Here is a 52,934-nt window from a genome sequence, read left to right as displayed (position 1 = left end):
GTTGTCTCTACGTTTAATTGAATATACATTTCCAATCACCTCTAGATCAGTATGTATACCCCGAGCATTTTTGTACATTGTTATTCAAGCGGGAATGTACATATTTAAATTAGCATTTGTACATTGTATAGGATAGGGAAGTAATCCAACCTTCCAAAAATGCTAAATCAGCTGAATTGTCGAAACCTAAATTAGCCCATTTTGCAAAGGTATCTGCAATGCCGACTTTCTTAAATAATCCGAGGATAAAAATAAAAATCCCCGTTGCAATATTTTGTATATTAATACGCTGATTTTCGTTATTCACAAACTGAGGAAGCATTTCTTTATGGTAAACAATTGGCCCAGCAATGAGCTGAGGAAAAAATGAAATAAACAACGAATAATCGAGTATGGAATAATCCTTACTTTCTTTGCGGTGCGAATCCACTAAATAAGCAATTTGTTGGAAAGTAAAAAAACTAATTCCTAAAGGTAGTAGAAGATAAAGAAGTCCGTAATTAGTTGAAAATAGGAAATTTACATTGGAAATGAAAAAATCCATATATTTAAAGTACCCAAGAACTAACACATTCACGATAATTCCAAGTGTCAGCAAAAATTTTGATTGCTTAAAACTCAATAATTTGCCATAAAAATAATTAAAAACAATCGATCCTAATAGCAACGGAAGATATGCAATATTCCACCAGCTATAAAAAAAGAAAGAGCTTAAAACTAAAAAAAGTTTTGCTAAAGAGAAATTGACCTTCGTTAATATGAAATAACCAATAAAAACTACCGGTAAAAAGAGAAATATAAATTCAAATGATGTAAAAAGCATAGTATAATCCTTCCCTAAGACTTTAGTTGTAAAGATAGGTACAAAGTTGAAATTTATACGAACTTTCTCTATAAAAATTTTAATAATGTTCGTAATTAGTATTGAAAATATAAAAATCAGATGGTATATTACAGAAGTGAATTAAATAAATCGTCGTATAATGTCGAGAATATGGCTCGAAAGTTTCTACCAAGCTACCTTAAATGGCTTGACTACGATTAGATATAGAACAATATTCCTAATGGGGTTTACTGTTCTAAAATCGTGGACATGCTCTTTTTATAGTAGTGTGTCTTTTTTGTTATTTTTAGACAGATGACGATATACATACGGAGGAAAAAAATGAAAAAGTATTTCCAGTTTGATGAACTTGGAACAAATTATGGCCGTGAAATACTAGGAGGTTTTACAACATTCTTAGCAATGGCCTACATATTAGTAGTTAACCCCTTAACATTAACGTTAGCAGACGTTCCGGATTTACCTAACCGAATGGATTATGGTGCTGTTTTCGTTGCAACTGCTGTTTCAGCAGCTATTGGTAGTTTTATTATGGGGATATTTGCGAAGTATCCATTAGCGCTTGCCCCAGGTCTTGGATTAAACGCCTTCTTTGCTTATACAGTAGTATTAGTTAACGGAAGTCCTTGGCAACATGCATTAGCAGCAGTATTTATTTCAGGTGTATTCTTCTTACTATTAACGATTACAGGTTTACGTGAAAAATTAATTAATGCCATTCCAATGGAGTTAAAATTAGCAGTTGGTGCTGGTATTGGTCTATTCATTGCATTCATCGGTATGCAAAATGCAGGAATCATTGTGAATAATGATGCAACATTAGTTGGTATCGGTAATTTAAGTGACCCTCAAGTATTACTTGCGATTTTTGGTATTATCGTTACGGTAATTTTCTTAGTGAAAGGTTTCAAAGGTGGAGTATTCTACGGTATGGTGATTACTGCTATCGTAGGGATGATTTTTGGTTTAGTAGATGCACCAACAAAAGTATTTGATGTACCACCAAGCATTGCACCAACTTTTGGTTCAGTATTTGATGCGTTCTCAGATCCAGACTTCTATACTTTATCAATGCTTTCTGTAATTTTAACTTTCTTATTTGTAGATTTCTTTGATAATGCAGGAACTTTAATGGCGGTTGCTAACCAAGCAGGATTCGTAAAAAATAACCGTTTACCTAGAGCTGGTAAAGCATTAATCTCTGACTCAATCGCTACAATTATTGGTTCAATCTTTGGTACTTCAACAATTACGTCTTATGTAGAATCTTCATCAGGTGTAGCAGCAGGTGCACGTACTGGTTTTGCATCGATTGTTACTGGATGTTTATTCTTATTAGCTTTATTCTTCTCACCAGTGTTATCAGTAATTACATCTGCAGTTACTGCACCAGCATTAATCGTTGTAGGTGTATTAATGGTTGCTTCTCTTGGTGAAATTGCATGGAATCGTTTTGAAGTAGCAGTACCAGCATTCTTAACAATGGTTATGATGCCATTAACATATTCAATCGCAACTGGTATTGCAGTAGGTTTCGTTTTCTACCCATTAACAATGATTGTTAAAGGTAAAGGAAAAGAAGTAAGCCCAATTATGTATGTATTTGCAGTAATTTTCATACTGTACTTAGCAACTCAATCACATTAATAAAAAATGTAATCCCCTATGGAGTGTTCCATGGGGGATTTTTTTTCTGTTTAGGCCATTGTAATGATAATGTTGTAGAAAATGTTCTTTAATAGTGATATAAGTAACTTTTGACCTTATAATAATACCGATAATTAAATTTAGGAGAATCATAGATGATTGACTATCTGAAATGGCTTTTTCCGAAAATGAAGGAGCCTAATTTAACGGACATTCTTATTTTTTATTGATTATATTGTTAGGCTGGATATTACAACATTATGTTTTAAAATATGTCATTACAAAAGTGGCAAAGTTTTTTGAAAAGCGATCTAAAGTTGTAACTGCTCGAATACTTGAACACTTTAGTAGAGAAACGAGACATGCAATTTTTACAGGGATCATCTTTTTTGCATTGTCGTGGTTAATTGGAGTGTCCCTATTTACTAATTCTTCTGTACGAAATTTCTTTTATTCTTTAATGGTGTTTTACGCGTTTAAGGGAGCGTATGATGTCTTAACTTATTATGCAAATCACCCTGATCCTTTGTTTTTAAAAGAAAAGAAGATCCCCTTTCTAACACCGTTCTCATTACGCATTATGAAAGCTTTTTTAGCCCTTATTGCAGTTGCAATTATTGCGGGGCTATGGAGATTCAATTTAAATGGGTTTTTAACGGGAATTGGGTTAACGGGTGTTGCTTTAGCGTTTGGGATAAGAGATACCTCTTCCCACATTTTTGGCGGGTTGTCGATGGGATTTGATAAGCCGTTTCAAGTGGGGGATTTTATTTCAACGGAGGATGGAAAAATAGAAGGTACAATTACGGATATCAATTTGCGCTCTACATTAATTTCAACGGCAGATAAAGGAATCGTATACGTGCCAAATGCTTATTTAATGAATAAACCAATATATAATTTATCGAAACGAGAAAAACGAAAAATAGAAACCTTCTTATATATTTCAACTAATCAAGATGAGGAGTCCATTCGAAATATTTGTAGCGAAATTAATAAACAAATTCTTTTACATCCGAAAGTGTCAAAGGAAGAGTTTGTGCTCGTGTATATTGATGAATTTCATGCAGACTATTATCGTATGCTGATAAGCTTTTACATCCCGACAAATAATATTCATGAAAAATATGCAGTGCAGCAAGACATTATATTTGGAACGAAACAAATATTAGATGAGGGCGCCATTCAGTTAATTGACCCGAATGCTTTGAAGATTAATAATTCATAAACAAAAAAGGGGCCGTTCGAAGTAGCCCCTTTTAATTTTGATTAGTCGTCATAACGGTCATCGTCATCATCATCATCATACCAATCGTCATCATCGTTAGTTTCTTTATGTTTTTTTAGAAGTTCTCCAGTTTGTGCGTCGAATAGTAAATCATATTCTGCATCACTTGTAGTGACTTCTACTTCATAGTAACTTTTTAAACCTTCTTTTTCATATTCCAAATCAGTAATCTTTCCATCAACTTCTTTTAATGCTTTCTTTTCGATTTCAGATTTTGATAGGATACCTGAACTATTTGCGGAATCGGTGATGTTTCCGTCGCCTGATTTAACTTTGTTTCTAAAAGTTTTTTTCTGTTTTTTTAGAAGTTCTCCAGTTTGTGCATCGAATAGTAAATCATATTCTGCATCACTTGTAGTGACTTCTACTTTATAGTAACTTTTTAAACCTTCTATTTCATATTCCAACTCAGTAATTTTTCCATCAACTTCTTTTAATGCTTTCTTTTCGATTTCAGATTTTGATAAGATGTCTGAACTATTTGTAGAGACGCTGTTTCCGTCGCCTGATTTTACTTTGTTTCTAAAAGTTTTTTTCTGTTTTTTTAGAAGTTCTCCAGTTTGTGCATCGAATAGTAAATCATATTCTGCATCACTTGTAGTGACTTCTACTTCATAATAACTTTTTAAACCTTCTTTTTCATATTCCAACTCAGTAATCTTTCCATCAACTTCTTTTAATGCTTTCTTTTCGATTTCAGATTTTGTTAAGATATCTGAACTATTTGCAGAACCAATGATGTTTCCGTCGCCTAATGCAACTAAACCTCCAATACCCATTACTCCTAATAAAGCTGGAACTAAAATAATCTTTTTCATGATGTTCTCTCCTTCATTTATTTGATACTTGTATCTTACAAGTTGAAAATGATAGGAGATGGAGAGTTTGATTAGAATTTGATGAGAAAAATATTAGAATTTATTAATCATCTTCGTCATCATCTTCGTCATCCTCATCATCGTCTTTTTCATGTGTTACTGAAAGGATTTTTCCTGAAATAGCGTGAATTTGGAATGTTGAAGATTTCTCCTCAGTTTCGATTTCAATTAAATAATATCCCCCATTAGAACTTTCCTCGAAAATAATATATTCTACTTTGCCTTTTAATTGAGATAGTGCAATATTTTTGGCTTGATTCTTAGAAATAATGGTTTCATTTTTCGTATTGTTTTGCTGTTTTACCTGCTCTGAGAGTACTTCACCGGTTTTTGCATTTACTGTAACGATTTTCAATGTTTCATTTTCTGTAATTTCAATTTTATAGGTAGGGACTTCACTTTGTTGTAGTGTTATTGATTGGATCGTGCCTTTATTTTGAAATAAAGCTTGGATTTCCTTTTTTGTTTTTAATTGAGTTGCGGGTTCATCAGTATTTTCTACAATAGCCAGATTCATTTTTGTGATATTCCCAGTATTCATATCTATTTGTAAATCATAAGCTTTTTCTTGTCGTTGGAGTGTGAGATAAAATATATTTCCCTTTTGTTCAAAGGATTCAATAGTACCACCGTATAATTTTTCAACTTTAGCGGATGCTTCTTGAATCGTTAATTGTTCCGGTTTGAAAAATCGTTCCTGTATATTCCAAATAACTATTGCTGTAATGGCTACCATCATAATTACAAGGCTAATCATTAATTTAAAATAGTTTGTCATCTGTTATCCTCCCCGTTTAAGAAGGTGAGAGGGATTTGTAGCGTAAAACAAGTACCTACGTTTAATTCACTTTCTACTTCTATTTGAATTTGTAATATTTCAGCTAAGTCCTTAGCAATTGCTAATCCAAGTCCTGTTCCACCTGTTTTACGGCTACGGTCTTGGTGCACTCTAAAGAAACGATCGAATAGGTGAGGTAGTTGGTCTTGAGGAATCCCTACACCATAATCTTGAATATCGACTTTTACGCTGTCATTCTCCTTGACTACTTGAACATCGATATTTTCATCACTATATTTACGAGCATTATCTAAAATAATAAATAACAATTGTTTTAATTTTTGTTCATCTGACTGGATAAATAAACCTTCATCACATTGCAAAGAAAAAGTACGGTTATAAGCTTGACGCATTTCCTCTAACGTATTTTCAAGCAACTTCGTTAGATTAATATTTTCGACTGTTAATGATAAATGTTCTTTATTTTTGGCTAACTCAAGCATTTGAACAATCATATCGTTCATACGCGATGATTCACTGACAATGGCATCAAGTGCTTCTTGTGCTACTTTTTCATTGGAAAAACCTCGACGAAGTAAGAGTTTCGCATAGCTCTCAATAACGGTTAATGGTGTTTTTAGTTCATGAGAGGCGTTTGAGACAAATTGTTCTTGCTTTTTATAATTGGTTTCTAAAGCTTCCATCATCGTATTAAAAGTACGTCCGATTTCAGCCAGCTCATCTCTTCCCTCAACAATTTCTAGCTTTTCATATGTTCCAGAAGTTCCACTTTTCTTCATAGCAATACTTAACCGTTCTAATGGTTTTAAGATTATTCTTGTTAAAGCCATATTGGATAAAAGAATCGGAATCGCAATTAGAACTGTTACAGCAACTAATACAAGTTTTAATAATTGTTGATTTTGAACAACATCATCTAGTTTTTGAATTAATTGTAAATTGACAACTTCTCCATTTATCCATATTGCCTTTAGTTGAATCAGGATAGTTGAGCTGTCTATCAAACTTGATATCTCATTTAGATTCAAATTAAGCCCATCTAATGCGTCTGGAGCTTCCACAGCTGTAATTTCTACACCATTACTACTTAATACTCGAATGGCACCATTTGTCGGCATATATGCTCTTAAAACAGTAGCTGGATCAATGGTCTGTTCCATTTGGGATAAGGTTGCGAGTAATTCTTCACCCCGAGATTGCAATTGCTTTAATTCCGTATTAATTGTGATTTTCTCATACAGAGAATAGATCCCTATATTCATAATGACTAATAAAAGGAGCATCAATAAAGTTGTAAATAAATGAATTTTTGTTCTAAGCTTCATTAGAAGACTCCCTTAAAACATATCCAACTCCACGCACTGTTTGAATTAAAGAAGTTGGATTTGCTTTCTCGAGCTTTTGACGAACATAACGAATGTACACATCCACAACATTTGTATCCCCATAATAATCAAAGCCCCAAACTGCATCTAAAATTTGTTCACGGGTAAGGACCTGTTTTGGATGTTTCAACAAGTAGAGAAGTAAATCGTATTCTCTAGGGGTAAGTTCTACGTGCTGATTAAAATATTGAACTTCTCGAGATTGTTCATCAATGGATAAATTACTGTAAGTTAGAAGATGGTCGTTTTCTTCAACCTTTGTTACTTGTTTCGTAAAACGAATCGCATTGCGAATTCTTGCTAATAATTCCTCAATTTCAAAGGGCTTCGTAACATAATCATTTGCCCCTAAATCCAACCCTTTCACTTTATCTTCCACTTCGCTTTTTGCAGTCAATAAAATGACAGGTGTAGAAATTTCAGTTGCACGGATTCTTTTTAAAACATCAAGTCCGTGCATTTCGGGTAACATTAAATCAAGGAGTACTAGATCGTACTTGTTTTCACGATATTTAATTAATCCTTCTGTACCTGTATGGGCAGTATCTGCAATATATCCTTCAAATTGTAACTCTAACTGCAACACTCGAGCGATATTTTCTTCGTCTTCAATAATTAAAATACGGTTTTCCATTTTTCAATCAACTCGCTTTAAAATAATATTCAGTTAAAATAATACAGAACTTACATTAAAAAATGATGAGAAGAAGTCTTTAATGTTAGTATTATTACCGTAATAAAAAATTCCTAAGTAATTTTTTCTAATATAGTAACAAATAAGAAAGGATAACAAGATGAGTAAAAAACAAATTTGGTTTGAAGTAGAAGAAAATGAGACAATTGAGCAATGTTTAGAGCGAATGAAGAAAGAAGGGTACATGCCATGTGGGCGGAAAGAGGAACCTGTCTTTCATTTAGTGGATGGAGAACCAACGTATTTACGGCAAAAAATCAAATTTAAAGGGATGTTAATGGAAAATTGAAAACGTTTTCGCTCAAAATCCGAACATTACCGTTTTCTGAAAATTTATTGTTCGCATTTTTTCGTTGATTTTCTTAACAAGCCTTGTTAAAATGTGAATGAGAAAACAAAGCAATGATTAAGTCATCTAGAAAAACTTTATATAAACATCCCACATATATGCTAGAGGATATGGCTCTAGTGTCTCTACCCGACGCCGTAAATGTCGGACTATGCGGGAAAGCTTGCTACGGCAAATCAGAAAATGTGGGTAACTAACATACTTGCATGATACTTTCTGTAAGAATAATTGTCCTCAATTATTCTGCTTTCTTCGCATTTACGAGAAAGTGGAAATAGTTGAGGACATTTTTATTAATAATAACATTGTGATGGTAGATTTCTAAATCGAAGGAGAGAAAATAATGGATCCAAAAATCGGTATCATTATGGGAAGTTCAAGTGATTGGGAAACAATGAAACATGCTTGTGACATTCTTGATGAATTACAAGTTTCGTACGAGCGACAAGTTGTTTCGGCACACCGCACACCTGACTTGATGTTTGAGTATGCAGAAAATGCACGTTCACGAGGAATTGAAGTGATTATTGCAGGTGCAGGTGGGGCTGCTCATTTACCAGGTATGGTAGCAGCTAAAACGACATTACCAGTGATAGGGGTTCCAGTGCAATCGAAAGCATTGAATGGCTTGGATTCATTATTATCCATCGTACAAATGCCAGGGGGTATTCCTGTAGCAACTGTTGCAATTGGTAAAGCAGGTGCGACAAACGCGGGCTTACTTGCAGCAAGAATTTTATCAACTACGGACAAAGAACTTGCAGCTAGACTTGAAGAACATAGAGAAATGATGAAGCAAAAGGCTCTAGAAAGTACAGGTGACCTAGTGTGACAAGAATGATTTATCCTGGCCAAACAATTGGAATTATTGGTGGGGGCCAATTAGGACGCATGATGGCCCTAGCGGCAAAGGAAGCAGGTTTTAAAATTGCTGTACTTGAACCATCAATGGATTCTCCATGTGGACAAGTAGCTGATATACGAATTGTTGCACAATATGATGATGAATCAGCTTTAGAAGAATTAGCAGAAGTTAGTGATGTTATTACTTATGAATTTGAAAATATAGATTATGAAGGTTTAAAAAGATTAACAGAAATTGCATACGTTCCACAAGGTGCTGAATTGGTGCGTATTACACAAAACAGAATTACTGAAAAAGAAGCAATTTCAAATGCTGGTTGTCCTGTTGCTCCATACATAGTTGCAAAAAATTATGATGAATTAGTTAGTCAAATTGAGTTAATCGGGTATCCTTGTATTGTGAAAACTGCTCGTGGTGGATATGATGGAAAAGGTCAACAACAATTAAATTCAAAAGAAGACTTACCATTAGCAAAAGATTTATTTGAACATTCTCATTGTGTTGCTGAAGGTTTTGTTCCTTTTGAAAAAGAAATTTCCGTTATTGTTCAACGAAATGGCCATGGCGAAACATATTGCTTGCCTGTTGGAGAAAATATTCATGTGCATCACATTTTACACGAAACAATTGTACCAGCGCGTATTTCAGGTGAGACATACCAAAAAGCAATTGAGGCAGCCGAAAAAATTGCAGATTACTTACAATTAGTTGGAACGTTAGCTGTTGAAATGTTTGTCTTAGAAAATGGAGAAATTGTTATCAATGAATTAGCACCAAGACCACATAACTCCGGTCACTATTCCATTGAAGCTTGTAATATTTCTCAGTTTGGTCAACATATTCGAGCGGTTTGTGGTTGGCCACTACGTAAACCGAAAATGTTAAAACCATCCATCATGGTTAACTTATTAGGCCAGCATGTTGTTCCTTTAACAAATTCCATTTCAAAATATCCTGGTTGGTCAGTTCACCTTTATGGAAAAGCTGAGGCAAAAGTGAATCGTAAAATGGGTCATGTGACAATATTAACGGAAGATATTGACGACACATTAAAACAAATCGATAGTTCTGGCATCTGGTCAGAATAGAAGGAGATTAAAAAATGATTGAACGTTACACACGTCCTGAAATGGGAGCAATTTGGACAGAAGAAAACAAATTTAAAGCTTGGTTAGAAGTTGAGATTTTAGCATGTGAAGCTTGGTCTGAACTTGGTGTAATTCCAAAAGAAGACGTTGCTTTACTTCGCCAAAATGCATCATTTGATATTAATCGTATTTATGAAATCGAAAAAGATACTCGTCATGACGTAGTAGCTTTCACTCGTGCAGTTTCAGAAACTTGCGGTGAAGAACGTAAATGGGTTCACTACGGTTTAACTTCAACAGACGTTGTTGATACAGCACTTTCTTATCTAATCAAACAAGCAAATACAATTTTACGTAAAGATATTGTGAACTTTATCGACATCTTAACGGAAAAAGCAAAAGAACATAAATATACAGTTATGATGGGTCGTACGCATGGTGTTCACGCTGAACCAACTACTTTCGGTTTAAAACTTGCTTTATGGCTTGAAGAAATGAAACGTAACTTAGAACGTTTTGATACAGCTGCAAAAGTAATTGAAACAGGTAAAATTTCAGGGGCAGTTGGAACTTACGCAAATATTGATCCGTTTGTTGAGCAATATGTTTGTGAAAAATTAGGATTACAAGCAGCACCAATTTCTACTCAAACATTACAACGTGACCGTCATGCTCAATACATGGCTACGATAGCGTTAATTGCAGCTTCAATCGAAAAGTTTGCAACAGAAGTTCGCGGTCTTCAAAAATCTGAAACTCGTGAAGTAGAAGAAGCATTTGCAAAAGGTCAAAAAGGTTCTTCGGCAATGCCACATAAACGTAACCCAATCGGTTCTGAAAATATGGTTGGTATGGCACGACTTATTCGTGGACATATGGTTACAGCATACGAAAACGTGTCACTTTGGCATGAACGTGATATTTCACATTCATCTGCTGAACGCGTTATCTTACCGGATGCAACAATCGCATTAAACTACATGTTGAACCGTTTTGGTAACATTGTGAAAAACTTAACAGTGTTCCCAGAAAACATGAAACGCAACATGGATCGTACATTCGGATTAATTTACTCTCAACGCATTTTACTTGCGTTAGTTGAAAAAGGACTTTCTCGTGAAGAGGCTTATGATACAGTACAGCCACTTACTGCTCGCGCTTGGGATGAGCAAACACAATTCCGTCCATTAGTAGAAGCAAATGAAAAAATTACTTCATATTTATCAAAAGAAGAAATTGATGATTGCTTCGACTACAACTACCACATTAAAAATGTAGATTTAATTTTCGATCGTCTAGGTTTAAATGATTAATCAGCTCTACTAAACAAATGAATATTGATACCATTCATCCCCAAAACTACGGGGATGAATCCCTAAAATCAGGAGGCGCCACGACATGAATAAAGGTCAGCTTTTATACGAAGGTAAAGCAAAACGTTTATATCAAACAGAACAGGAAGATATTTTGTTTGTTGAATATAAAAACAGTGCAACTGCATTCAACGGTCAGAAAAAAGCAGAAATCGAAGGCAAAGGTACATTAAACAATCGTATTACAACGTTAATTTTTGAAAAATTAAAAGAACTTGGAATAAACTCACATTTCGTTGAGAGAGTTTCAGACCATGAACAACTAGTTCGTAAAGTAGATATTATTCCAATTGAAGTGGTTGTACGTAACATCGCTGCGGGAACATTAGCAAATCGTCTTGGTTTAGAAGAAGGAACTCCTTTAAAACGTACTATCGTAGAGTTCTATTATAAAGATGATGATTTAGGTGATCCGCTGATTAACAACGATCATATTGACATTTTAGGCATTGCTACTAAAGAAGAAGTAGAAACGTTATATGAACAAGGTTTAAAGATTAATAGTATTTTACAACCTATTTTTCAAGATGTAGGGGTTATTTTAGTCGACTTCAAACTCGAATTTGGCCGTGACAAAGATGGCAATGTATTACTTGCAGATGAGATTTCACCGGATACTTGCCGCTTATGGGATGCAGAAACAAAACAAAAGCTTGATAAAGATGTATTCCGTCGTGATTTAGGTAGCCTTACAGAGGTATATGAAATTATTCTTGCTAGACTTGGAGGAAAATAAAATGGCAAAAGTTAAAATCTTCGTAACATTACGTGAAAGTGTATTAGACCCACAAGGATCAGCTGTACAAGGCTCATTAGCTAAGATGGGATACAACGAAGTAACTGATGTACGTATCGGTAAATATTTAGAAGTTCAAATTGGTGACACAGAACGTAATATTGATGAACTAGTGAAAGAAATGTGTGAAAAGCTTCTTACAAATACAGTAATTGAAGACTACCGCTATGAAGTCGAGGAGGCTAACTAATTATGAAATTCGCAGTACTCGTTTTCCCTGGGTCAAACTGTGATATCGACATGTACCACGCTATTAAGGATGAGCTTGGTGAAGAAGTAGAATACGTTTGGCATGATGCAACAGACTTAAGTGAATTTGACGGAATTTTAGTTCCTGGTGGTTTTTCATATGGTGACTATTTACGATGTGGTGCCATGGCAAATCAATCGAACGTAATGGTTGAAGTTAAAAAAGCTGCAGAAGCGGGAAAACCAGTTTTAGGTGTGTGTAACGGATTCCAAATCTTAACGGAAGCGGGTCTTTTACCAGGTGCACTACTTCGAAATAAAAATCTTAAATTCATGTGCCGTACTGTACAGTTAAAAGTAGAAAATAACGATACACAATTTACTAATCAGTATGAAAAAGGCCAAATTATTAATATTCCAATCGCTCACGGAGAAGGTAACTACTTCTGTGACGAAGAAACTCTAGCAAAATTAAAAGCAAATAATCAAATTGTTTTCACATATTCAGGGGAAAACCCAAATGGTAGTTTAGATGATATCGCAGGAATTATCAATGAACGTGGAAATGTTCTTGGGATGATGCCACACCCAGAACGTGCGGTAAATGATTTACTTGGTAGTAGTGATGGTCTAGCTTTATTCAAATCAATTGTTAAACAGTGGAGGGAAGCTCATGTCTAAGATGGAGCCAACAGCAGAACAAATTAAAGAGCAAAAGTTATATGCTGGCATGGGTATGTCGGATGAAGAATTTGAAATGGCAGAGAAAATCCTTGGACGTACGCCAAACTGGACAGAAACAGGTTTATTTTCTGTAATGTGGTCCGAGCACTGTTCATATAAAAACTCAAAACCTGTATTACGTAAGTTCCCAACAAAAGGTCCTCAAGTATTACAAGGTCCTGGTGAAGGTGCTGGTATTGTTGATATTGGTGATGAGCAAGCAGTAGTTTTCAAAATGGAATCGCATAACCATCCTTCTGCTATTGAGCCTTATCAAGGTGCAGCAACTGGTGTAGGTGGGATTATCCGTGACGTATTTTCAATGGGTGCGCGTCCGATCGCAATGTTAAACTCATTACGTTTCGGTGAATTAAAATCCGAACGAGGAAAATACTTATTTGAAGAAGTTGTTGCAGGGATTGCTGGTTATGGTAACTGTATTGGAATTCCGACAGTGGGTGGAGAAATTCAATTCGATCCATGTTATGAAGGTAACCCTCTTGTAAACGCAATGTGTGTTGGTTTAATCGATCATAAAGATATACAACGTGGTATTGCTGCAGGTGTTGGGAACACAGTTATGTACGTTGGAGCTAAAACTGGTCGCGATGGTATCCACGGTGCAACATTCGCATCAGAAGAATTAAGTGAAGATTCAGAAGAAAAACGCCCAGCAGTTCAAGTAGGAGACCCATTCATGGAAAAACTTTTACTTGAAGCTTGTTTAGAAGTTGTTAAATCAGACGCACTAGTTGGTATTCAAGATATGGGTGCAGCTGGTCTTACATCTTCATCAGCAGAAATGGCTTCAAAAGCTGGTTCTGGTGTGGAAATGAACTTAGACTTAGTTCCTCAACGTGAAACAGGTATGACAGCTTATGAAATGATGCTTTCTGAATCACAAGAACGTATGTTAATCGTTGTGAAAAAAGGTCGCGAAGATGAAATTAAAGCAATTTTTGATAAATATGGTTTAGACGCTGTTGCAATTGGTCGCGTAACAGACGACAAAATGCTTCGTTTATTACATAAAGGAGAAGTTGTGGCAGAAGTTCCTGCTGATGCGCTTGCAGAAGACGCTCCTGTGTATCATAAACCATCTGCTGAACCTGCTTACTTTGCTGAGTTCCAAGCAATTGAAAATAGTGAACCTGAAGTAGCAGATTATAAAGAAGCATTAAAATCCCTTCTACAAGCACCAACAATTGCTTCAAAAGAATGGGTTTACGATCAATATGATTATCAAGTGCGTACAAACACAGTTGTAGCACCAGGTTCAGATGCTGCAGTACTTCGTGTGCGCGGTACAAATAAAGGTCTAGCGATGACAACAGACTGTAACTCTCGTTACATCTATTTAGATCCAGAAACAGGTGGGAAAATTGCTGTTGCTGAAGCAGCTCGTAATATTGTTGCTTCTGGTGGACAACCACTTGCAATTACAGACTGCTTAAACTTCGGTAATCCTGAAAAACCAGAAATCTTCTGGCAAATTGAAAAAAGTGCTGATGGTATCTCAGCAGCATGTACGGCTTTAAATGCACCAGTTATCGGTGGTAACGTATCTCTTTATAATGAACGTTCAGGTGAAGCGGTTTACCCAACACCAACAATCGGTATGGTTGGTTTAGTTCAAGATTTAGCTCATGTAACAACTCAACAAGTGAAATCTGCTGGTGATGTAGTGTATTTAGTAGGGGAAACAGCTACTGAATTTGGTGGATCTGAGCTTCAAAAATTAGTGTATGGCAATATCTTTGGAAAAGCGCCTAGCATTGATTTAGATGTAGAAGCAAAACGTCAACAAGCAATTTTAACTGCTATTCGTGAAGGTCTTGTACAATCTGCTCACGACGTTTCAGAAGGTGGCGTTGCAGTTGCGTTAGCTGAGAAAACATTTGGAACTGAAGATTTAGGTGTATATGTAACATTAGAAGGTACAGCGGTAACTGCATTATTTAGTGAATCACAATCTCGTTTTGTTGTTACAGTTAAAGAAGAAAATGCAGCTGCATTTGAAAGTATTGTGTCTGATGCAAAGAAAATCGGTATCGTAACAGACGATGCAAAAATTACAATCAATGGTGATACTGGTATCTTATTAGAAGGTACAGTGGAGGAATTCCGTTCTGCTTGGAAAGGAGCAATCCCATGCTTGGTGAAATCAGAGGCTTAAACGAAGAATGTGGTGTATTCGGAATTTGGGGACATCCAGATTCTGCACATATAAGCTACTATGGACTTCATGCATTACAACACCGCGGTCAAGAAGGAGCTGGTATCGTCGTTACTGACGGCGATGCCTTACGCGCGGTAAAAGGTGAAGGACTTGTAAATGATGTTTTTAATGAAGAGAAATTAAAGTCTGCAAAAGGAAATGCAGCAATTGCCCACGTTCGATATACAACTGCTGGCGGTGGCGGAATTGAAAATGTGCAACCATTACTTTTCCGTTCATCTACAGGTAGTATGGCGATTGCCCATAACGGGAACTTAGTAAATGCAAATCATTTAAAGCAACATTTAGAGCGTTCAGGGAACATTTTCAATTCAACTTCTGATACTGAAGTTGTTGTGCATTTAATTAAGAAAAGTAAAAAACCAGGATTACGTGCACAAGTTAAAGAAGCTCTGTCATTATTAAAAGGTGCATTCTCAATTCTACTTATTACGAAAGATTGCATGATGATTGCCCGCGATCGAAACGGATTACGTCCATTATCAATCGGTAAGTTAGGTGATGCATGGGTTGTTGCATCAGAAACTTGTGCCTTTGATTTAATTGGAGCGGAATATGTTCGTGATGTGGAACCAGGTGAATTACTAGTTATTACAAATAACGGTATGGAAGAAGACCGTTTTGCAGAGAAAGAGAAACGTGCAATGTGTGCAATGGAGTATGTTTACTTTGCACGACCTGATTCGAACGTTGATGAAATTAACATCCATATGGCACGTAAACGTATGGGGAAACGTTTAGCTCAAGAATGTAAAGGGATTGAAGCAGATGTTGTAACAGGTGTTCCTGACTCATCTATTTCAGCGGCAATTGGTTTTGCTGAAGAAGCAGGTATCCCTTACGAATTAGGATTAATTAAACATAAATACACAGGAAGAACATTCATTCAGCCAACACAGGAATTACGTGAACGTGGTGTAAAAATGAAACTTTCCCCTGTTGTACAAGTAGTAAAAGGGAAACGCGTGGTTATGGTAGATGATTCCATCGTACGTGGTACAACTTCACGTCGTATTGTAACGATGTTAAAAGAAGCAGGTGCGACAGAAGTGCATGTTGTTATTTCATCACCACCAATGAAAAATCCTTGTTTCTACGGTATTGACATTTCTTCAAGTGAAGAGTTAATTGCTTCGAGTAAAAAAGTAGAAGAAATCCGTGATGCTATTGGAGCGGATTCTCTTACATTCCTTTCTGATGAAGGATTAGTGGATTCCATTTCACGTCCTTTTGATGATGAAAATGGCGGCCTATGTATGGCATGCTTTACAGGAAATTACCCAACGGAAATTTATCCAGATACTGTATTACCACATGAAAAAGAGCTAGTAAAATAAGGAGGACAATTTCAAAATGTCAAAAGCATATGAACAAGCAGGCGTAAATATTGAAGCTGGATATGAAGCCGTTAAACGAATGAAGTCCCATGTTGAACGTACGAATCGTTTAGGTGTTATGGGAACATTCGGAGGTTTCGGAGGCATGTTTGATTTGTCCTCTTTAAATTTAAAGGAACCTGTTCTTATTTCAGGTACTGACGGTGTCGGGACAAAATTAAAATTAGCTTTTATGGTAGATAAGCATGACACAATTGGTGTAGATTGTGTTGCAATGTGTGTGAATGATATCGTTGCTCAAGGTGCAGAACCTCTTTACTTCCTAGACTACGTGGCAGTTGGGAAAGCGAAACCTGTAAAAATTGAGCAAATCGTAAAAGGTGTAGCAGATGGATGTGTTCAAGCTGGTGCTGCATTAATCGGTGGGGAAACTGCTGAAATGCCAGGTCTTTATGAAGAAGATGAATACGATTTAGCTGGGTTTGCTGTAGGTGCTTGTGAGAAAGCAAACGTTGTAACTGGTGAAAAAATTGTTGAAGGTGACGTTTTAATCGGTCTTGCTTCTAGCGGTATTCACTCTAATGGCTACTCATTAGTTCGTAAAATTGTATTTGCAGACAATGGCTTTGCAGTTGATGAAGTAGTAGCAGGTTATGAAGATCTTGGCCCTATCGGTGAAGCACTTCTTGTACCAACAAAAATCTATGCAAAACCTGTTCTTGAAATGTTAAAACAAGCAGACATTCATGGTATGGCTCATGTAACAGGTGGTGGTTTCTATGAAAACTTACCTCGTATGATGCCAGAAGGTTTAGCAACGGAAATCGATTTAGGCTCTTGGCCGGTATTACCTATCTTTGAATTCTTAAAAGACAAAGGTGCTTTAGCCGATAAAGATTTATATAACGTATTTAATATGGGTATTGGCTATGTGTTATCAGTTCCAGCATCAGAAGTTGATAAAGTAATCGCAATTGCTGAAGAAAATAATGAAAAAGCCTACAAAATAGGTCGAGTTGTTAAGGGTGAAGGCGTTATTTTCAACGGTGAGCATGATGGGAGTTTAGTTTAAATGACAACGAAAATTGCAGTTTTTGCTTCTGGTAGTGGTAGTAATTTTCAGGCAATACAAGAGGCAATTCTTCGTGGCGAGCTAGATGCTACAATTGAACTTGTTGTCACTGATAAACCCGATGCTTTTGTTGTAAAAAGAGCTGAAAAATTCGAAATTCCTGTATTTTCATTTACGGCAAAAGATTATAAATCGAAGGCGGATTATGAACTGGAAATTATTAAAGTTCTTCAAGAGAAGGAAGTAGAGTGGGTTGTTTTAGCTGGTTATATGCGTTTAATTGGCGAAACATTATTAGCTGCGTTCCCTTATCATATCGTGAATATTCACCCTTCGCTATTACCTTCATTCCCTGGCAAAGATGCCATTGGACAAGCAATGGATCATGGCGTGAAGATAACAGGTGTAACAGTTCACTTTGTTGATGAAGGTATGGATACAGGCCCTATTCTTGCTCAAGCAGCAATTGAAGTTGTTGAAGGTAATCGTGCTGCAACAGAAGAACGAATTCATGCAATCGAACATGTACTTTATACAGAAACATTGAAACAATTATTTGAAAATAAAGTTAATATTTATCATTGAAGGGGCCGTCTGAAAGTTCTTTTGAGACGGCACCTCTGCGACGAGGATGGTGGCATTTTGATGCGACCACCGCAGGAGCACTGAATATTTATTACTAAGAAAGACTGTGTTAGAAGTAATTTGACTTTTAACACAGCACTGATTCTTATATTACATAACTTGGAGGTCTTTTTTGTGACTAAACGTGCACTAATTAGTGTTTCAAACAAAGATGGTATTTTAGAATTTGCAAAAGAACTTGTAGCTTTAGATTATGAAATTTTATCTACTGGCGGTACGAAAAAAATGCTGCAAGATAACAATGTTCCAGTTACTGCAGTTGACGAAGTAACAAAATTCCCTGAAATCCTTGATGGACGTGTGAAGACATTAAACCCAATGATTCACGGTGGTCTTTTAGGTAAGTTTGATGATCCTTCACACCAAGCTCAAATGAACGAGCATGGAATCGAACCAATTGAAATTGTTTGTGTAAATCTTTATCCGTTTGTAGAAACAATTTCAAAACCAGATGTTACTTGGGACGATGCAATTGAGAATATTGATATCGGCGGTCCAACAATGTTACGTTCTGCTGCAAAAAACCATCAGTATGTAACTGTAATTGTAGATTCAAACGACTATGCTAAAGTTCTTGAAGAATTAAAAGCAAATGGCTCTACTACAATTGAAACACGTAAAGCGTTAGCTGCAAAAGTATTCCGTCACACAGCTGCGTACGATTCTTATATTTCTAATTATTTAACAGAAGAAGAGTTCCCAGAAAACTTAACAATGACTTATGAGTTAAAACAAACATTACGTTATGGTGAAAACCCTCATCAAAAAGCGGCATTTTATCAAAAACGTTTAAGCTCTGATTTCTCTTTAGCTTATGCTACTCAATTACATGGTAAAGAGCTTTCATATAACAATATCCAAGATGGCAATGCAGCACTTCAAATTGTTAAAGAATTTGATAAGCCTGCTGCAGTAGCAGTTAAGCATATGAACCCATGTGGTGTTGGAACAGGTGCTACAATTGAAGAAGCATTTGATAAAGCCTATGAAGCAGACCCAACATCTATTTTCGGTGGTATTATTGCATTAAACCGTGAAGTAGACGCAGCAACTGCTGAAAAATTAGGCGGCATTTTCTTAGAAATTATTATCGCACCTTCATTCACTGACGAAGCTTTAGAAATTTTAACGAAAAAGAAAAACATCCGTTTATTAACTATTAACTTCGCTCAAGAGAAAAAAGATCAATTTAAAGTAGTTTCTGTTGAAGGCGGTCTTTTAGTACAGGAAGAAGATACTTTCGGTTTTGCTGATGCAGATATTAATGTAGTAACAGATCGTCAACCTACTGAAGAAGAGTTAGAAGCATTAAAACTTGGTTGGGCAGTAGTAAAACACGTTAAGTCTAACGCAATCGTTGTAAATGATGCTCAAATGACTTTAGGTGTGGGTGCTGGACAAATGAACCGAGTTGGCGCGGCGAAAATTGCTCTTGAACAAGCTGGAGAAAAAGCAAAAGGTGCAGTATTAGCATCAGACGCATTCTTCCCAATGAGTGATACAGTTGAAGCAGCTGCAGCAGCAGGTATTACAGCAATCATACAACCTGGTGGATCTGTAAAAGACCAAGATTCTATCGATAAAGCAAACGAATTTGGAATTGCAATGGTGTTTACAGGGGTACGTCATTTCAAACATTAATATATACATTAGCGCTCGTCTTTAGGAGGCGAGCGTTTTTTGGGAATACTTGCTGTGTGAAAATTCGCCCATAAATTCCGAGAAATCGCCCATAAATCCTTAGAAACCGCCCTTAAATAAGGCAAAACCGCCCATAAATTGATAATAACCGCACATAAAAAATTGTAGGAGGTACTATATGAATATCCTTGTAATTGGTAGTGGTGGTCGCGAACACGCAATCGCCAAAAAGTTTAATGATGCACCATCTGTAAACAAAGTGTACGTGGCACCAGGTAATGACGGAATGCGTGATTGTGCAGAATTAGTAGGACTAGATGTAATGGATTTTGCAGGACTTGCACAATTTGCGAAAGAAAATGCAATTGATTTAACGTTTGTAGGACCCGAACAACCACTAGCGGGAGGAATTGTAGACTTCTTCCAAGAACGTAATTTAACGATTTTTGGTCCAACAAAAGCTGCTGCTCAAATCGAAGGTAGTAAGTCTTATGCAAAGGAAATTATGAAAAAATACAACATCCCAACTGCTGCATACGAAACGTTCACAGATGCAGAACAAGCGATTGCCTATGTGAAACAACAAGGCGCACCAATCGTTGTAAAAGCTGACGGTCTTGCAGCTGGTAAAGGTGTAATTGTGGCAATGACTGAACAAGAAGCTATTGATGCCATTAATGATATGATTGGTAATCAACGTTTTGGTGAATCATCATCTCGCGTTGTAATTGAAGAGTTTTTAGATGGTGAAGAATTCTCCTTCATGTCATTTGTACATAAAGGACAAATTTATCCAATGGTTATTGCACAAGATCATAAACGTGCTTATGACGGAGACAAAGGTCCGAATACAGGGGGAATGGGAGCATATTCACCAGTACCTCAAATTCCACAAGAAGTGGTTTCACAAGCGTATATTAAAATTGTTGAACCAACAGTTAAAGCAATGGAAGAAGAAGGAGTATCGTTCACAGGTATTCTATATGCGGGATTAATCTTAACTAAACAAGGTCCAAAAGTAATTGAGTTCAATGCTCGTTTTGGTGACCCTGAAACTCAAGTTGTTCTTCCACGCATGACTTCTGATTTTGGTTTATTCATGAAAGCATTAATGGAAGAGAAGTACTTTGATTTACAATGGTCTAACGAAGCGATGTTAGGTGTTGTTGTTGCAGCTGAAGGTTACCCAGGAGATGTAGAAAAGGGGAACCCACTACCTAACTTAGTTGAAATTAGTGAAAATCTTGCTGTTTACCATGCGGGAACAAAATTAGTTGATGGGCAATATGTTGGTAATGGCGGCCGTGTACTATTAATTGGTGCAAAAGCTGAAAACTTAAAAGATGCACAAGAAAAAGTTTATAGTGCTATTAACTCTTTAGAGTGGGATAAATTCTTCTATCGTAAAGATATTGGATGGCGTACATTTAAATAAACAAAATTTAGGGCTGTGCAATGTTGCACAGCCCTTTCTACTTACTAATTATTTTTATTTGGTGCTGATTTGGATTGTCCACCGTTTTGATTAATGTTCATTTGAGAAGCTGCTTTAGATATGGCTTCTGCTGGGTCTGATCCGCTCGCCACGCTCTTCATTACTTCTGATGCGACATTTTCAAATCGATGGTTGCTATCCGTTTGTTTATTACTTGTAGATGAATTAGATGATCGACTACCGTTCACAGTTGAAGAAGCAGCTTTATTTATCGCTTTTTCAGGATTTTCACCTTCCATTACAGATTGCATTGCTTGAGTAGCAATCTTTGCAAGTCCGCCTTCTGACCAGGAATGACTACTTTTTGAAGTATTGGAAGGGGAAGAGTTACCCCAGCGATTTTGATAAGTGTCGTTATAAGCTCTCATCAAGCTATCGCCATCCATATACTCATCAAAGGAATTATAAATCGCTTCTTTTACATTAGACCCAATTAGAGCTTTTGTTGGACAATATAAGAATATCCCCTCTGCAACCTTCATGGCACCAGCAAGAACTAAAGCAGAACCGAGCGTTTTGCTACCAGACTCCTTTGTTAATTGAGCAACACCAAAAGCTGTTAACCCTGTACCAAGTGCTAAACGAACAAAACCGCTTCTTTCTGAAATATTTTCTTGCATGTCAGACACTCCTTTTAAAGTAAATATGTTCCATCCAAAAACTTTAATTTATAAAAGTGCTGTGATACGATAGTAAAAAGCTCAAAAAATAAATAAATAATTTGAATACTTTTTGAGCAAAGTTAGTATGTGCGTATAAAAAGTCTTTAGTCGAAATAAATTTTAAAAGTAATAGAAGGGAGTGTTAATTATGCCAGAGTCTACCTGGAAGATTCATGAAATACGTCAACAAGTTGCTGTTATCGATGGGAAACAAGCGCCATCAATTGTTTTAAAAAATACACGCTATTTACATAGTGTTCTAAAAAAATGGGTTAATGGTAATATTTGGATTTTGAATGATCGGGTTGTTTATGTGGGAAATGAAATGCCGACAAAGCTTACGAATACAGAAGTGGTAGATTTGAAAGGAAAAGTCGTTGTTCCTGGATATATTGAGCCACATGTACATCCATTTCAGCTATATCATCCACAATCTTTTGCTGATTTTGCGTCACAAAGTGGTACAACCACATTTATAGCTGATAACATTTCATATGTATTATCACTCCCTAATCAGAAAGCGTTTTCAATTTTAGACCAACTGAAAAAATCACCGTTTTCATTTTATTGGTGGGCTCGATTTGATTCACAAACAGAAATTGAAAACGAAGATGAACTTTTTACTAATAAATCAGTATTAGAGTGGCTTGAACGAAATGATGTGATTGTTGGTGGAGAGTTAACAGGGTGGCCACGTATTGCGCGTGGTGATGATATGATGCTGTATTGGATACAGGCTTCAAAAATCAAAGGGAAAAAGGTGGAAGGTCATTTTCCGGGAGCTTCCGAAAAAACCCTCGCTCGTATGAAATTATTTGGAGCAGATGGTGACCATGAAGCAATGACAATAGAAGAGGTAGAAAATCGAATTCTACACGGTTATGCAGTAACTCTAAGACATTCTTCTATCCGACCAGACTTACCGATTCTTTTAGAAGGTATCCTTGAGAAAAAATTAAACATTTTTGATCATCTTATGATGACGACGGATGGTTCTACACCTAGCTTCCATCAAGATGGTGTGATGGACAAATGTATTCAAATCGCAATTGATGCTGGTGTTTCACCAATAGATGCTTATAATATGGCTACCTATAATATTGCTCGATATTATAACATGAACCACTTACACGGCTTAATTGCCACAGGTCGATTTGCATCTTTAAATATTTTGAAGGATGAATTTTCTCCAAATCCTGAAGCAGTTTTATCAAAAGGGGTTTGGTTAAAACGAGATAATCAAAAAGTAAATTCCTTACCAAAAATTGATTGGGGACATTTTAAGCCTCTTAATTTATCTTTTAAATTATCTGATGATGATTTCCAATTTTCAATGCCAATCGGAATTGAAATGATAAACGATGTCATAACAAAGCCTTACTCTATTAATCTACAATTCAATAAGAGAGAGTTGCCAGTTGGATTAGATCAAAGTTATTTATTGTTAATTGACCGAAATGGAAAATGGCGTGTAAATACGATGATTAAAGGATTTGATACACATGTTAAGGGATTTGCCTCATCCTATTCAAATACTGGTGAAATTATCGTTATAGGAAAGAATATTGAAGATATGATGCTCGCTTTTGAAGAGTTAAAAAAATTAAAAGGCGGAATTGTTCTTACTGAAAATGGTGAGGTAGTGACTTCAATTCCTTTACCGATAAACGGTACTTTGTTCGATGGAGATGTTGAAGAACTTATTGAATATGAGTTAACATTAAAATCCGAATTGAAAAAACGTGGCTATAAACACTCTGATTTAATCTATACATTATTATTCTTACAATCAACACATCTACCATATATTCGTATAACTCCTCGAGGAATTTACGATGTTATGCAAAAGAAAGTGATGTTACCAGCTGTGATGCGCTAAAGGGGAGAAAGAAAAATGACTAAAAATAAAGTTATGATTGCACTATTCTCTACAATGTTACTTGTAGGCTGTGGAGATAAAGAAGAAACAGAAAAAGTAGAAGAAACAGTTGAGGAAGAAGAAACAATACCGGTAACAGAAGAAGTTGAGTTACCTTATGTGACACCTTTCACAGGAGAGAAGGTTGCAAATGAAGTAACGATGCGTCCTATCATTGCAACAATCAACAATCATCCAGATGCAAGACCGCAATCAGGGATTGCATCTGCGGATGTTGTTTATGAGATGTTAGCAGAAGGAGATATTACTAGATTGTTAGCTTTATTCCAATCTGAAATTCCAGAATCAATTGGGCCTATTCGAAGTGCCCGAGATTATTTTATTGAAATTTCAGCTGGTTTGGATGCATTTTACATAGCCCATGGTTATAGTCCAGAAGCACAAACGATGTTGATGAATGGGGTTGTAGACAATATTAATGGAATGGCGTATGATGGCACAGTCTTTAAACGTTCTTCTGAAAGAGTTGCACCTCACAATTCTTATATTCCAGGAGAAAATATTGAACTTGCAGCAGAGAAAGTGAATGCTTCACTTCTTTATCAGGAGAAAGTGTCGTATAATTTTTATGAGCCAGATGAAAGTGCTAAAATGGGAGTTGAAGCAAATTCAGTTAAGATAACTTATGGAGGATCTAGTTCCTTTAATAGCGTTTATACTTACAATGCTGATACAAAAGTCTATTCTAGGGAATCAGGAAGTGTCGTAACAACTGATCACTTAACAGGGGAACCAATCGAGTTATCCAATGTTTTATTTTTCGAAATGAATCATAGAATCATCGATAGCGCGGGACGTCGTGAAATCGATATCACTTCAGGTGGTACAGCCTATGTGTTTCAACAAGGAATTATGCGTGAAGTACTATGGAAAAACGTTGATGGTGTTTTAAAAGCAGTAGAAACTGATGGAAGTGAAGTGAAATTAGTACCTGGACATACTTGGATACATTTTGTTCCATCAAATCCAGGCATAGTTTCTTCAGTTAGTTTCTCTTAGTTTATTGAAGGGAAGAAAAAACATGCAGATTGATAAAATTCGGGGACATCAAACTGACCAATTATTTAAAGCTGTATTGGAACTTAAAGATCTTGAAGAATGTTATAAATTTTTCGATGATTTATGTACAATAAGCGAAATTCAATCGTTGGCTCAACGCTTTGAAGTAGCTCATTTACTTCGACTTAAAAAAACATACGAAACAATAAAAAAGGAAACTGGTGCATCAACAGCAACCATTTCTCGAGTTCGTCGTTGTTTTGACTATGGAAATGATATGTACGATGAAATGTTAGGACGTTTATTTCCTGACGAAAAGCCATTCCAACCAAAATAAATTTAAACTCTTAGGCTGCCTAGTAAGTGAAAAAGGCAGCTTTTTTTACTTCTAAATTTTTCTCTTATTGTAGTTTACGTTATACTTGATACGAATCTATATAAATGAAGAACAGAATTAAATGGGGTGCAAGAATGGATTATAAAAATTGGCGACATGTGTTTAAAATTGATCCAGCAAAGGAAATCTCTGATGAGGATTTAGAAAAAGTTTGTGAATCCGGAACAGACGTTATTTTAGTAGGTGGAACTGATGGTGTAACAGTTGATAATGTTATTGATATTTTGTTACGCGTTAGACGCTTTTCAGTTCCGATTGCTTTAGAAATTTCTAATTTAGAGTCAGTTATCGGTGGTTTTGATTATTATCTGATTCCTTCAGTATTAAATAGTACCGATACAAAATGGGTAAAGGACCTTCACCATGCAGCGTTAAAAGAGTACGGAGATGTAATGGTTTGGGACGAATTGATTGCTGAAGGTTACTGTATATTAAATCCAGATTGTAAAGTAGCAGAAGCGACTAGTGCAAATACAGACTTATCAAAAGACGATGTGATTGCATATGCCAGATTAGCTGAAAATTATTTCAAACTACCAATTTTTTATGTGGAATACAGTGGGACTTACGGTGATGTAGAAATTGTTTCTGCTGTAAAAGATGTACTATCAGAAACGAAGCTGTTTTACGGTGGAGGCATTACAAATATAAAACAGGCGGAAGAAATGGCAAAAATCGCGGACACGGTGATCGTTGGTAATATTATTTATGACGATCTAAAACAAGCGTTAAAAACTGTTGAAGCTGTAAAAAGTGTAGCGATTTAAAATGATTTAGGAGAGTAGATATAGTATAATAGAACAAATGTTTGTATAAAGGCGGTGCATCATGGAACAAATAACGAAAAATCTACTTAACGGAATGAATCCACAGCAAGCAGAAGCTGTGAAAACAACAGAAGGACCACTTTTAATCATGGCAGGGGCAGGTTCAGGAAAAACGCGCGTATTAACTCATCGAATTGCCTATCTAGTGGTTGAAAAAGAAGTTTACCCTTCAAAGATACTAGCGATTACCTTCACAAATAAAGCCGCCCGTGAAATGCGTGAACGTATTGATGGACTTTTAGGGAATGGTACAACAGAAAGTATGTGGGTATCTACCTTCCACTCAATGTGCGTACGTATTTTAAGAAGAAATATTGACCGTATCGGCTATTCAAAAAATTTCTCTATCTTAGATTCGTCTGACCAACTTACTGTAGTGAAGAACGTTTTAAAGCAACTAAATATTGATTCGAAACGATATGAACCCCGTGCGATTTTAAGTGCAATTAGTTCAGCAAAAAATGAGTGTATTACTGCTGATATGTATAAAGCAAATAGCAATCCGAGCAATCCTTATGAAAAGGTCATTTCACAAGTTTACGATGAATACGAAAAGAGATTACGTAAAAACCAATCCCTCGATTTTGACGACCTAATTATGACGACGATCACATTGTTTGAACGTGTGCCAGATGTACTGGAATACTATCAAAATAAATTCCAATATATTCATGTAGATGAGTATCAAGATACAAACCATTCTCAATATAAGCTCGTCCAATTATTAGCGAAAAAGTTTAAGAATATTTGTGTTGTAGGGGATTCTGATCAATCGATTTATCGTTGGCGTGGAGCAGATATCGGAAATATTTTATCTTTTGAAAAGGACTACCCGAATGCAAAAGTAATTTTACTAGAGCAAAATTACCGTTCTACAAAGCGAATTTTACAAGCGGCTAATGATGTGATTGAAAATAATGAGAGCAGATATCCGAAAAAGCTTAGAACTGAAAACCTTGATGGTGAAAAAATAGTAGTCTACAAAGCGTCAACGGAGCAGGATGAGGCTCAATTTGTTGTGCAAACGATTCAAAAATTAATGGAGAAAGAAAATCATTCATTAGACGATTTTGCTATCCTTTACCGAACAAATGCTCAGTCACGTGTGATGGAAGAAGTGCTTTTAAAATCAAATATGACCTACCAAATCGTAGGAGGTACAAAATTCTACGACCGAAAAGAAATTAAAGATTTGCTGGCATATTTACGTTTAATTGCAAACAATGATGACGATCTATCCTTAGCACGTATTATTAATGAGCCAAAGCGAAATATTGGGGCTACTTCCTTTGAAAAAATGGCTACTTATGCAATCCAGCACGACCTTTCAATTTTTGAGGCAATGAAGGAAGTACTATTTATGGGGCTTACCTCAAGAGCAGCGGGAGCAGTTGAGAAGTTTCGTGAGTTAATTTCGAACTTAACGCAAATGCAAGAATTTTTATCTGTTACAGAATTAGTGGAGCAAGTCATTGATAAATCCGGCTACCGAGAAATGCTTCAAAATGAAAAAACAATTGAAGCAGAAAGTCGCCTAGAAAATATAGAAGAGTTTTTATCTGTAACAAAAGCCTTTGAAGAGCGTAGTGAGGATAAATCACTTGTTGCTTTTTTAACGGACTTAGCACTTGTTGCAGATATTGATGCACTTGATAAAGAGGATACTTCAAAAGGTAGCATCATTTTAATGACAATGCACTCGGCAAAAGGATTAGAATTCCCGGTTGTGTTCATTATCGGAATGGAAGAAAATATTTTCCCACATTCACGATCTTTAAGTGATGCGGCAGAAATGGAAGAAGAACGTCGCCTCGCATATGTGGGCATCACTCGAGCAGAACAACGACTTTATTTAACATGTGCAGGGTCACGTACACTGTATGGTCGTTCAAGTTTTAACATGCCTTCACGATTTATAAATGAAATTTCAGATGATGTGATAGAGCATATTTCGAAATCAGGAAATCGAATTGATGCTGACGATCTTCCATTTAACAAAAATAGACGAGCTTCAAGTTATAGACGTACAGTTGGCAATGTACAAACGAAGCCTCAAGTAGCTAGCTTACAATCGACGGGTGGAAATGAACTTGAATGGAAAGCTGGTGATAAAGCGGTCCATGGCAAATGGGGTACAGGTACCGTTGTTAGTGTGAAAGGTGAGGGAGATGGTCTTGAGCTTGATATTGCTTTCCCGAATATAGGAATAAAACGTTTGTTAGCGAAATTCGCACCAATTACAAAAGGGTAAAATATGTATTTTGGAGGAACACAATGAACGACATTGAAAAACGAGTTGCAGAGTTAAATAAATTGCTACATGAATATGAACATGCCTATTACGTACTAGATAAACCACTTGTACCTGATGCAGTTTATGATCAACTTTTGCATGAATTAATTGCCTTAGAAAAAGAAAATCCTTCATTAATTTATCCTGATTCACCAACAACCCGCGTTGGAGGAACTGCAGTAGATGGCTTCAAAAAAGTGACTCATAGGTTTCCAATGCTTAGTTTATCCAATGCTTTTGGTGAAGAGGATTTACGCGATTTTGACCGTAAAATAAGACAAGCTATTGGAGATAACTTTTCCTATGTTTGTGAATTGAAAATAGACGGTTTAGCGATTTCGTTAAAATATGAAAATGGTGTCTTTGTTCAAGGTGCAACTCGCGGAGATGGGACTGTTGGAGAGGACATTACTGCAAACTTAAAAACAATCCGTGCCATTCCGTTACGATTAAAGGAACCCGTAACGATTGAAGTGCGCGGTGAAGCGTATATGCCGAAAAAGTCCTTTGAAACACTAAATCAAAAACGTGAGGAAAATGGAGAAGAAACATTTGCAAATCCACGCAACGCTGCTGCTGGTTCTTTACGTCAATTAGACCCTAAAATAGCAGCAAGTCGTAATTTATCTACCTTTATCTATGCAATTGGTGGAGATGGTGAAGCATATGGCATCGATTCTCATGCAGAAATGCTTGATTATTTAGAGACGCTAGGATTCCCTTCCAATAAAGAACGTCAACTTTGTGCAACAATTGATGATGTACTGACGTTTATTAGTAAGTGGACAGAAAACCGTCAAAATTTACCTTATGAAATTGATGGAATCGTGGTAAAAGTAAATCGCTATGCTCATCAAGATGAACTAGGATTTACGGCAAAAAGTCCACGATGGGCAATTGCTTATAAATTCCCTGCTGAAGAGGTTGTTACAAAAATTCTAGACATCGAACTAACTGTCGGTCGTACTGGTGTTATCACCCCTACAGCAATTTTAGAACCTGTTCTAGTAGCTGGTTCGATTGTTGGAAGAGCTTCTCTTCATAATGAGGATTTAATCCGTGAAAAGGATATCCGTATTGGGGATACTGTCATCGTGCATAAAGCTGGTGATATTATTCCAGAGGTTGTAGGGGTAATTTTAGAACAACGACCAGAAGATGCTGTTCCTTTTGAAATGCCAACACATTGTATTGCATGTGAAAGTGAACTTGTTCGCATTGAAGGTGAAGTGGCCCTACGTTGTGTAAATCCGACTTGCCCTGCACAAATTGCAGAAGGCATTAAACATTTCGTTTCTCGTAACGCGATGAATATCGATGGTTTAGGAGAAAAAGTAGTAGAGCAACTTCTTCGTGAAAATTATATTAAAGACGTGTCAGATTTGTATCACCTTCAAGTAGAGCAACTTGTGAAGCTTGAACGAATGGGAGAAAAATCTGCAACAAATTTAGTCAACGCAATTGAACGTTCAAAAGAAAATTCAATGGAACGTCTTTTGTTTGGCCTAGGTATTCGTCATGTAGGAGAAAAAGCAGCTAAAATCTTAACGGAACAATTTGAAACAATCGATAGTTTAATGGAAGCAACAGAAGAGCAGTTAACTGCTATCTTTGAAATTGGTGAAAAGATGGCTGATTCTGTCGTTACTTATTTCCAACAAGATGAAGTAAAAGAACTAATTACAAGATTAAAAGATGTCGGCGTAAATATGACGTACAAAGGTAAAAAAGTTCAAGTGGAGATTGGTGAAAATCCATTTGCAGGTAAGACAATTGTACTTACTGGAAAATTATCGCAATTGACACGGAATGAAGCAAAAGCGAAAATAGAAGAGTTGGGCGGAACAGTTACAGGTAGTGTGAGTAAAAAAACCGACCTTGTAATTGCAGGTGAAGATGCAGGTTCGAAATTAACAAAAGCTCAAGAACTGGGCATTGAAGTTTGGGACGAAAACCGCCTTGTTGAACAATTACAATAGTAAAGGAGTTTCTAACGATGAACCGATTTCGCTGGATTCCGGCGATGGTCGTTGTAGCAATGCTAACAGGTTGTGTACCTTCCCTAAAGGAAGATACTGAAGTGTTACAAAATACAGATGAAGCTGAAGCAGAGGTTGAAACGACAATCATCCCAAGTATGCAATTAAGTGACAGTTATTATAGAACGCTTGTACCTTACAAGGAGAGTGCAAGTCGTGGATTAGTCGTGTCAAATTTATTTACAAAATATGATATTAATGAAGTAGAAACTGGACTAATGCGTTTATCTCAGAATGTCTATGACACTGAAAACTACTACTTCCAAGAGGGTCAATATTTAGATGCAGAGACCGTAAGTAACTGGTTATATCGAAGTAATCAAAACAAAGATGAATCACCAGAATTACAAGGTCTGAACCCACCAGATACAGATGCTTCGGGAAATAAAATGACACCAGAAGTAAGGGCAAAACAAGCACCAATTTATTTAGCACATATTGTTGAGCAAAATTACCTGACAAAAACGGATGATAATAAAGTGAAAATCGGCGGTATTTCAATCGGTCTTGCCCTAAATTCAACATACTATTATCAAAAGGAACAGTATGGAGAATATTATGAAGAGCCAATTCCTGAAGCGGAAATGGTGAAAAAGGGCAAACAAATTGCGGAAGAAGTACTTACAAGACTTCGTGCAAGACCTGATTTAAAGGATCTTCCAATCGTTATCGGTTTGTTTAAACAAGAACAACGTAATGCGATTATACCAGGTACTTACTTTGCTTATAGCGTTTCAGATAGTGGACAAAATACTTTAGGGGAATGGCAAGAGATTAAAGAAAATTATGTTACTTTCCCAATGTCTACACCAGATGAAATCTATAGAGAAGCAAACGACAAATTCCTAAACTTTAGACAAGATATTGATAAATATTTCTCAAACTATACAAGTGTTATTGGTCGAGGATTTTATCAAAATAATCGTTTGACGAAGCTGACAGTTGAAATTCCTGTTCAATTCTATGGGTCAACGGAACTTATCGGATTCTCACAATATCTTTCTGGTGTAATTATTAAACAATTACCAGGGGATATAGACATTGAGGTAAGTATTACATCTGTTAACGGACCAGAAGCCCTAATCCTGAAAGAACGTAATGAGGCAGAGCCCTTCGTTCATATTTACAATTAACAGTGTAGTCAATTTGGCTACATTGTTTTTTTGATATTTAAGAACTATATGACATTTCTATGAATAGGTTTGAATTTATTGAAAATTTGGCGATAATAGAAATTGTTTGAGAAAACTTTAGCGGAATAAAGACAGATAAGGTAAAAGTATGACGAGATACCAAGTTTTTAGTCCAATCTTGAGATTTTTTAGAAGAAAAATGTTATTATTATTGATTATTGCCACGTTCATATTCGGAGGTGTAAATTAATGGCGAAATTAACTAAAGAAGAAGTAAAACACGTTGCACATTTAGCTCGTCTTGCAATTACAGATGAAGAAGCAGAAAAATTTGCAGAGCAACTTGGGAAAATTACGGATTTTGCAGAGCAACTGAATGAATTAGATACAACAAACGTAAAACCGACTTCTCACGTATTACCTATCGTAAATGTTATGCGTGAAGACGTTGCACAAAAAGGTTTAGATCGTGAAGTAATGATGCTAAACGTAAAAGAACAAGAGGCTGGTCAAGTTAAAGTTCCACCAATTTTAGAAGACTAATCACCTAAGCAGGAGGGTAACTCATGACGTTATTTGAACGTTCTTCAAAGGAATTACAAGAAGGCTTACATAGCGGCGATTTTAAAATTGCTGATTTAACAAATGAAGCTTTTGCACGCATTGAAAAACTTGATGGCGATGTACAAGCATTTTTAGCATTAAATAAAGAAAAAGCTTTAGAACAGGCTGAAGAAATGGAAAAAGTTCCATTTGAACAACGCGGCCCATTATTTGGTTTACCGATCGGAGTAAAAGACAACATCGTAACTGAAGGTCTTGAAACAACATGTGCATCTAAAATTTTGGAAGGTTTTATGCCAATTTATGATGCAACAGTTGTGAAAAAACTTCGCGATGCTGGCATGATCACTGTTGGTAAATTAAACATGGATGAATTTGCAATGGGTTCTTCTAACGAAAACTCTGCATTCAAAACAACTAAAAACCCATGGAATCTTGACCATGTACCAGGAGGATCTTCAGGTGCATCTGCAGCAAGTGTTGCAGCTGGTGAAGTTCCATTCTCATTAGGTTCAGATACAGGTGGTTCAATCCGTCAACCAGCAGCATACTGTGGTGTTGTAGGGATGAAACCAACTTATGGTCGTGTATCTCGTTTTGGTTTAGTTGCGTTCGCGTCTTCATTAGACCAAATCGGGCCTATTACTCGTAATGTATATGACAACGCACTATTACTTGAAGCAATCGCAGGAGTAGATGCAAACGATTCAACTTCAGCTGATGTGCCAGTGCCAAACTATGTTGCTGCTTTAAACGGTGACATTAAAGGTTTACGTATCGCAGTACCAAAAGAATTCCTTGGAGAAGGCGTTGGGGAAGCTGCACGTAAATCAGTATTAGAAGCACTTGAAGTACTGAAAGGTTTAGGTGCAACAGTGGAAGAAGTTTCTCTTCCTCACTCTAAATATGCACTTGCTGCTTACTATATCCTTTCATCTTCAGAAGCTTCATCAAACCTTTCTCGTTTCGATGGTATCCGTTATGGTTTCCGTGCTGAAGGCGTGAAAAACTTAATGGAACTATATAAAGAAACTCGTGCGCAAGGTTTTGGTGATGAAGTAAAACGTCGTATCATGCTTGGAACTTATTCTTTAAGTGCTGGTACATACGATGCTTACTACAAAAAAGCGCAACAAGTTCGTACATTAATTAAAGAAGATTACGATAAAGTGTTTGAAAACTATGATGTAATCATCGGACCAACTGCACCTACACCAGCATTTAAAGTTGGCGAAAACATCGATGATCCATTAACGATGTACGCAAATGACATCTTAACGATTCCAATTAACTTAGCAGGTGTTCCAGCAATCTCAATTCCATGTGGTTTTGAAAATGGCCTACCACTAGGATTACAAATTATCGGTAAACACTTCGATGAAGAAACAATTTACCGTACAGCTTATGCTTACGAACAAGCTACAGATTTCACAAAACAAACTCCTCAAATTTGGGAGGTTAAATAATTATGAACTTTGAAACAGTTATCGGTTTAGAAGTACACGTAGAATTAAAAACAGAATCAAAAATTTTCTCTCCAGCTCCAAACCATTTCGGTGCAGAGCCAAATACGAATACAACAGTAATCGACCTTGGTTATCCTGGGGTATTACCAGTATTAAATAAAAATGTTGTTGATTATGCGATGAAAGCAGCACTAGCTCTTAACATGAAAATTAATCAACATACAAAATTTGACCGTAAAAACTATTTCTATCCAGATAATCCGAAAGCATATCAAATCTCTCAATTTGATAAACCAATCGGTGAAAATGGTTGGATTGAAATTGAAATCGAAGGAACAGACGGCCAACCAGGTTATACAAAACGTATCGGTATCACACGTCTTCATATGGAAGAAGATGCTGGTAAATTAACGCATGGTGACGGCTATTCTTTAGTTGACTTTAACCGCCAAGGAACACCTCTTGTAGAGATCGTTTCTGAGCCAGATATCCGCACACCAGCTGAAGCTTATGCTTACTTAGAAAAATTAAAAGCAATCATTCAATACACTGGTGTATCTGATGTACGTATGGAAGAAGGATCACTTCGTTGTGACGCGAACATTTCTATCCGTCCATATGGTCAAGAAGAATTCGGTACAAAAACTGAGCTGAAAAACTTAAACTCTTTCAACTTTGTACGTAAAGGTCTTGAGTACGAAGAAAAACGCCAAGCTGAAGTATTAATGGCTGGTGGAGTGATTGAGCAAGAAACTCGTCGTTTCGATGAGAAAACAGGTAAAACAATTCTAATGCGTGTTAAAGAAGGAACAGATGATTATCGTTACTTCCCAGAGCCAGACTTAGTTGATTTACAAATTGACGATGCTTGGTTAGAACGCGTTCGCGAGTCAATTCCTGAACTTCCAGATGCTCGTAAAAAACGCTATGTTGAAGAACTTGGCTTAAACAATTATGATGCAAGTGTACTAGTAGTAAACAAAGAGATTTCTGATTTCTTTGATGAAATGGTTGCTTCAGGAGCAGATGCAAAACTTTCTGCGAACTGGTTAATGGGTGATGTTTCAGCATACTTAAACGCAGAGCAACAAGAAATTAGCGAAACTGCATTAACACCAGAAAACCTTGCTGGTATGGTGAAATTAATTGCAGATGGCACAATTTCTTCTAAAATCGCGAAGAAAGTATTCACTGAGCTTGTGAAAAACGGTGGAGACGCAGCGAAAATCGTTAAAGAAAAAGGCTTAGTTCAAATCTCTGATCCAGCTGTATTATTAGGATTTGTAACAGAAGCGTTAGATGCCAACCCACAATCAATTGAAGACTTTAAAAACGGTAAAGACCGTGCAATTGGTTTCTTAGTAGGTCAAATTATGAAAGCTACTAAAGGACAAGCAAACCCACCAATGTTAAATAAAATCTTACTTGAAGAAATTAACAAACGATAATTTTTTCAATATTGGCCACCCTATAGTTGGATGATTTCAGCTAATAGGGTGGTTTTTTATATTGGGAAAACGTTTAAAGTGCATAGGTCAGCGCTTAAGTGCACATTAGATTGAGCTATACGCACGAGATGATGCGTAAACACACAAGTTTTTGACTATATGCACAAGATGGGGCTTAAACGCACAAGTTTTTAAGCTAAGTGCACAAGCTGACTTTTAAATGCACAAGACTTTAAACTATGTGCACAAGTGGATTTCTGAAACGCACAAAACGCTTAGCATGTGTACAAGATACATTTTTAAATACTCACAATCTATATTTTTCCATCCAGCGAATCATAAAAATTGTTTTTAAACCTTCCTCAAGGCAAAATAGAATTTAGAAAGGGAGGTCATAATAATGAAATCAGAACAACAATATTTTGAAGAGTCAATGTCTATGGCACAATACATGGATCAAATGACAACACATTTAAAAGAGCCGAGTTTTAAAGTGTATGAAAACTTTAATGTGAACCCAGAAGATGAAGTTTTTCAACTATTAAAAGAGCAAAAGCCACATATCCTAACAATTACGGAGGATTGGTGTGGCGATGCAATGCTCAATAATCCTGTCATGCGTAAAATTGCGGAAGAAGCAGGACTTGATATTCGTTGTGCATTCCGTGATGCAGATACGGATTTAATTGACCGTCATTTAACAAATGGGGGAAGAGCAATCCCAATTTATTTATTCCTAAATGATCAAGGTGAAGTGATTGGAAAATGGGGTCCACGTGCTCCTGAACTTCAACAACTTGTCACAGAAATGCGTGCAGAATTACCTGAAAAAGATGACCCATCATTTGATGAAAAACAAAAACAAATGTATACTTCTTTGCAGGAGAAATATGTTAAAGATCCACAATGTGCTAAATGGGTTTATGAAGATATGAAGTCAGTTATTACAAATATGTTATCATAATGAAAAAATTATCATAAAATAGGATTAGAAAGTTCTCTTCATTGTAAGGGAACTTTCCAATATTGTAAGCGTTCTTTTATACATAATTAGAAAAAATAGGATGGACGAAACTATGAAAAGAGCAAGAATCATTTATAATCCAACGTCAGGTAGAGAAGCATTTAAAAGACATTTACCAGAGGTGTTAGAAAAGCTTGAAGTTGCTGGATATGAAACATCTTGCCATGCAACTACATGTGAAGGTGATGCAAAACAAGCAGCTGCCAAAGCAGTAGAACGTGGTTTTGATATTATCATTGCTGCTGGTGGAGATGGTACGTTAAATGAAGTCGTAGCAGGGATGAGTCCTTATGAGAATCGCCCAAAACTTGGCTTAGTGCCTATGGGAACGACAAATGACTTTGCCCGTGCAGTACACATTCCAAGAAAAATTGACGAAGCAATTGATATTATTATTAAAGGAGATACAATCCCAGTCGATGTCGGATTAATAAATGACGATCGCTATTTTATTAATATTGCAGCAGGAGGACGCATAACTGAATTAACATATGAAGTGCCAAGTAAAATGAAAACTGTACTTGGGCAACTCGCTTATTATTTAAAAGGGATTGAAATGATCCCATCGATTAAAGCAACAAATATGCGTATTGAATACGATGATGAAGTATTTGAAGGCGAAGCAATGATGTTCTTATGTGGACTCACAAATTCGGTTGGGGGCTTTGAAAAAATAGCTCCTGATGCAAGTATTAATGATGGTTTGTTTACAATGATGATACTAAAAAAATGTAACATTGCAGACTTCATTAGAATTGCTTCCCTTGCGTTGCGCGGAGAACATTTAAATGACCCGAACTTAATCTATAAAAAAGCAAGTGTAGTGAAAGTATCGCCGGTAGAGGATGATGCGACAATTCATATTAATTTAGATGGTGAATATGGTGGCGATGCTCCGGTGAAATTCACCAACTTAAAACGACATATTGAGGTCTTTGTTCCAATTGATGATATTCGTGAACAGGATCGAGTATAAGAGGGGGTGTACAAAAAGTCTATACTTTTTGTACACTTCTTTGCAATTTATATCTGTGACGAAAGCGTAAGCGTCAGTCACAAAGTGGACGTCTCAAATGAAATTCAGACGTCCACTTTTTTATTACCTAATTACTATTTTTCGAAATAAATGGAAAAGCTATAAGCATGTATCAGAAATTGAAAAGAGGGATACTATGCGAGATTTAATTGCACCATCAAAAAAGTTCCGACCTGAAATTGAAGGAATTCGTGCAATTGCAGCTATGCTTGTAGCAGTTTATCATATTTGGCTAGGAAAAGTTTCTGGCGGCGTTGATGTATTTTTCATTGTATCGGGATTTCTTATTACAACCTCGTTACTTGCAACAATTGAAAGGGAAGGGCGCATCCATTTATTTGAATATGTACTTGGATTAGTAAAGCGGTTAATCCCTTTAGCTTTCACGGTACTTATCGTAACATCATTGTTATCGATTCTCATCATGCCGAAAGTACAGTGGGAGCAAATTATATCTGAAATCACTGCCTCAGCTTTTTATTTTGAAAATTGGCAGTTAGCTTTTAACTCGGTCGATTATTTAGAACAAAACAATGAAGCAAGTCCTGTTCAACATTTTTGGGCGCTTTCTTTACAAGGACAGTTTTATATAACATGGCCATTTCTTATTATCGTGTCTTTTTTTATTGCACGGAAGCTTTTTAAATTACCAGAAAGAAAAACGTTATTAACTGTTCTTGGCATTTTGTTTACATTATCGATTAGTTATTCGATTTATAAAACAACAGTTAATCAACCATGGGCTTATTTCGATACGTTTGCAAGGGTTTGGGAATTTAGCTTAGGTGGGATCGTTGCAATCCTTATTTCTATTATTCATTTAAAGAGTGTGTATAGTGTAGTAATGGGTTGGTGTGGATTAGCAATTATTTGTTTAACGGGAGTCTTGCTACCTGTTTCTACCGTATTTCCTGGCTATGCGGCATTGTTACCAACGATGGGTGTTATTTTAATCATTATTGCGGCAGAAAGTGGTCACCGCTTTGGTGTTGAGAAACTATTAGGATCGAAACCACTCGTATTTATGGGGAGTATTTCTTACGGTTTTTATCTATGGCATTGGCCGTTACTTATTTTCTATTTAGCCTATTTCAAAAAAGAAACCGTGTCATTCGGAGCAGGGTTAGTAATCTTACTATTAACCTTCATTCTTGCATACAGTTCAACCAAAGTTTTAGAAGCACCTGTACGAAAATTAAATGTAAAATACTCAAAGATAAAATTAGTATCCATTGCGACATCTTTTGCAATACCTGTTACGGCAATTATTGCTTTATGGGGTACGCAATTAACAGAGGAAAAGACCGTTTATAATTTAGAAGACTATCCCGGAGCAAATGCGTTAGCTGTTCAAATGACGGTAAAACCAGATATTGAGCCGATTCCTTCAATGTTAGAAATAAAGGAAAATCTTCCGGAATTTTATTCTGAAGAAGATTGCGTTACTAGATCGGGGGAAAGAGTAACCAAATGTTCCTTTGGAGTAACTAAAAATCCAGAACACATAATTGCGCTTGTTGGTGGTTCACATTCAGGACATTGGTTTCCTGCATTAATGGGGTTTGCTGAAGAATTAAAATTACAAATCGACGTGTATAATCATGATGGTTGTAGGTTCTCAAATGATGATTTTAATGGTACTTTAACAGAAGCTTGTATGAAGTGGAACGATCTTGTCATTCAAGAATTGATTAAAGACAAACCGGATTTAGTATTTACCACTGCAAATTTAAATAAAAATGATATCGTTCCAGTCGGATATATTGAACAATGGGAAAAACTCGAGGGAGTGACGAAAGTTTTTGCTGTACGTGATAATCCAAGAATGAAGGAAAACGTGCCATTATGTTTAGAACGGGAAAAGGATTATATGTATTGTTCCGTTCCGCGTGAAGAAGCACTTTCTTCTGTTCTACCATGGGAAAATACTGAGGGCATTCCTAACAATGTGTTTTTTGCAGATATGTCCGATTATTTCTGTGATGATGAAACTTGCTATTCGGTTATAGGGAACATCATTGTGTATCGCGATGCACATCATATTACGGCTGAATATGCTAGAACTCTATCTCCATTTTTAAAAGAGCATATTGTAGAAGCGCTAGCGGATTAGTTAAGACGCGGTATGAGCTGTCCATTCTAAATGGATGGCTTTTTCTTTTAAGATGGCATAAGTGTCTGATGAAGGACAAATCGCAGGAGGAGCATGAATTTAGTGACCTTCATGGGCTTGATGAAGGACAAATTGAAGGAGAAACTGGAGTCCAGTGACCTTCATACCCCGGAAGAAAAGGCAAATCATAAGAAAAATAAAAAATCCCTAAACAACTAAAGGACAATTAAAAGTGCTTTCTTCATAGGACGGGTTCTGGTAATTTTATAATTCTTCTTTTAGACGAGAACAAACGCACATCATTATAGCAAAATTTTCTTTGACCATGCTACAATAGAAGAACTGAAATGGAGGACGGAACATGGCAGCACCAGTAAAGAAAAATGATCGCAAAGTTGTATATATAGAAGATTTAACTCATGATGGGAATGGCGTGGCAAAGGTAGATGGCTATCCGTTATTTATCCAAGGAGGACTACCTGAAGAAACAGCGGAAATTCACGTCTTAAAAACCCTTAAAAATTATGGATTTGCCAAGATTGTTGACATTATAAAACCATCACCAGATCGAGTAAAAGCACCATGTATTTATTTTGGAAAATGTGGGGGATGCCAGCTTCAGCATTTATCCTATGAAGGACAATTAAAATGGAAAGAAAACATGGTTCGCAATGTGATGAAACGCATCGGAAAAATTGATGCGCCGGTACATCCTGTTAAAGGAATGAAAGACCCTTGGAATTATCGTAATAAATCCCAAATTCCATTTTCGATGACGGATACAGGACCAATAGCAGGTTTTTATAAATTAAAATCCCATGAAATTGTAGATATGGAATGTTGTTTAATCCAAGTTGGGGAAGCAGATGAAATGATGGCGAATTTGAAAAAGGAACTAATGGAAATTGGTATTGTTCCTTATAATGAAGAATCCCATCAAGGAATGCTGCGCCATGTAGTCGTTCGAAAAGGGCGTGCTACTGGAGAAGTAATGATTGTACTGGTTACGAATAAACATAAGTTTCCTCAAAAAGATGCAGCCGTAGAACTAATTCGAAAACTAGTTCCAAACGTTACATCAATTGTTCAAAATATTAATATTGAAAAAACAAATGTAATTTTGGGCAATGAAACGGTTACGTTATGGGGGAAAGATTTTATTGAAGATACGATTGGTGATGTGAGATTTGAAATTTCCGCACGTTCTTTCTATCAAGTAAACCCAGTTCAAACGGAAGTACTATATAAACAAGCGTTAGATTATGCGCAATTAACAGGTGATGAGACAGTCATTGATGCTTATTGCGGCATTGGAACAATCTCTTTATTCCTCGCACAAAAAGCGAAACAAGTGATGGGTGTTGAAATTGTGGAACAAGCCATTGAAGATGCCAAACGAAATGCAGAAATCAATGGGTTTACCAATACGTATTTTGAAGCTGGCCCAGCAGAAGAGGTTATTCCACGATGGTACGCTGATGGGAAAATGGCAGATGTATTAGTAGTTGACCCTCCCCGTAAAGGCTGTGACGAGGCATTATTGAATACTATTATTGAACAAAAACCTAAGCGCGTAGTATATGTATCCTGTAATCCTGCAACCTTAGCACGGGACTTACGCATTCTAGAAGATGGTGGATACAAGACAATGGAAGTTCAACCAGTGGACATGTTTCCTCAAACGACACATTGTGAAGCGGTCGCTTGGTTGGAGTTAGTATAACGATCAAAGAACGAATTTCCGATAGTGGAATGAGTTCTTTTTTCTTGTTGTTCTAAAAAGGTTTAAAAGTTTTTGTTGAAATTATTGAACTAACAGCCCAGTTTAGTTTAATAATCATTCACACAGAGAACAATGGAACTTAAAAAAGATGATGCTTGTGCAATACAATCATCATCTTTTTTAGGTGCGCTTAAGAGCTTTTCTTTAAAATGTCATTTATCTTTTTGGAGCATTTTATTTAAATTTATAACCACCAATAACTTAATTAACCATCTAACTGCTATTTTTTTAGAAATCCTACATATTTAAAAGTTTAATTTCATCTCAACTTATAACACTCCAGCAATTTTCAGAAGATCTGTCATTCTGAATTTACCTTTTTTTCCAAGCGTTGGTTTCCAATCAGGGTTTTCCCTTAAAAAGGACTGTTCATCCCCTTGAAGCAAACCAATCAATACTTCAGCCACTATCCTGCCACCCACTGGCCCCAACCTTGTTCCATCCTTTTCAATTTGTGCTTCTCTAAGAATATAGAACCACAGAGGAGTTTTTCGGTCAAAACCTAAATCTGCAACATCGGACAAATCAACTGGTAGTAGTGGTCGGATAAACATTTCTTTTGCAATATCTTGGCCCGATGGCAAACCGAATGAAAGTCCTCGCAAAAGACTGCGTTGCGGAAGGGCTTTTGGATCTGGCACGAACGGTAGTTCAAACATTGGGCTGGATATTGTCGTATCGATTTTTTTTCCTTGCTGAACAACACCACTTTCTGTGTTAAAGAAGTTACTCCACTCTACAAATCTCCTAGGAGCTCGTTTACCACCTCGTAAATCATCCGGATCTGGGTGATTTTGATCTTGGCTAGAATTAAATATTGGTGCTGTAAATTGACTATTCACCTTATAAACTGGTCTAACCTGACTGTGACCAATCCGAAATGCTGCCATTGCAAACTCTACCGGTATATACGGTTTATTTTTAAACTTGTAGAATTTTCGGCCATTCTTAAGAATATCCTTAATCACAGATTTTCCTACAATAAGTGGCAAGTATTCATACAATACAATCCATTGGTAATGCCATCGAACTAGACGTTGCGCTTCTGCAAAAGCTTGAAATGGTGCGGTTATTCCATTTGCTATTACTTGATCCACAACTGCATTATGAAATTTTAAGAATGCTAGGTGGAGTTGTGAAATGATCAAATTCTCATCGTTTCTCGGATCTGCCATCAACGCTGTATTTTGACTGTTTCTAGGTACATCGTTTGGAAAATCCTTATCAATCAATAACTTGATGCCGCCTGTTGTAATGTCATATAAATGAGGACTTGCAACTGGTCCCCCTCCATAAATACTGTCCAGTTCCAACACAGGTGTTCTGAAGTTTTCAATTGTATTTGGGTCGTTCTGATGTTCTAGGCTAGACGTTGGATCGAAAGTTATATCGTGGTCGATAAATTGGCCGAAAAATGTAAACCCTGATGGAATTTTAGGATTATCAAGGTTTTTGGAATCATTATCCATTATCCCTTCCTTTTTTCCTAGCTCCAATAGTGCAGACCTTACTTTTTTCGTATCTTTATGAGCTGATGGCAAAAATGGAAACATACGACCAAATTTGTCACTGTCATTCACTTTTGACTGGTTATAATATCTTTGCCAAAACTCTTCATTGGATTTCAAAATTTTCCCCCCTAGAGCTTTACGTATATTCCAGTAAATTCAAATTTTCAGTACAATATGAAGATATTCGTAGAAAGGTAAAATAATGTCTCAAACCTTTAATCACATCCGTTGCACCAGCTTGGTTAAGATACAAATTTATCCCTTCTTTTATATAAGTTTTAGTTCATAAGCTTTGCTTGTTTGGAATAGTTACTTCTGTCAGTAAAAAAGCTCTACAGTGATAATTTTTTTAATCTGCCTACCTAGGGGCATACGGGGTTTTAAAGGGGTTCGATATACTATTAAAGCAGACGAGGAATTTGTTAAAGCTAGACGTGAACAACTGGATAAAAGACAAAAAGAATTGCGTCAAGAAACTGGATTTATAATAGAGAAGAATACATAGATCATTTAAGTCAAAACCTTTACGCTTTATTGATTTAAATTGTTAATCTGATCCACTTATTCATTAAAACTGTTCTTTAGTTTTGATAATTTATCCAATCCTATATAATAAAACCCACCAATGTGTTGCCACAAACATACGACGCATTGTGAAGCGGTTGCTTGGTTAAAGTATCAGATTATATTGCGACGAGAATGGTGGCATTTACTGCAGGGGCACTATTCTAGAGTGGATAGTATTACTAAGAAAGGCTGTGTTAAAAGTCAAATAACTTTTAACACAGCCTCAAGTTGCCCTTCACATTATTCAAGCTCGATTAATAAATCACCTGTTGAAATTGCGTCGCCTGAAGCAACATAAATTTCTTTAACAATCCCGTCTTTCGGTGCTTGAACTGTTGTTTCCATTTTCATAGCCTCAGTAATTAATAAATGATCGCCACGTTTCACTGAGCTACCTTTTGATACTGCTACTTTTAAAACAGTACCTGGCATTGTTGCACCAATTTGATTTGGATTTGACGGATCTGCTTTCGGTGCTTTATTGCCTGTTACTTCTACCGTCATATCTTGAATGATAATTTCACGGGATTGACCGTTAATTTCAAAGTAAATTACACGTGTACCATCGTGTTGTGGTTCTCCGATTGATACTAGTTTAATAATTAGTGTTTTTCCTTTTTCAATTTCAACTTCGATTTCTTCGCCTAAACGTAAGCCGTATAGGAATGTTGCCGTATCTAATACTGAAATATCGCCGAACTGTGAATTTACTTTCGCATATTCTTCAAACACTTTTGGATAAAGTGCGTAAGCAAGAACATCTTTATGAGATGGTGTACGACCAATTTTTTCTTCTAGCTCAATGGCTAACTGTTCAAAATTAACGGGTTCTAATAATTCACCTGGTCGAACTGTAATTGCTTCTCGGTCTTTTAAGATAAGTTGTTGTAATTCTTTTGGGAAGCCACCATGTGGTTGTCCTAAATAACCTTGGAACAGTTCAATGACTGAATCAGGGAAATCTAGAGTTTTTCCGCGTTCATAAATATTTTCTTCATCTAAATCGTTTTGTACCATAAATAATGCCATGTCCCCAACAACTTTAGAAGAAGGTGTTACTTTAACAATATCACCAAACATTAAATTTACTCTTGAATACATGTCTTTAACTTGCTCCCAGCGATCGCCTAGCCCAACTGCTTTCGCTTGTTGTTGCAAGTTACTATATTGTCCACCTGGCATTTCATGTACAAACACTTCTGAATGAGGTGCATTCATACCGCTCTCAAAGTCCACGTAATATTTACGCACATCCCCCCAATAATAGGAAAGTTTTTCAAGGGCATTGATATCTGCACGTACTTTACGTTCTTCGCCGCTTAACGCGTAGTATAATGAATTAGCACTTGGCTGTGATGTTAAACCAGACATTGAACCTAATGCTGTATCAATAATATCGACACCTGCTTCGATTGCTTTCGCATAGACAAAGATTCCGTTTCCACTTGTATCATGAGTATGAAGGTGGATCGGTAAATCCGTTGCATCCTTTAATTCAGAGATTAAACGATATGCTGCATTTGGCTTTAACAAACCAGCCATATCTTTAATGGCTAAAATATGAGCCCCTGCATGCTCTAATTGCTTCGCCATTTCCTTATAATATTGAACTGTATATTTCGCGCGGCTTTCATCAAAAATATCACCTGTATAACAAATCGCCGCTTCTGCCACTTTTCCATTCAATCGTACTTCGTCAATGGCTACTTCCATTGCTTTTACCCAGTTTAATGAATCAAAAATACGGAAGACATCCACACCAGATTGTGCCGCCTGTTTAATAAACGCACGCACTACATTATCGGGGTAATTTGAATATCCTACTGCATTACTTCCTCTAAAAAGCATTTGGAATAAGACATTTGGAATCTGCTTGCGTAATTGCTCTAAACGCTCCCATGGGTCTTCTTTTAAAAAGCGATATGCTACGTCAAAGGTTGCACCGCCCCACATTTCGAGAGAGAAGAAGTTGTGCAGCAACGTACTTGTTGCATTTGCAATTTCAAACATATCCTTTGAACGAACACGTGTTGCAAGAAGTGATTGATGCGCATCTCGGAATGTTGTATCCGTTAGTAACACATCGTTTTGTTCCTTTATCCAATTAACAAGACCAGCTGCACCTTGCTCATCTAAGATTTGCTTCGTACCAGAAAGTGTTGTTCCAGTTACGCTTGGAATATTTGGTTGTACGAAAATTGGTTTCGGACGTTTTTCGATTCCTGGGAACCCATTTAACGTTACATTACCGATGTAGTTTAATAATTTCGTTGCGCGGTCTTTTCTTTCTTTAAATACAAATAGTTCAGGTGTTGTATCAATAAAGCTCGTATCAAATTGTCCGCTTATAAATTTCTCATGAAGCACTACATTTTCTAAGAATGGTATATTTGTTTTTACACCGCGAATACGGAACTCGCGTAAATTCCGATCCATTTTTTGAGCTGCTTCTTCAAATGTCATTCCCCAAGTTGATAGTTTCACAAGTAATGAATCGTAGTGGGGTGTAACCACGGCACCTTGGAAACCGTTCCCTGCATCAAGACGTACACCGAAGCCACCTGAAGAGCGATATACCATAATTTTTCCTGTATCCGGCATGAAATTATTTTTTGGATCTTCTGTCGTAATACGTGATTGAATCGCATAACCGAATAACGGAATATCTTTTTGCTGAGGCATACCGATTTTTTTACTATGTAATGCATGACCTTCTGCAATTTTAATTTGTGTATGAACGATATCAATACCTGTAATCATTTCTGTAATTGTATGTTCTACTTGAATACGTGGGTTGACTTCAATGAAGTAAAACTCATCATCCGTCACTAAAAACTCTACCGTACCAGCATTGACATATTGCACATTTTTCATCAATTGCACAGCAGCTGCACAAATGCGATTGCGTAAATCGTTTGAAATTGAATTCGATGGGGCAATTTCTACTACTTTTTGATGACGACGTTGAATGGAGCAGTCACGCTCATATAAATGCACAATATTTCCTTCTTCATCACCTAAAATTTGTACTTCAATGTGTTTTGGTTTGATGATTGCCTTTTCAACATACACTTCGTCTGAACCAAAGGCCGCTTTTGCTTCTGATTTTGCACGTTCGTATGCTGTAGCTAGGTCATTTGGATTTTCAACAAGACGCATCCCACGACCACCACCACCAAGGGCTGCTTTAATCATTACAGGGAACCCGTATTGTTTAGCAAATACTTCAACCTCATCTAAGCTATTTACAGGACCATCTGTACCTGGGATAACAGGGATGCCAGCAGCAATCGCTTGTTCACGAGCTTTTACTTTATCCCCAAACATATCTAAATGGATAGATTTCGGACCAATAAAAATTATTCCTTCTTCTTCACAACGTTGGGCAAAGGCAACATTTTCAGATAAGAATCCGTAACCCGGATGAATTGCATCGACATCGGCATCTTTTGCAATTGCGATAATTCCTTCTATATCTAAATAAGCATCGATTGGCTTTTTACCTTGTCCAACTAAATATGCTTCATCTGCTTTAAAGCGATGAATGGCACCACTATCTTCATGGGAATAAATTGCAACCGTTTTTATCTTCAATTCAGTACATGCGCGGAAAATACGAATCGCAATTTCACCACGGTTTGCTACTAAAATTTTCTCGATTTTTCTCATAAAATTACCTCCCAATTTTTAATCTATTAAAAGTAATAGACCATGTTTAAGTAGTAGGGGGGTGTCCAGACAGTTTTCACTTTAGGACACCCCCTATGAATTAAGGAATCATCCAAGTTAAAACAGTACTTTGTAAGAACGTAATAATACAAATTGCTAGTAATAAAATTAAGCTATACTTGAATGCGAATTTTAGTAATTCAGATTCTTTACCTGCTAGTCCAACAGCTGCTGCAGCAACTGCTAATGTTTGTGGTGAAATCATTTTTCCTGTAACACCACCACCTGTATTTGCTGCTAAGGCTAATACAGGATCCATTCCTACTGATTCTGAAGTGACTTGTTGTAGCTTTGCGAATAATACGTTTGATGAAGTATCGGAACCTGTAACAACTACACCAATCCAACCTAAAATTGGAGAGAAGAATGGGAATAAAGCGCCTGTCTTCGCTAACACTAAACCTAATGTTGCCATCATTCCAGCTGTATTCGCTACATATGCGTATCCTACAACACAGCAAATTGTTAATAATGGGAACTTAATTTCATTTAAAGTAGCGAAAAATGTTTTAACCCAGTTGCCCCATGAAATTTTTAAAATGAATTTTGAAATGATAGCTGCAAATAAAATAGCAGTACCAGCAGCACCTAAAAGTTCTAATTTATAAACAGCGGCAATTTCTTTCCCTGTTGCACCATCAATGACGACATTATGTAAGAACGGTACTTCAGGATAAAACGTTAAAGCGCTTCCAATTGAATTCACAAAATTTAAAATGGCATTTCCACCATCATATGTTCCAACTAACGCTTTCTTAAATGTTGGAATTCCCCAAGCGGAGATAAAGAAAGTTAATACAATAAATGGTGACCATGCTGTTAAGACTTGTCCACCTGTATAATGTGTTTGTTTAATTTCACTTACTTGTACATCATCTTTAAAGCGATAAATTGTTTTTGGTTGCCAGAAGCGTAGGAAAATTGTTAAAGCAATTAATGAAACTAATGATGATAAAATATCTGGTAGCTCAGCGCCTAAGTAGTTTGAGCTTAAAAATTGTGTAATGGCAAATGAAAAACCAGATACTAAAATAGCTGGTAACACTTCTAATGCTTTTTTAAAGCCAACCATAATTACTACTAACACTAATGGGATAAATACTGCTAGAATCGGCAATTGACGACCAACCATTTTTGAGATTTCAATTGCTGGTATCCCCGTAATTCCCTCCATAACTGTAATCGGTACCCCAATTGCGCCAAAAGCAACAGGAGCAGTATTTGCGATTAAGCAAAGACCAGCTGCTTGTAACGGTTTAAAGCCTAGTCCTACAAGTAACGCTGCAGAAATTGCCACCGGAGCACCAAATCCAGCAGCCCCTTCTAAGAATGCACCAAATGAAAATGCTATTAATAATGCTTGTATTCTTCTATCTGGTGTAATAGAAAGTACGGAAGAGCGAATTACTTCAAAATGTCCTGTTTTCACCGTTAAGTTATATAAAAATACTGAAGTAATAATGATCCAACCAATTGGTATAATTCCGTACACAGCCCCCTGTGATGCAGATGCTAATGCTGTTATGACTGGCACTTTAAATGCAATAACTGCGACTAATATAGCTAAAATTAATGTTGTAAGCCCTGCCATATAACCTTTCATCTTTTTGATTGCTAGTGCCCAGAAGAAATATAGAATTGGCACTGTTGCAACTAGTGCAGTCCAGCCTAGACTGTTAGCGACTGCAGTAAAGTCTTGAGTAAACGTCATTCTTGCTCCCCCTAATTTAAATTAAATTTCTTTCCCCTAATAGCAAGTAATTCATCAGATGACCTTATGTGCTAGATTATAAATAGAATTTTTTAATAATTCAATGTATTTTTTAACTAAAAAAATCACTTTTTAGATTGACATTGTCATTGAGAAGGATTTTTATTTAATCTTTATGTATAATAAACTTTATAAAAACGTGTATTTCACATAACAAAACGAGGTGTGTCCTTTGAAATTCACAAAAGTAAAAACAAAAAAAAAATATGAAGAAGTTTGTGAAATACTTCATGAAAAAATCCGAGCAGGTGAATTAAAACCCGGTGATCGTTTAGATTCGGTTGAATACTTAGCAGAACAATTGCAAGTAAGTAGGTCCGCTGTGCGTGAAGCATTAGCGTCTTTAAAAGCGATGGGCCTTATTGAAATTAAGCAGGGCTCTGGTACATTCGTGAAGGAAGTCTCTGAACAAATACTAGAATTTCCTCTTTCTACTTCAATCCTTGCACATAGAGAGAACGTCCCTCATTTATTAGAACTACGTAAGATAATTGAGGTTGGTACGGTTGTTAGCGCCGCAAGAAATCGTACACAGGAAGATATTGAACGTTTAAAAGAAATTCTTGAAAAAATGAAAACTGTTCAGGGCGATGAAGAACTTGGTGAAAAGGTCGACTTTGAATTTCATATGGCAATTGCCGCTGCTTCTCATAACCCACTAATCCCAACTTTACTCGATCAGGTTTCTGGTCTTACGATTGATTTAATGAGAGAGACGCGTAGAATCTGGTTATATTCAAAGCAAACAACGGCTGAACAGCTTTATGATGAACATATGCAAATTTTTTTAGCAATTAAACAGCAAAACCCTGAACTTGCGGAACTTGCAATGTACACCCATTTAAGTAATGTGGAAAAAATTCTAATGAAATATTTTGATGGAACAAAGTAAAAGAATAAGTCTGTGAAATAAGAAAAACGCCATTTTGTACACGGATGCAAAGTGGCGTTTTGTATGTATTGAACAACTTTCCCTATCACAATATCCAAACTTTTGAGGAAAAATTTATCGCGAATGGACATATATTTTAATAGAAAGAATTTAGTTAAGTTTTGATTTTGCTAGAGAGTAATGAGCTATTATTAATATTAAATTTTCAAAAAATATAGTGAAATTTTGAAAAACATGTTACGATTAAGTCATCAGATGACCGGTTGAATGTCGAGGTAATGTTGAGGGGGATTTAGATGAAAGTTACATTATTTGCTACATGCCTTGTCGATATGTTTCAAGGTAACGTTGGGAAAGCAACTGTTGAACTTCTCGAGAGACTTGGTTGCGAAATAGATTTCCCAACATCTCAAGTATGCTGTGGTCAACCAGCTTATAATAGCGGCTATGTTGAAGAATCAAAAGGTTCTATGAAAAATATGATTAAAGCATTTGAAGATGCGGAGTACGTTGTTACACCATCTGGCTCATGTGCTTATATGTTTAAAGAGTATCCACATATTTTTAAAGGTGATGCTGAGTGGGAACACAAAGCTCAAAAGTTAGCGGATAAAACATACGAATTAACGGATTTTATTGTAAACGTTTTAAAAATAGATAATGTTGGTGCTCGTTTAGAAGGAAAGGCAACTTATCATACTTCTTGCCATATGACGCGTTTACTGGGTGTAAAAGACGCACCTATTAAACTTTTAAAAAATGTAGAAGGATTAGAATACGTTGAGCTACCTGGTAAAGAACGTTGCTGTGGTTTCGGCGGTACATTCTCTGTCAAAATGGGCAATATTTCTGGCCAAATGGTAGATGAAAAAGTATGTAATGTTGAAGAAACAGAAGCAGATATTTTAATCGGGGCAGATGCAGGTTGCTTGATAAATATCGGTGGACGTATTAATCGTACTGGTAAACCTATTCGTGTCATGCATATTGCGGAAGTATTAAATAGTCGCTAAGGGGGGAATTATAATGGCTATGAAAACGAGTGATGAGCAATTTAAAAATCGGGTTGCGAATAACTTAAATGATACATTTATGCGGGGAGCAGTGTCGGCTGCTCAAGGTAGATTCCAAACACGCCGCCAAGCACAAGTAGATGAATTAGGAAACTGGGAAGAATGGCGCGCACACGGAGAGGAAATTCGAAAGCACGTACTTGAAAATCTGGATGCATATCTTTACGAATTAAGTGAAAACGTTGTCAAGCGTGGTGGGCATGTATTTTTCGCACAAACGGCTGAAGAAGCATCAGAATATGTGAAAAACATTGCCTTACAAAAACAGGCGAGAAAGATCGTAAAAGCAAAATCAATGGTGACTGAGGAAATTCATTTAAATGCAGCGTTAGAAGATGCAGGCTGTGAAGTAATTGAAACGGACCTTGGTGAGTACATTTTACAATTAAATGATCACGAGCCACCTTCACACATTATCGTGCCTCCGCTACATAAAAATCGTCAACAAATTCGTGAAATCTTTTCTAAGAAAATCGGCTACGAAAAATCTGAACAGCCAGAAGAAATGGCACTTTACGTTCGCGAAAAACTACGCCAAGAGTATTTAACAGCTGATATTGGTATTACTGGCTGTAACTTTGCGATAGCTGAAAGTGGGACAGTGACCCTTGTAACGAATGAAGGAAATGCAGACCTTGTTACTGCATTACCTAAAACGCAAATTGCAGTCATGGGGATGGAGCGTATTGTTCCTACATTTGAAGAAATGGAAGTGTTAGTAAGTTTATTAACACGTAGCGCTGTTGGGCAAAAACTAACAAGCTATATCACGATGCTAACTGGTGTTAAAGGTGAAGGCGAAACAGACGGGCCAGAAGAATTCCATCTAGTAATCGTTGATAATGGGCGTTCAAAAATTTTGGGCACGGAATTCCAATCCATTTTACAATGTATTCGTTGTGCTGCTTGTGTAAATGCTTGTCCTGTTTATCGCCACGTTGGTGGACATAGCTACGGTTCAATTTATTCAGGTCCGATTGGGGCTGTATTAACACCGTTACTTGGTGGCTACGATGATTTCAAAGAATTACCGTATGCGTCTACTCTTTGTGGAGCTTGTACAGAAGTATGTCCGGTAAAGATTCCATTACACGAATTGCTGCATAAGCATCGACAAAAGATTGTAGAACAAGAAGGAAAAGCACCTATTTCTGAACGTTTACTAATGAAAGCATTTGGTTTTGGTGCATCAACTTCACCACTCTTTAATGTGGCTACAAAGGTCGCTTCACCAATCATGTCTCCTTTTGTAAAAGACGACAAAATTACAAGTGGACCTGGCCCATTAAAAGCATGGACTGAAGAGCGCGACTTCCCAGCTCCAAATAAAGAAAGCTTCCGTAACTGGCTTAAACAACGTCAGAAAGGGGATCAAACATGACAATTCAAAATAGAGATCAATTTTTAAATACAATTGCAAATAGTCTTGGTCGCCCTGTCCGAACTAAAGTGGAGCGTCCAGCATGGAAATACTTGCCTCAACATGAAGTATTAAAGGATGCTTCACAAGATGAGCTTGTAGAAGTATTAAAAAAGCAATGTCAAAACATTCATACCGTATGTTTAGAAACAACTACGGCTAACTTAGCGAATACACTGCATCAGGTTGTAACAGATTTTGGTGGGAAATCCGTTGTAGCTTGGAAGGATGAACGCTTCCAGAAATATGGCTTATCTCAATTAATGGAGTTTTGGCCTGAAAGCGGGATTGAGTTTTACGAATGGGACGAGAAAAATCCTGAGGAAAATATTCGCCAAGCAGAAAAAGCGAATATTGGCATTACGATTAGTGAAATAACATTAGCAGAATCTGCTTCAGCTGTTCTATATAGCCACCCGAATCGTGGACGTACGATGAATTTCTTACCAGAGAAATCGATTGTACTTATTCCAAAAAGTTCAATCGTTCCTCGTATGACCCAAGCAGCGCGCCAAATTCATAATCAAATCGAGCAAGGCGAACAGGTACCTTCTTGTATTTTATTTATGTCCGGTCCAAGTAACTCGGCTGATATTGAAATGGTACTAATTGTTGGTGTACACGGTCCAATAAAAGCAACTTATATTATTATAGAAGATCAATAAAATATTGTTCCTAGTTATGACATTACTAATGACCCCCATTAGTAGTTGTATATAAAGAAATATCAAACTGGTTTCGACTAGTTTGATATTTTTTTTTAAAATGTCTTATTAAACTGGTTCTATAATATTTGTTGGGGTTTTACTACAATTTTTGACAATAAAAAAGCACGTAACCACCGATTTCGATATACTTGAATTGACGAGAAACAAGTTATGAAAGGTGATACGTGCAATAT

At 36.6% G+C, this 52,934-nt stretch carries 42 protein-coding genes and 2 riboswitches; of the genes, 33 read left to right on the top strand and 9 right to left on the bottom strand.

The features are described 5' to 3' along the window. Nucleotides 1-109: 109 nt before the first annotated feature. A complete protein-coding gene (locus D8M03_RS10105; protein ID WP_121214654.1) occupies nt 110-823 on the bottom strand; it encodes an MBOAT family O-acyltransferase in 714 nt (237 codons plus the stop codon). Between the two features lie 133 nt (nt 824-956). Then, nucleotides 957-1,058: riboswitch (purine riboswitch) on the top strand. Nucleotides 1,059-1,165: 107 nt separating this feature from the next. Between D8M03_RS10105 and D8M03_RS10100 the strand changes: the two genes are divergently transcribed. Together D8M03_RS10100 and D8M03_RS10095 are read left to right on the top strand one after the other, a co-directional pair. Continuing rightward, on the top strand, nt 1,166-2,491 hold the full coding sequence (locus tag D8M03_RS10100) for an NCS2 family permease (protein ID WP_121214653.1): 1,326 nt from the start codon (nt 1,166-1,168) through the stop codon (nt 2,489-2,491). Between the two features lie 226 nt (nt 2,492-2,717). Next, on the top strand, nt 2,718-3,719 hold the full coding sequence (locus D8M03_RS10095; RefSeq protein WP_245987543.1) for a mechanosensitive ion channel family protein: 1,002 nt from the start codon (nt 2,718-2,720) through the stop codon (nt 3,717-3,719). A gap of 41 nt (nt 3,720-3,760) precedes the next feature. Here the strand turns inward: D8M03_RS10095 and D8M03_RS10090 are convergent, their stop codons facing one another. The 4 genes from D8M03_RS10090 to D8M03_RS10075 form a co-directional block, all read right to left on the bottom strand. Then, nucleotides 3,761-4,597, bottom strand: coding sequence for a PepSY domain-containing protein (locus D8M03_RS10090; protein ID WP_121214652.1), 837 nt, complete (start codon nt 4,595-4,597; stop codon nt 3,761-3,763). A 103-nt stretch (nt 4,598-4,700) separates the two neighbouring features. After that, nucleotides 4,701-5,435, bottom strand: a complete 735-nt coding sequence (locus tag D8M03_RS10085) for a PepSY domain-containing protein (protein WP_121214651.1) — start codon at nt 5,433-5,435, stop codon at nt 4,701-4,703. Continuing rightward, a complete protein-coding gene (locus D8M03_RS10080; RefSeq protein ID WP_121214650.1) occupies nt 5,432-6,781 on the bottom strand; it encodes a sensor histidine kinase in 1,350 nt (449 codons plus the stop codon). Before D8M03_RS10080 ends, D8M03_RS10085 begins: the two co-directional genes overlap by 4 nt. Continuing rightward, nucleotides 6,771-7,475: a response regulator transcription factor gene (locus D8M03_RS10075; protein ID WP_121214649.1), complete on the bottom strand. Its 705-nt coding sequence runs from the start codon at nt 7,473-7,475 to the stop codon at nt 6,771-6,773. Before D8M03_RS10075 ends, D8M03_RS10080 begins: the two co-directional genes overlap by 11 nt. Nucleotides 7,476-7,635: 160 nt before the next feature. Here D8M03_RS10075 and D8M03_RS10070 point away from each other — a divergent pair, with 160 nt between their 5' ends. From D8M03_RS10070 to purD, 13 genes are all read left to right on the top strand, one after another. Continuing rightward, nucleotides 7,636-7,824, top strand: a complete 189-nt coding sequence (locus D8M03_RS10070; RefSeq protein WP_121214648.1) for an NETI motif-containing protein — start codon at nt 7,636-7,638, stop codon at nt 7,822-7,824. A 132-nt stretch (nt 7,825-7,956) separates the two neighbouring features. Then, a riboswitch (purine riboswitch) is annotated at nt 7,957-8,056 on the top strand. A gap of 171 nt (nt 8,057-8,227) precedes the next feature. Then, nucleotides 8,228-8,716, top strand: coding sequence for a 5-(carboxyamino)imidazole ribonucleotide mutase (gene purE, locus D8M03_RS10065; protein WP_121214647.1), 489 nt, complete (start codon nt 8,228-8,230; stop codon nt 8,714-8,716). Further along, nucleotides 8,713-9,837 (top strand): 5-(carboxyamino)imidazole ribonucleotide synthase, encoded by a 1,125-nt coding sequence (gene purK, locus D8M03_RS10060; protein WP_121214646.1) that lies wholly within the window; start codon nt 8,713-8,715, stop codon nt 9,835-9,837. Before purE ends, purK begins: the two co-directional genes overlap by 4 nt. Before the next feature lie 14 nt (nt 9,838-9,851). Then, the gene (purB, locus tag D8M03_RS10055; RefSeq protein ID WP_121214645.1) at nt 9,852-11,150 is read left to right on the top strand and encodes an adenylosuccinate lyase; all 1,299 of its coding nucleotides are present in this window, start codon (nt 9,852-9,854) and stop codon (nt 11,148-11,150) included. A gap of 85 nt (nt 11,151-11,235) precedes the next feature. Then, nucleotides 11,236-11,946, top strand: coding sequence for a phosphoribosylaminoimidazolesuccinocarboxamide synthase (purC, locus tag D8M03_RS10050; RefSeq protein WP_121214644.1), 711 nt, complete (start codon nt 11,236-11,238; stop codon nt 11,944-11,946). Nucleotide 11,947: 1 nt separating this feature from the next. After that, nucleotides 11,948-12,196, top strand: a complete 249-nt coding sequence (gene purS / locus D8M03_RS10045) for a phosphoribosylformylglycinamidine synthase subunit PurS (RefSeq protein WP_121214643.1) — start codon at nt 11,948-11,950, stop codon at nt 12,194-12,196. A gap of 2 nt (nt 12,197-12,198) precedes the next feature. Then, entirely contained in the window at nt 12,199-12,876 is a 678-nt protein-coding gene (gene purQ / locus D8M03_RS10040) for a phosphoribosylformylglycinamidine synthase subunit PurQ (protein ID WP_121214642.1), read from the top strand. Continuing rightward, nucleotides 12,869-15,094: a phosphoribosylformylglycinamidine synthase subunit PurL gene (gene purL / locus D8M03_RS10035; protein ID WP_121214641.1), complete on the top strand. Its 2,226-nt coding sequence runs from the start codon at nt 12,869-12,871 to the stop codon at nt 15,092-15,094. Before purQ ends, purL begins: the two co-directional genes overlap by 8 nt. After that, nucleotides 15,070-16,494 (top strand): amidophosphoribosyltransferase, encoded by a 1,425-nt coding sequence (purF, locus tag D8M03_RS10030; RefSeq protein WP_121214640.1) that lies wholly within the window; start codon nt 15,070-15,072, stop codon nt 16,492-16,494. The genes purL and purF overlap by 25 nt, the downstream gene beginning before the upstream one ends. A gap of 16 nt (nt 16,495-16,510) precedes the next feature. Next, nucleotides 16,511-17,566, top strand: coding sequence for a phosphoribosylformylglycinamidine cyclo-ligase (purM, locus tag D8M03_RS10025; protein ID WP_121214639.1), 1,056 nt, complete (start codon nt 16,511-16,513; stop codon nt 17,564-17,566). Further along, nucleotides 17,567-18,151, top strand: a complete 585-nt coding sequence (gene purN / locus D8M03_RS10020) for a phosphoribosylglycinamide formyltransferase (protein WP_121214638.1) — start codon at nt 17,567-17,569, stop codon at nt 18,149-18,151. A gap of 174 nt (nt 18,152-18,325) precedes the next feature. Beyond that, nucleotides 18,326-19,852, top strand: a complete 1,527-nt coding sequence (purH, locus tag D8M03_RS10015; RefSeq protein WP_121214637.1) for a bifunctional phosphoribosylaminoimidazolecarboxamide formyltransferase/IMP cyclohydrolase — start codon at nt 18,326-18,328, stop codon at nt 19,850-19,852. 178 nt (nt 19,853-20,030) lie between these two features. Beyond that, a complete protein-coding gene (gene purD / locus D8M03_RS10010; RefSeq protein WP_121214636.1) occupies nt 20,031-21,287 on the top strand; it encodes a phosphoribosylamine--glycine ligase in 1,257 nt (418 codons plus the stop codon). A gap of 44 nt (nt 21,288-21,331) precedes the next feature. Here the strand turns inward: purD and D8M03_RS10005 are convergent, their stop codons facing one another. Continuing rightward, a complete protein-coding gene (locus tag D8M03_RS10005; protein WP_121214635.1) occupies nt 21,332-21,967 on the bottom strand; it encodes a YgaP family membrane protein in 636 nt (211 codons plus the stop codon). Between the two features lie 190 nt (nt 21,968-22,157). On the opposite strand from D8M03_RS10005, the gene D8M03_RS10000 reads away from it, so the two are divergent. From D8M03_RS10000 to rlmD, 14 genes are all read left to right on the top strand, one after another. Further along, nucleotides 22,158-23,888: an adenine deaminase C-terminal domain-containing protein gene (locus D8M03_RS10000; RefSeq protein ID WP_121214634.1), complete on the top strand. Its 1,731-nt coding sequence runs from the start codon at nt 22,158-22,160 to the stop codon at nt 23,886-23,888. Nucleotides 23,889-23,903: 15 nt separating this feature from the next. Then, nucleotides 23,904-24,947 (top strand): DUF3048 domain-containing protein, encoded by a 1,044-nt coding sequence (locus D8M03_RS09995; protein WP_121214633.1) that lies wholly within the window; start codon nt 23,904-23,906, stop codon nt 24,945-24,947. A 22-nt stretch (nt 24,948-24,969) separates the two neighbouring features. Then, nucleotides 24,970-25,284 carry a YerC/YecD family TrpR-related protein gene (locus tag D8M03_RS09990; protein WP_121214632.1) on the top strand — a complete coding sequence of 105 codons (315 nt, stop codon included), beginning with the start codon at nt 24,970-24,972 and terminating at the stop codon, nt 25,282-25,284. 134 nt (nt 25,285-25,418) lie between these two features. Then, the gene (pcrB, locus tag D8M03_RS09985; protein ID WP_121214631.1) at nt 25,419-26,111 is read left to right on the top strand and encodes a heptaprenylglyceryl phosphate synthase; all 693 of its coding nucleotides are present in this window, start codon (nt 25,419-25,421) and stop codon (nt 26,109-26,111) included. A gap of 61 nt (nt 26,112-26,172) precedes the next feature. Further along, nucleotides 26,173-28,422, top strand: a complete 2,250-nt coding sequence (gene pcrA / locus D8M03_RS09980) for a DNA helicase PcrA (protein WP_121214630.1) — start codon at nt 26,173-26,175, stop codon at nt 28,420-28,422. Between the two features lie 23 nt (nt 28,423-28,445). Next, complete coding sequence (gene ligA / locus D8M03_RS09975) at nt 28,446-30,443, top strand: NAD-dependent DNA ligase LigA (RefSeq protein ID WP_121214629.1); 1,998 nt, start codon at nt 28,446-28,448, stop codon at nt 30,441-30,443. A gap of 17 nt (nt 30,444-30,460) precedes the next feature. Beyond that, on the top strand, nt 30,461-31,636 hold the full coding sequence (locus tag D8M03_RS09970) for a CamS family sex pheromone protein (protein ID WP_121214628.1): 1,176 nt from the start codon (nt 30,461-30,463) through the stop codon (nt 31,634-31,636). 249 nt (nt 31,637-31,885) lie between these two features. Then, entirely contained in the window at nt 31,886-32,179 is a 294-nt protein-coding gene (gene gatC / locus D8M03_RS09965) for an Asp-tRNA(Asn)/Glu-tRNA(Gln) amidotransferase subunit GatC (RefSeq protein WP_121214627.1), read from the top strand. Between the two features lie 23 nt (nt 32,180-32,202). Then, the gene (gene gatA, locus D8M03_RS09960) at nt 32,203-33,666 is read left to right on the top strand and encodes an Asp-tRNA(Asn)/Glu-tRNA(Gln) amidotransferase subunit GatA (RefSeq protein WP_121214626.1); all 1,464 of its coding nucleotides are present in this window, start codon (nt 32,203-32,205) and stop codon (nt 33,664-33,666) included. Between the two features lie 2 nt (nt 33,667-33,668). Beyond that, on the top strand, nt 33,669-35,114 hold the full coding sequence (gene gatB, locus D8M03_RS09955) for an Asp-tRNA(Asn)/Glu-tRNA(Gln) amidotransferase subunit GatB (RefSeq protein WP_121214625.1): 1,446 nt from the start codon (nt 33,669-33,671) through the stop codon (nt 35,112-35,114). Between the two features lie 400 nt (nt 35,115-35,514). Beyond that, a complete protein-coding gene (locus D8M03_RS09950) occupies nt 35,515-36,078 on the top strand; it encodes a thioredoxin family protein (protein ID WP_121214624.1) in 564 nt (187 codons plus the stop codon). 112 nt (nt 36,079-36,190) lie between these two features. After that, entirely contained in the window at nt 36,191-37,114 is a 924-nt protein-coding gene (locus tag D8M03_RS09945) for a diacylglycerol kinase (protein WP_121214623.1), read from the top strand. 196 nt (nt 37,115-37,310) lie between these two features. Further along, on the top strand, nt 37,311-39,287 hold the full coding sequence (locus D8M03_RS09940) for an acyltransferase family protein (protein WP_121214622.1): 1,977 nt from the start codon (nt 37,311-37,313) through the stop codon (nt 39,285-39,287). A 361-nt stretch (nt 39,288-39,648) separates the two neighbouring features. Beyond that, the gene (gene rlmD / locus D8M03_RS09935; RefSeq protein ID WP_121214621.1) at nt 39,649-41,010 is read left to right on the top strand and encodes a 23S rRNA (uracil(1939)-C(5))-methyltransferase RlmD; all 1,362 of its coding nucleotides are present in this window, start codon (nt 39,649-39,651) and stop codon (nt 41,008-41,010) included. Nucleotides 41,011-41,339: 329 nt separating this feature from the next. Here rlmD and D8M03_RS09930 read toward each other — a convergent pair whose 3' ends face one another. From D8M03_RS09930 to D8M03_RS09920, 3 genes are all read right to left on the bottom strand, one after another. Beyond that, a complete protein-coding gene (locus D8M03_RS09930; protein ID WP_211330898.1) occupies nt 41,340-42,698 on the bottom strand; it encodes a peroxidase family protein in 1,359 nt (452 codons plus the stop codon). Between the two features lie 690 nt (nt 42,699-43,388). Beyond that, the gene (gene pyc, locus D8M03_RS09925; protein ID WP_121214620.1) at nt 43,389-46,817 is read right to left on the bottom strand and encodes a pyruvate carboxylase; all 3,429 of its coding nucleotides are present in this window, start codon (nt 46,815-46,817) and stop codon (nt 43,389-43,391) included. 100 nt (nt 46,818-46,917) lie between these two features. Then, on the bottom strand, nt 46,918-48,588 hold the full coding sequence (locus tag D8M03_RS09920) for an L-lactate permease (protein ID WP_121214619.1): 1,671 nt from the start codon (nt 48,586-48,588) through the stop codon (nt 46,918-46,920). 232 nt (nt 48,589-48,820) lie between these two features. On the opposite strand from D8M03_RS09920, the gene D8M03_RS09915 reads away from it, so the two are divergent. The 4 genes from D8M03_RS09915 to D8M03_RS09900 all read left to right on the top strand — a co-directional run bounded on the left by D8M03_RS09915 (nt 48,821) and on the right by D8M03_RS09900 (nt 52,698). After that, a complete protein-coding gene (locus D8M03_RS09915; RefSeq protein WP_121214618.1) occupies nt 48,821-49,540 on the top strand; it encodes a FadR/GntR family transcriptional regulator in 720 nt (239 codons plus the stop codon). Between the two features lie 296 nt (nt 49,541-49,836). Beyond that, nucleotides 49,837-50,553, top strand: coding sequence for a (Fe-S)-binding protein (locus D8M03_RS09910; RefSeq protein ID WP_121214617.1), 717 nt, complete (start codon nt 49,837-49,839; stop codon nt 50,551-50,553). Nucleotides 50,554-50,566: 13 nt separating this feature from the next. After that, the gene (locus D8M03_RS09905; RefSeq protein ID WP_121214616.1) at nt 50,567-51,994 is read left to right on the top strand and encodes a LutB/LldF family L-lactate oxidation iron-sulfur protein; all 1,428 of its coding nucleotides are present in this window, start codon (nt 50,567-50,569) and stop codon (nt 51,992-51,994) included. After that, nucleotides 51,991-52,698: a LutC/YkgG family protein gene (locus D8M03_RS09900; protein WP_121214615.1), complete on the top strand. Its 708-nt coding sequence runs from the start codon at nt 51,991-51,993 to the stop codon at nt 52,696-52,698. The genes D8M03_RS09905 and D8M03_RS09900 overlap by 4 nt, the downstream gene beginning before the upstream one ends. The last annotated feature ends 236 nt before the right edge of the window (nt 52,699-52,934 follow it).

Origin of the sequence: Ureibacillus endophyticus, assembly GCF_003628435.1 — a bacterium.
Taxonomy (GTDB): domain Bacteria; phylum Bacillota; class Bacilli; order Bacillales_A; family Planococcaceae; genus Ureibacillus; species Ureibacillus endophyticus.
This window is presented reverse-complemented; position numbering and strand designations above follow the sequence as displayed.

Excerpts from the sequence above, each read along its gene's own strand:
- D8M03_RS10105 (WP_121214654.1), bottom strand. The coding sequence starts at position 823 with ATGCTTTTTACATCATTTGAATTTATATTTCTCTTTTTACCGGTAGTT.
- D8M03_RS10100 (WP_121214653.1), top strand. The coding sequence starts at position 1,166 with ATGAAAAAGTATTTCCAGTTTGATGAACTTGGAACAAATTATGGCCGT.
- D8M03_RS10090 (WP_121214652.1), bottom strand. The coding sequence starts at position 4,597 with ATGAAAAAGATTATTTTAGTTCCAGCTTTATTAGGAGTAATGGGTATT.
- D8M03_RS10085 (WP_121214651.1), bottom strand. The coding sequence starts at position 5,435 with ATGACAAACTATTTTAAATTAATGATTAGCCTTGTAATTATGATGGTA.
- D8M03_RS10080 (WP_121214650.1), bottom strand. The coding sequence starts at position 6,781 with ATGAAGCTTAGAACAAAAATTCATTTATTTACAACTTTATTGATGCTC.
- D8M03_RS10075 (WP_121214649.1), bottom strand. The coding sequence starts at position 7,475 with ATGGAAAACCGTATTTTAATTATTGAAGACGAAGAAAATATCGCTCGA.
- D8M03_RS10070 (WP_121214648.1), top strand. The coding sequence starts at position 7,636 with ATGAGTAAAAAACAAATTTGGTTTGAAGTAGAAGAAAATGAGACAATT.
- purE (WP_121214647.1), top strand. The coding sequence starts at position 8,228 with ATGGATCCAAAAATCGGTATCATTATGGGAAGTTCAAGTGATTGGGAA.
- purB (WP_121214645.1), top strand. The coding sequence starts at position 9,852 with ATGATTGAACGTTACACACGTCCTGAAATGGGAGCAATTTGGACAGAA.
- purC (WP_121214644.1), top strand. The coding sequence starts at position 11,236 with ATGAATAAAGGTCAGCTTTTATACGAAGGTAAAGCAAAACGTTTATAT.
- purS (WP_121214643.1), top strand. The coding sequence starts at position 11,948 with ATGGCAAAAGTTAAAATCTTCGTAACATTACGTGAAAGTGTATTAGAC.
- purQ (WP_121214642.1), top strand. The coding sequence starts at position 12,199 with ATGAAATTCGCAGTACTCGTTTTCCCTGGGTCAAACTGTGATATCGAC.
- purL (WP_121214641.1), top strand. The coding sequence starts at position 12,869 with ATGTCTAAGATGGAGCCAACAGCAGAACAAATTAAAGAGCAAAAGTTA.
- purF (WP_121214640.1), top strand. The coding sequence starts at position 15,070 with ATGCTTGGTGAAATCAGAGGCTTAAACGAAGAATGTGGTGTATTCGGA.
- purM (WP_121214639.1), top strand. The coding sequence starts at position 16,511 with ATGTCAAAAGCATATGAACAAGCAGGCGTAAATATTGAAGCTGGATAT.
- purN (WP_121214638.1), top strand. The coding sequence starts at position 17,567 with ATGACAACGAAAATTGCAGTTTTTGCTTCTGGTAGTGGTAGTAATTTT.
- purD (WP_121214636.1), top strand. The coding sequence starts at position 20,031 with ATGAATATCCTTGTAATTGGTAGTGGTGGTCGCGAACACGCAATCGCC.
- D8M03_RS10005 (WP_121214635.1), bottom strand. The coding sequence starts at position 21,967 with ATGCAAGAAAATATTTCAGAAAGAAGCGGTTTTGTTCGTTTAGCACTT.
- D8M03_RS10000 (WP_121214634.1), top strand. The coding sequence starts at position 22,158 with ATGCCAGAGTCTACCTGGAAGATTCATGAAATACGTCAACAAGTTGCT.
- D8M03_RS09995 (WP_121214633.1), top strand. The coding sequence starts at position 23,904 with ATGACTAAAAATAAAGTTATGATTGCACTATTCTCTACAATGTTACTT.
- D8M03_RS09990 (WP_121214632.1), top strand. The coding sequence starts at position 24,970 with ATGCAGATTGATAAAATTCGGGGACATCAAACTGACCAATTATTTAAA.
- pcrB (WP_121214631.1), top strand. The coding sequence starts at position 25,419 with ATGGATTATAAAAATTGGCGACATGTGTTTAAAATTGATCCAGCAAAG.
- pcrA (WP_121214630.1), top strand. The coding sequence starts at position 26,173 with ATGGAACAAATAACGAAAAATCTACTTAACGGAATGAATCCACAGCAA.
- ligA (WP_121214629.1), top strand. The coding sequence starts at position 28,446 with ATGAACGACATTGAAAAACGAGTTGCAGAGTTAAATAAATTGCTACAT.
- D8M03_RS09970 (WP_121214628.1), top strand. The coding sequence starts at position 30,461 with ATGAACCGATTTCGCTGGATTCCGGCGATGGTCGTTGTAGCAATGCTA.
- gatC (WP_121214627.1), top strand. The coding sequence starts at position 31,886 with ATGGCGAAATTAACTAAAGAAGAAGTAAAACACGTTGCACATTTAGCT.
- gatA (WP_121214626.1), top strand. The coding sequence starts at position 32,203 with ATGACGTTATTTGAACGTTCTTCAAAGGAATTACAAGAAGGCTTACAT.
- gatB (WP_121214625.1), top strand. The coding sequence starts at position 33,669 with ATGAACTTTGAAACAGTTATCGGTTTAGAAGTACACGTAGAATTAAAA.
- D8M03_RS09950 (WP_121214624.1), top strand. The coding sequence starts at position 35,515 with ATGAAATCAGAACAACAATATTTTGAAGAGTCAATGTCTATGGCACAA.
- D8M03_RS09945 (WP_121214623.1), top strand. The coding sequence starts at position 36,191 with ATGAAAAGAGCAAGAATCATTTATAATCCAACGTCAGGTAGAGAAGCA.
- D8M03_RS09940 (WP_121214622.1), top strand. The coding sequence starts at position 37,311 with ATGCGAGATTTAATTGCACCATCAAAAAAGTTCCGACCTGAAATTGAA.
- rlmD (WP_121214621.1), top strand. The coding sequence starts at position 39,649 with ATGGCAGCACCAGTAAAGAAAAATGATCGCAAAGTTGTATATATAGAA.
- pyc (WP_121214620.1), bottom strand. The coding sequence starts at position 46,817 with ATGAGAAAAATCGAGAAAATTTTAGTAGCAAACCGTGGTGAAATTGCG.
- D8M03_RS09920 (WP_121214619.1), bottom strand. The coding sequence starts at position 48,588 with ATGACGTTTACTCAAGACTTTACTGCAGTCGCTAACAGTCTAGGCTGG.
- D8M03_RS09910 (WP_121214617.1), top strand. The coding sequence starts at position 49,837 with ATGAAAGTTACATTATTTGCTACATGCCTTGTCGATATGTTTCAAGGT.
- D8M03_RS09905 (WP_121214616.1), top strand. The coding sequence starts at position 50,567 with ATGGCTATGAAAACGAGTGATGAGCAATTTAAAAATCGGGTTGCGAAT.
- D8M03_RS09900 (WP_121214615.1), top strand. The coding sequence starts at position 51,991 with ATGACAATTCAAAATAGAGATCAATTTTTAAATACAATTGCAAATAGT.